Genomic DNA, 43,794 nt, shown 5'->3' on the forward strand with positions numbered 1-43,794 from the left:
GGTAGTAATCCGTACTGAACATATTATACATTATTTTCAGTATAGTTGAGCTTATTATTGACTAGAGTCATGCTCCATAGCAGATCCCCTAGCTGCTGAGGTTACTGAAATTGCACCGCGTCAGGGTCGGCACCGTTCGCTTCACCAAGCCCGTCAGAACATTTCCGGGGCCGATTTCCCACACCTCTTGGATGCCGTCGGCAGCCATCTGCAACACGGTTTCTCGCCAGCGGACAGGGGCAGTCATCTGGGCCAGCAGCGCCTGCTTAAGGGCTTGCGGATCCCGGCTGGCGGTGGCAGTGCAGTTGCTGTAGACGGGCACTCGCGGCGGCTGAAAGTCAACAGCGCGCAAGGTGTGGGCAAACTCCTCGGCAGCAGCCTGCATAAAGGGCGAGTGAAAGGCGCCACTTACCTTGAGGGGAACGGTGCGCTTGGCCTGCAACTGCTCACAGACGGCTTGCACCCCCTCCACTGAGCCGCTGATCACCACCTGATCCGGGCTGTTGTCGTTGGCAAGGGTGACATCGGGGATCATCTGGCACAGGTGCTCCAGCTTGTCGCGGTCAAACCCCATCACTGCCGCCATGCTGCCCGGGGGATCCCCTGCGGCTTCCATCAGTTGGCCCCGCAGCGCCACCAGCCGTAGGCCGGTTTCGAAATCAAACACGCCGGCAGCGTAGAGGGCGCTGTATTCGCCCAGACTGTGGCCGGCAGTGCAGGCAGGAGCCTGTCCCTGGGCGTAGAGATAGTCCGTCAACAGGGCCGATACGGTGAACAAAGCCGGTTGTGTGTAGCCGGTCTGGTGGATCTGGTCTTCCGACAGAGCTAAGGGATCCCATCCCAACATCTCACGGGCCAAAGCCAACTTCTGGCCTGCTCCCTGCCAGTTCCGCAAGTCCCTTCCCATGCCCACCGCTTGGGATCCCTGGCCGGGATAGATCCAGGCAACGGTCATCAATTCATTTCCCCCAACGAAACACAATCGCCCCCCAGGTAAGGCCGGCGCCAAAGCCCGCCATCACCCCCAGATCGCCGGCGCCAAAGCGTCCCTGCTCGATCCAAGTGGCCAAGGCAATCGGCACCGAAGCGCCCGAGGTGTTGCCGTAATGCTCTAAGACGCTGGCCACCCGCTGCGGATCCAGCTGCAGGCGCTTGGCTACCGCATCGAGAATGCGCTGGTTGGCCTGATGAATAAAATACCCCTGCACCGCCTCCGCCGGGATCCCGGCCCGGAAGAGAGCCTTCTCGATAACCTCCGGCACCGCCTGGACGGCAAACTTGTACACCTCGCGGCCATTCATGGTGATGGGGCAGCAGCGATACTGCCCCACCTGCAGGGATCCCACCAGGGGCTTGGCCTCTGTAGCCATGGACAAGCTGAGCAGCTGGCTGCCACTGCCATCGCTGCGCAGCTCAATGCTGAGGATCCCGCCGGTTTCCCCCGCCTCCAGAACCACCGCCCCGGCCCCATCTCCAAACAAGACACAGGTGGTGCGATCTGCCCAGTCCACCGTACGGGAGAGCACATCCGCCGCCACCACCAAGGCCCGCCGGTACAGCCCGGTTTGCAAAAACTGCGCTGCCGTGGCCACTGCAAAGACAAAGCCCGTGCAGGCTGCCGTCAGATCAAAAGCCACCGCCCGCGTTGCTCCCAGAGCTGCCTGCACCTGAGGGGCCGAGCCAAACCGATCGACACCGGTGGAAGTGGCCAGCAGGATCAAATCCAGGTCTTGAGGCAAGATCCCGGCCTGAGCCAAAGCGGCCTTGGCTGCCTGGACCGCCAAATCCACCAAGCTCAGCTCAGGGGGCAGAATGCGCCGCTGACGAATGCCGGTGCGGGGCCAGATCCATTCGTCGGAAGTTTCGACGATCTGGCCGAGATCGTCGTTGCTCAGGCAGGGATCCGGCAGGGCAGCCCCTGCCCCCACCAGCCGCACGGTCGGGAGGCTATGGCTGGGCATCTTCCACGGGTTCGGGACAGCGGGAGGAAGTCCTTTCCAGGGATCCCAACGGCAACACTTCCGGGCCAGAGCCAGAGTAGACCTGAAGGAGCCGGGTGCGCCGCCTGGGGTTGGATTCAGGTTCGCGAGGGTCAACCATTTCCGCCTGCAGCCGCTGTAGGATTTTCTGTTCTGCCGCCTCTTTGGCCAGGCGAATGGCGTGGTAGACCATCGGCGCCTTGGAGCTGCCGTGGGTAATCACGCAGATGCCGTTGACGCCGAGCAGCAAAGCACCGCCATACTCCACGTAGTCCATGCGCCGCTTTACCTGCTTGAGGTTGGGCCGGAGCAGCCAGCAGCCCAACTTGCCGCGCCAGCCGCGGGGCAGCTCCTCCCGCAGCACCTGGGTGATCACCTGGCCAACACTTTCGGCAAACTTGAGGAGGGCATTGCCCACAAAGCCGTCACACACCACCACATCAAACTCCCCGGTCAGCACATCCCGCCCCTCGGCATTGCCGGCGAAATGGATCCCTGGCAATTGGGCCAGACGCTGGTGGGTGGCCAGAGCCAAATCATTGCCCTTGTTGGGCTCCTCGCCGATGTTGAGCAGGCCCACCCGCGGCTTCTCGATCCCCAGCACGCACTGGCAGTAGAGGGATCCCATGCGGGCAAACTGCTCCAAAAAGCGGGGCCGGCAATCCACATTGGCCCCCACATCCAGCAGCAGCACCGGCTTGCCTTTCAAAGTGGGCAAAAGAGCGCCAATGGCCGGGCGATCGATCCCTGCCAGCCGGCCCAAATTCAGGTAGGCCGCAGCCATCGCTGCTCCGGTATTCCCGGCGGCCACCACGGCATCCGCTTGGTTGGAGCGCACCTGTTGCATCGAGATGTTGATGGAGGCTTTGGGCTTTTTGCGCACCATCAGCGGCTCTTCCGCCATGCCCACATCCTCTTCGGCAGGCACGATGGTGATCCCAGCAGGCAAGGGTTGGGGCAGAAAGGGCTTGAGGGAATCTGGACGACCGACTAGTGCAATCCCGACCCGGAGCTGCCGATGGGCCAGCAGGGCGCCCTTGATGATCTCTTCGGGAGCGTAGTCACCCCCCATCGCATCGACCGCAATTCGCACAAGCTGACCTCACACTGGAATATCCTTGGCAACTGCAAGCAGGAAGCGGGGCAAAACGCACTAACCTCTGCAGTCCCCTCGCCCGAGAATTGGGAGCCCCAGTGGCTGCAGGGTGCTAGCGAATTTTACCAGATTTGTTTTCCTCAATTAAGGCCGCAGTTCCCCTTGCGCCGGTTCTCCCCACCCCCCACAGGAAACGTGAACTCCCTCACGCCTGCGCGAGGGTAGCCAAGAGAGAGTGTACCTGCTGGACGTGGTCGCGTGCGGTGGAGTTTCTGGCTTGGTGTTGGCTCAGCTCCGTCTCCAACTGCGCCAATTCTCCTGCCAACGCTGCCCACCGATCCCGCTCTGGGTAGAGGGTGGCCTGCAGGTGATTGAGGCGACCCCAGGTTTCTGCCATGGCCTGGGCGCGCGCCCGCAGGGATCCCTCCTCTTGCTCCAGGTGTTGCCACTGCTGCTCCAATTCCTGCCGTTGGCGGGCGAGCTGCTCCTGCTGAGAAGGCAAGGACGATTCCAGTTGTTGAATGAGGGTTTGCAGACGACCTTTTTCTTGGAGAAGATCCTGCTTCTGGCTGCCGATCTGTTCCAGGAGCGGCCCAATATCGACCTGAACCGGGGCAGCAGCTTGATTTTGCAGCTGTCTAAGGCGGGCTTCCTGGCGGGTCAACTCTTCATACTCTCGCTGCAGGTTTTTTTCCTGAGGCAGCAGGGCTTCTTCCAAAGCACTGCAGGCAGACTGGGCATAGTCGATATCCATCTCGATGTCAAACCGCTCCTCTGGAGAGGCGCTGGCCAGCCGCTCTTGCAGCTCCCGCAGGGTTTGCCGGTTTTGCTCCAGTTCGGCCCGCTGCTGGCTGACCTGGGCCGCCCGCTGCTCGTAATCTCGGCGCAGTTGGCTGACCAAAGCCGCCAGCTCCTCGACCGAGATCGCCGGCTCCCCAGCCCTGCCGTTGCTGCTGCCATCGACGATAAAGTCGTACTCCTGCACCAGACGAGAGGCTTTCTGGTATAGGCTCTCTTGAGATTGCAGCTGCTGGAGAATCCTCTGCAGGTGCTCTTGATGGGCTCGCAGGGATCCCTGTCGAGTTTGCCACTCTGCTTGGCTTTGCTCCAGGGATTGTCGGGATCCCCACCAAGCGGTGTGGCGTTCTTGCCAAGCGCGGTAGTCCCGATCCAGCTCGTCTTGCCGGATCTGGGCCTGCTGACGTTCTGCTTCCAGTTGGGCAATCTGTTGATTCAAGTGCTCCTGCTGCTGCTGAATGTGGCTTTTCAAGCTTTGCAGAAGCGCCAAGGGATCCCCAGCCGGATGCAGACTCTCCTGGAGCTGTTGCATCAAAGCCTGTAGCTGCGCTGCTTCTGCCTCCCCCAAGCGGCTGGAGCGAGCTTCTTGCAACTGGGCTTCCAACTCTTGCCGCTGCCGATTCAGAGCTTCCCGCTGCTCTCCGATCAGGCGCTGTTGTTCAGCTAAGTAAGCTTGCTGGGCTGCCAGTTCCTCTTTGAGGCTGTCCAGAAGTTTGCGATCTTCCTCCACACTCTTGTATTGCTCATACAGCCGCTGCACCTCTTCTTCTTGGGCTGCCAGATCCATCTCGCGGCGTTTAAGCTCATGGGCCTGAAAGGTGAGGGACTGTTTCCAAACCTCGATCTCCTCCTCCTGGCTGCGGGCTCTGAGCTGAAGTTGGCTGAAGTTTTGCAGATAGGTCACCAGTTGGCGAGCGGCTTCGCTGATGCGGGCGACCTGACGGTTGCCGGAGATTTCCGCCAGCACCAATGACCCATCCTTGAAGCGCCCAGCCTCCTGGGCGATGCGGCCTTCCAAAGTAATGGATTCTTCGTTCACGGCCACCCAGGTATTGTCCTGCTGCTGCTTGGCCAGCAATTGCAGAGACGACTTGGCAAATCCAATTGGCTTGGATAGCTCTGCTAGGTACAGCACGCCTGAACTCCTCTAAAACAGCATGGACAGCACCAGCCTTGACCCCACCGAGCCACTGCCCCTGGCCGGGGAAAAATGGACGGCCGCCAGAACATGGCTCGCCGAGGCGCATAAAGACTACACCACCTTTCTAGACTCAACCATAGGGTAAAAAAAACGCCTTCGCCAGATGAGTTTTGGGGATGTCCGGGGTAGCTATTCAAACCGGTGGCGAAGCACTAAGGTAGTCTAGGGTGTGGTGTAGGGTTCTGCTCAGGGTTTGTATGGAGCTGCAAGGTGAGCCGCTTTCTGTTCGTCGGCGTTCTCCTGCCCCGCCGGTGGTCGTAGCCTCTCAGGTGTACCAGACAACAGCGCCGGAAGCCAAACCGCGCCACATTTTGGAAGCGATCGTCTGGCATAAAGAGCAGGAGGTGGAGCGGCAACGGGAGCAGCTTCCCCTCAAGCAATTGCAACAGCAACTGGATCAAGCCCCGCCGGTGCGGGATTTTGTGGCGGCCCTCACCCAGTCGCCTCACCCTGTTTCCCTTATTGCCGAGGTCAAAAAAGCCTCTCCCAGCCGCGGCATCCTCCGGGATCCCTTTGACCCGGTAGCCATTGCCCAGAGCTATGAAGCCGGTGGGGCCAGTTGCCTCTCGGTGCTCACAGATGAGCGGTTCTTTCAGGGCAGCGGCGAGTATCTGCGCCGGATCCGTCAGGCAGTAGGGATCCCCATCCTCTGCAAGGAGTTCATCCTCTACCCCTACCAAATCCTCTGGGCCCGCAGCCTGGGGGCAGATGCGGTGCTCTTGATTGCCGCCATTCTCTCGGATGCGGATTTGGGCTACTTTCTCAAGCTGATTCGGCAATTGGGCATGGCGGCTCTGCTGGAGGTGCACACTTCCCAAGAGTTGCAGCGGGTGTTGCGTTTGCCTCAACTGCAAGACTCCAGGGGGCAGGTGCTCATTGGCATCAACAATCGCGATCTGAGAACCTTTGCGGTGGACTTAAACACAACGCGCAACCTGTTGGCCGCCCACTCGGAGCTCCTTGGCGATCTGCCTGTGGTCAGCGAGTCCGGCATCCATACCCCCGCCGATCTGCAGCAGTTGCGGGCCTGGGGGGTGCGCTCTGTGCTGGTGGGGGAAGCGCTGGTGACCCAGCCGGATCCCGGCCAAGCTGTGCGCCACCTGTTGTCATCTCAGTGAATGAAAACCATTTATCAATGGATCTCTGCGAGAACAATTGATCTCTAAGGATTGCTTGGATCGATGAAACGTATTCCTGTGCCGGCTCATATCCACTACGAATTTCTGCTGCGGGTGTTGGAGCGGCAAACCTTTCCGGCAGTAGAGGAACAGGATTTTGGCAACCGAGGCCGCACGCAAGAGCTGATCAACTCCCTGCGCAAAGCCCTCACCCAACAGGTGCAACTGGAGGAAGAGTGGCGACAGCGGGGCTATCAGGTGGACTACCGCTGGAATATGGACGAGCCTCAGCCTCCCTCTTGACCTTCCAGCCCACTGTAAGGTTTAGCATCCTTTCAGTGGCATTGGGGGGGTTTTCCAAGATGCAGGTTGTTTTGACAGTGCCCAAGCTGGCCTGTGCGGCTTGCGTGGACACCATTGCGCAAGCGGTGCGGCAACTGGATCCCCAGGCGCAGGTGGAAGGGGATCCCAAAACCAAACAGGTGCGGATTACTTCTGAGCGGCCTGTGGGCGATTTGCGGCAGGCCCTCACCCAGGTGGGATATCCCCCGGCCTAGTCAAGGCTGGGTCGAGAACGGTCGGGCGTCTGTTTTGAATTCCTGTACATGGCTGCCTTCACCCTTTCGAGGATGGGGAGTAGCCGTTATTGCATCAACTTTATCAACAAGGTGTTGCCATGTCTGCCCATAAAGGGTCATCGGGTGCACTATCGGCCTCTGCACCTTCTCCTGAGGGCACTTGGCAGTTGGCCCTGCAAGGGATGAGCTGTGCCTCCTGCGCCCGCAGCATCGAACAGGCCCTCGCTCAGGTGCAGGGAGTATCCTCCGGATCCGTGAATTTTGCCAGTGAGCAGGCCACCGTCAAAGGGGATCCCCGGCTGGTGGATCCGCAGGCGCTGATTCGGGCGGTGGAGCGGGCGGGGTATCGGGCGCGCCTTATCCAGGAGGATTGGCAGCTGGACGATCTGTCGGATCCAGAGCGGATCGCCCAACGGGCCGCAGAACGGGAACTGAAGCTCAAGGTGGCGATAGGGGTGGGCATCAGCACGGTGCTGGTGATCGGATCCCTGCCGATGATGCTGGGGATGGACATCCCGGGCTTTCCCATGTGGCTGCACAATCCTGGGTTGCAGTTGCTGCTGACGGCTCCGGTGCAGTTTTGGGTGGGCAAGCATTTTTATCGAGGCGCTTGGGCCGCTTGGCAACGGCGCTCGGCGGATATGAACACGCTGGTGGCCTTGGGGACGAGCGCGGCTTTCTTCTATTCCATTTTCCCAACGGTTTTCCCCGACTCTTTCCATCGGCAGGGACTGCATCCCGATGTGTATTACGAAGTGTCGGCGGTGGTCACCACCTTGATCCTGGTGGGTAAGTGGATGGAGCAACGGGCCAAAAGGCAAACCTCTGAGGCCATTCGCAAGCTGATCGGGCTGCAACCGAAAACGGCGAGGGTAATCCGCCAGGGGGTGGAGCAGGATATTCCGATTCGGGAGGTGCAGGTGGGGGATCGGATCCGGGTGCGCCCCGGAGAGAAGGTGCCGGTGGATGGGGTCATTCTAGAGGGATCCTCCAGCCTCGACGAGTCCATGGTGACCGGCGAGAGCCTGCCTGTACTCAAGTCGGCGGGGGATGAGGTGATTGGGGCAACGCTGAATCGGACGGGCAGCTTTGTGATGGAAGCGCGGCGGGTGGGCAAAGACACAGTTCTGGCCCAGATCGTGCGCTTGGTGCAGGAAGCTCAGGGATCCAAAGCTCCGATTCAACAGTTGGCGGATCGGGTCACCTCCTGGTTTGTGCCGGCGGTGATCGGGGTGGCAGTTCTAACTTTCGTGCTCTGGTGGGTGTTGGCGGACAACCTGACGCTGGCCTTGGTGAACACGATTGGGGTGCTGATCATCGCCTGCCCTTGTGCGCTGGGGTTGGCAACCCCCACCTCGATCCTGGTGGCCACGGGACGAGGGGCAGAATTGGGGATCCTGGTGAAAAGTGTCGACAGCCTGGAATTGGCCCACCACTTGCGCACGGTGGTCTTGGACAAAACCGGCACCCTGACCGAAGGTCGCCCTACCGTCACCGATATTTGGGCTAATGGCTCCTCTCCCCTGACGGTGTTGCGCCTGGCAGCGGCAGTGGAGCGGCACTCGGAACACCCTTTGGCCCAGGCGGTGGTGCAGAAAGCCGAAGCCGAAAAAATTGTGATCCCTCCTGCCCAGCATTTTCAGGCAAGGATAGGCAGTGGGGCAGAAGCCTGGGTGGAAGACCAGTGGATCCGCATCGGTCGGCTGAGCTGGCTACAGGAGATGGGGATCCCCTGGGATCCCTCTTGGTCAGAGCGGGTTCAGAATTGGGAAAGCCAGGGCAAAACGGTGATCGGCGTAGCCCAATCCCAGAGCCTGGTGGGGCTGTTGGCCATTGCCGATCCGCTCAAACCCACCTCTCCTGAGGCAGTGCAACAGCTGCAACAGATGGGTCTAGAGGTGATCCTGCTAACCGGGGATAACCCCACCACGGCCCAAGCGGTTGCTCGGCAGGCAGGCATTCAGCGGGTAATTGCCCAAGTCCGTCCGGATCAGAAGGCAGCTTACATACGCAGCCTAAGACAACCGCGACGGCGGGTGGCGATGGTGGGAGATGGCATTAACGATGCTCCGGCTCTGGCAGAAGCCGATGTGGGGATCGCCATTGGTACAGGTACGGATGTGGCGATGGCCGCCAGCGATATTACCCTCATGTCGGGGGATCTGCGGGGAGTCGCCACAGCCATTCAACTCAGCCGGGCCACCCTCAACAACATCCGCCAAAACCTCTTCTTCGCCTTTATCTACAACACGCTGGGGATCCCGATTGCCGCTGGGGCGCTCTATCCCTTTACAGGCTGGTTGCTCAACCCTATGCTGGCGGGGGCAGCCATGGCCCTGAGTTCCGTTTCGGTGGTCGCCAATGCCCTGCGCCTGCGACACTTTCAGCCCCACAGACCGGCAGGCCGGCGTTAGGCCCTCACCCCCAACCCTTCCTTTGAGGATGAGCCTGCTGGACCGCTCATGTCTCGGGGCTATCTTCTGGCAGACAAGGACATCCCCCCAGGGGGCTTGGTGAACGACAAGCGGCAAGCTAACCTAAAAGGCTCAGGCAGACTGGGGAAAGCGCGGTGCAAGTCCGCCACTGTGACGCAACTGTGATGGGATCCCTCCCTCAGCCAGAACACCCACCTGCCGTTGTCCTGTACCCCTTGCGATTCACAAGGAACGGAGTTTTTTGTGTTGAATACCCTCAGTGTTTCCCCTCCGCTTGCGGTTGGGCAGTCTCCTGTTGTCCCCCTGCCCCTGTTGCTCATCGGCCACGGATCCCGCGACCCCCAAGGGCAGCAAGCCTTTCTGGAGCTAGCCCAGGCTTACCAAGCTCTCACCCCCCATCGACCGGTGATCCCCTGCTTTCTGGAGCTGACCCAGCCAACCATTGCCCAGGGGGTAGAGCAGTGCTTGGCCCAAGGGTGGCAGGAGATCGTGGCCCTGCCGCTGTTGCTGTTTGGGGCCCGCCACAACAAGTTCGATGTGACGATGGAACTGGATCGCCTGCAGGCCCTCTATCCCCAGTTGCGCATTCGTTACGGTGGGCCGCTGGGGATCCGCATCGAGATCCTGCAACTGCTGCGAGACCGATTGGCTGCTCTGATAGCTGCCCAACCGCGGCGGATCCCAGAGGCAGAAACCGTGCTCCTATTTGTGGGTCGCGGCTCCAGCGATCCCGAGGCCAATGCCGAAGCCTGTAAACTGGCCCGGTTGCTTTGGGAAGGATCTGGGTTTGCCGCTGTGGAGACCTGCTTTATCGGCATTACCCATCCCCGCCTGCCCGTGGGATTGGAGCGGGCCTTGTCCTGGCATCCGCGCCGGGTGATCGTGCTGCCCTACTTTCTGTTTACGGGGGTGTTGGTGAAAAAAATCGAGGCGGCAGTGGAGAAACAACGACAACGACAGCCGGAAATCGACTGGCTGATGCTGCCGGAATTGGGCCTTGTGGATACGGTGCTGCACAGCCTGCAGCAACTGGAGCAGGAAGCCCTGCAGGGCCAAACCCCGATGAACTGCCACCTGTGCAAGTTTCGCCTGGCCGTGAGCGCAGAGGTTGGAGCTGGATCCAGCCATCACCACCCTCACGAGCCTCATGACCACCATCACGGGCACGGATCCCATCACCACCCTCATTCTCACCATCACCCTCAGCACGGCCACACCCACGCAGCGGCTGGGGATCCCTGGGCCCAATTAGAGGGCTACCACCAACGGGCATGGCAGGTGCCCTAAGAGGGAAACAGAGGCTGCTGGCGGGATAAACTGAGTGCAGACAGGCCATTTTTGAACCTGGTTTTCCCGCTCTAGCGGTTGTGATGACGAAAAAACGATGATGCTCTCCCGCTCCTCTTGGGTTTCAGGTGCCGCTGCCGCGGGGAGCGGGATCTTTGTTTTCGCCCTGGTGGTGGGGCTGCTGGATCAGATCCTGCCCACCCTGCCCAAGGTTTCCCTCTCCCTGGCCGGGATCCCTGGGATCCTGGCTGCCGCTGGGGCCTCCTATGGGGCCTGGCGGGTGGTTCAGATGGGTCTGCAGTCGGGCTCCTGGACTGATTTTCGGGCCTCGCTGGTAGCGGCTCTGTCTCCCTTTGATCCCGCCGATTATGGCGGCAACCCTCGGCAACCCGAGGAGGATTCTCTCCCTTTGCAGTCGGTTGACGAGGATCCTCAAACCCAGATCCGCGATCGACAAATTCTTGATCAAGCTGAGCAGCAGACGGAAACTGAAACCGAAGTAAGCGAACACACTCAAGTAAGACTGCAGGGCGAGCAGCACCAGGATCAAGCTTCGCAGGCCAAGGCCCAACAGTTGCAGCCCCTACAAGAATTGTCATCACCTTCTTCCCCAAGCCCTGAGTCGGCAAAACCCACACCAGAGCCAGAGCTCAACCAAAAACTTCGCCAACTCCAGATGCAGGTCGCCACTCTGAAAATAGAACTGGAACTCCAAGAAATCCAACTGCAGCAGTTGGAGGTGAGGCGGACTCGGCTTCAGCAGCAGAAGCAGAAACTCAAGCACGTTCTGCGTCGCACGGCGTCCGAAAATCAAAGGCTGCGCTTCTTACAGGAGCAAAAAGCCCGGCAACTGGAGCAAACTCAACAGGAGCTGCAAACTTTGCGAGAGTCCTACCGCGCCTTGCAAGTTCTACAGGAAATAAGCTCCACCCTAACCCAAAACCCATCTCACGAAAGGGCGGAAACGGAGTCCTCTGGATCCTCCGACTAGCCGACCCGCTTTAGAACAAATACACTCCCCTCGCTGCCCCGACCCAGCCGCAAGTCTTCATCTAAATAGGTGATATCCAGCCAACCCGTTGGCTCGCGGCGGCGGATATCGATTTGAATAGCCGGGATTCGCTCCGGAGCCTGCTCGAGCAAATAGAGAAAGCTCTCGATCTCGTAGCTCATCAAAGCTTGGGATCCGAACACCAATCGCTCGAAAATCACCCTCACCCGGCGCTCCGATTCGGGGTAAAAGCGCGCTGATACAGCCAAGACTCCCCGTGGCATCCAAGCCTCCAGCCAACCGGATCCCTGGATCTCCGCCACGTTGAAGACCCGTCCAGCCTTGGCCCGAATACACTGGTAGATCTCGCCGGTGGTCAAAAAAGGCAACTGTGCCAGCCGCAGCAGAGCTGTGCTCGTGGTAAATAGGGTGAGCCAGTTCCCCTCCAACCCTTCAGCAGCAGATGTTGGTTTGGGGGTGGGGTTGAGCGCTTCTAGGGCGGCAATCTGAGACAGGATCTGGGCTTGCTGCTCAGGGGAGACTTTCCGGCCCCGGTCGGTTGCCTCCAGTAGGTGCAGCAGAGCCGATTTTTGCTGAGCCAGGGCCTCAGACATGGGCACACTCCGAAGGCACTGACCCTATTTTAGAGAACGCGGGATCCCTCTGCCCTTAACCGTCTTCTCCCACCAGTTTCAGGTTCAGATCTGCCACCTGCTCATACCCCAGCCCGGCCCGCACCACCAGCGGCTCGGATCCCGTCAAGTCAATTACCGTAGAGACCTTGGCCCGACGGGGGGCATCGTCATCCAGCACCAGATCCACCTGTTTTTCCAACTGCCGCATCTCTTCAGCCGCAAAGATCCCACCCTCATCCCAGGGGTCGCTCTCCCACTCCCAGGCTTGCCCAGAACTTAAGTCCAGGGATCCGACGGGATCCCCCCCCAGCTTGGCAGAGGTGGAGACAATTGGATTGCCCAACTCTTCCAGCAAAGCCTGACAAATGGCCGAGTCGGGCACGCGGATGCCGGTGGTTTTCCGTTTGGGCTCCATCACCAACTTGGGCACCAGCTTGGTGGCCGGCAACAGAAACGTAAACGGGCCCGGGATCAGCCGCCGCATCAGCCGATAGGCCGAATCGGTTACCTGGGCATAGTGGGCAATGCGTGAGAGAGAAGGGCACAAAAAGGTAAGAGGCTTGTCGTTGGAGAGCTGCTTGATACGGCGTACCCGCTCCACTGCTTGTTTGTGGGTCACATCGCAGCCAATGGCATAGACTGTATCGGTGGGGTAAAGCATCACCGCCCCCTCCCGCAAAGCCGCCGCAATCCGCCGGATGGAACGGGCCTGGGGCTGTTGCGGATGCAGCTTAAAATACTCGGCCATCGGGCAGGTGGAAAGAGGTCAAGACTCGGAGCAGCTCCCCCCCAAAGGGTTTTCCACAAGAGGGCGGGGGGTCGGTGGCACCGACGCGGGCAGGGATCCCTGAGATTCGGGCCAGTCCTTCAGTTGTTGCATCAGGGCTTGGATGTGCAGACGGGGCAGATAGGGCCAGTCGCCCGCTTCTTCCAAATCTTGAAGCACCCGATACAGAGCTTGACGGGTATTGGGCAAAGACTCCCGAAAGGCACCTTCCAGGATCGCGCGGTGCAACTCCTCCAGCAGCCGCAGGAGCATCAGCAGCTCCACACACGCTCCCGCCCTCGCCTGAGCCGCCTGTTCAACGGCCAACATGATCTGACGCAAATCCGGTGGCAGATCCTCCGCCGAGATATACATAGCCACTCGTCTCTGGGTTCTGGGAAGGCAGGGGCTTTCCTATTCTAAGATTCTTCTGCCCTAGGACTGGATGGATTTTGCCCCCACAAGATCCAACCGCGCAGACTGTTGGGATCCCCGACCCAGGCACTGCCACACCCGCTGCAAGAGGGCATCCAGCCCCTGCTTGGCAATCGCAGAAATGGTCACCACCGAAGTGCCGGCAGCAGCAGACAGCCTCTGGGCGCGCTCGGCAACCTGCTGGGGATCCAGAACATCGATCTTGTTCAAAACCAGGATTTGTGGCTTATCGATTAACCCGTGGCCGTAGGCGCGCAGCTCCTGCTGAATGATCTGGTAATCCTTGACGGGATCCGCCGCCGTGCCATCCACCAAATGAATCAGTACCCTGGTACGCTCCACATGGCGCAAAAACTCATGGCCCAGCCCCACCCCCAAGTGCGCCCCCTCGATCAGCCCCGGAATATCGGCAAACACCACCCCATCTCCCGATGGATGGGGCACCACCCCCAAATTGGGCTGCAACGTGGTGAAGGGGTAGTCAGCAATCTTGGGCCGGGCAGAGGAGACCACCGAAATCAGAGTGGACTTGCCCGCATTGGGCAGGCCGACAATGCCCACCTCGGCAATCAACTTCAGCTCCAGGCGCAGGCGCACCCGTTCTCCCGCTTCGCCCTTGGTGAATTGGCGGGGGGCGCGATTGTGGTTGCTCAAAAAATGGGCATTGCCTAAGCCGCCTTTGCCCCCACGGGCTACCAGCAATTGATCCCCCTTGCTCACCAGATCGCCCAACAATTCCCCCGTCTCCGCATTGAACACCACAGTACCGCAGGGCACCCGCACCAGCCGATCCGCACCACTGGCCCCGCTGCGATGGTTGGGCCCCCCTTTGGCCCCGTGTTCCGCCTTGATCACCGGTTGAAAGCGAAAATCCAACAGAGTTTGCAGGCCGGGATCGGCCACCAAGATCACCGAGCCGCCCCGCCCGCCATTGCCGCCGGATGGCCCCCCAGCCGGCACATACTTCTCACGGCGGAAGGCAACGATGCCATCCCCGCCATTTCCCCCTTGCACTTCAATTTCGGCTTGGTCGATAAAGTGCAATTGCTCTTCCTCCGAATCTTCTATCTTCCAGCTTGGCAAGATCCCCGGAAAACTTGCCACAAAAGACGCTCCTCTAAGCTACGATGGTATTTCCCAGCCACATCCTCCCCAGGTGGGAAAGTGGAAGTGGGATCCTGCCAAACTCGATTGGCCTTCTACCCTTTATCCCGCGCAACTGATCTGTTACTGCACCCCTATGAGTCGATTCACTGCTGCCGATGTAGGTTTTACCACTGAAGACTTTGCCGCCCTTCTGGATAAGTACGACTATCACTTCAGCCCTGGCGAAATTGTGGCGGGTACAGTATTCTCGGTGGAGCCACGCGGTGCTTTGATCGATATTGGGGCCAAAACGGCTGCCTTTCTGCCGCTCCAGGAGATGTCGATTAGCCGCCTGGAAGACCCGCACGAGATGCTGCAGCCGGGAGAAACCCGCGAGTTTTTTATCCTCACCGAAGAAAACGAAGAGGGACAGCTGACCCTCTCCATCCGCCGCATCGAGTACATGCGGGCCTGGGAACGGGTACGGCAGCTCCAGAAAGAAGATGCCACCGTTCGCTCAACCATTTTTGCTACCAACCGAGGTGGAGCCCTGGTGCGGATTGAGGGGCTGCGGGGCTTTATCCCCGGATCCCACATCAGCACCCGCAAGCCAAAAGAAGAGCTGGTGGGCGAAGAGCTGCCCCTGAAGTTTTTAGAGGTGGACGAAGACCGCAACCGCTTGGTGTTGAGCCATCGCCGCGCCTTGGTGGAGCGGAAGATGAACAATCTGGAAGTGGGCGAGGTGGTGGTTGGCACGGTGCGGGGCATCAAGCCCTATGGTGCCTTCATCGATATTGGCGGCGTCTCCGGCCTGCTGCACATTTCCGAGATCTCCCACGATCATGTTGACACGCCCCACAGCGTCTTCAACGTCAACGACGAAGTGAAGGTGATGATCATCGAGCTAAATGCGGAGCGGGCGCGGATCTCGCTGTCCACCAAGCAACTGGAGCCCAATCCCGGCGACATGATTCGGGATCCCAAGCTGGTTTACGAGAAGGCTGAGGAAATGGCAGCCAAGTACCGTGAGCAACTGCTGGCCGCTAAGCAAGGACAAGCGGCAGAGGCCCCACCGGAAGTGGTGGAAGAGGAGCTGGAATACGCGGCGACGGCTGTGGAATGATCACAAACTTTGCGTATTTCTGCCTGCTACAAGGCTTAGCTAGGCCGCCGAGAAGCCCGGCCCTCTCTCGCTTTAGCGGCGCGGAGCGCTTTGCATCAGCATGAGTGCGGAAGTATGTCACGGCATGAGCCTTTGGTTCCATCAGTGTGAGTGGGGAGCTGAGGAGCGATCCATAAGCCCGTGGGGGCGGGGGCAGTCCAAATGTCCGAAGAGACGGGTACTGCTGCTGTGGCGAAGTAGGCCGACGGCGCTCACGCAGGGCTGCAAACCTGCGCCAGTAACGGGAATCCCCCGCTCCTGAGCTTGAGGAGATGGTCAAAGACTGTAGATCTGCCCATCCATGAGCAGATGGGTGATGCCTTTCTTTTGCAGTTGGGTGCGCACAATCTCCAGGATGTAGCCGGGAAACTGGATCACCCGGTAGGGCGGGTAGGTGTTGCTGCCCCGACGGCTCATTTCGGAAAAGCGACGGGCCACCTTGTGGTTGTCGAAAATGGGCAGCGTATTGGCGTTGTCGATCCCTTCGATGGGCAGGGATCCCGAGCCAAAGAATTCTTTGAGAGGGCGGGTGGTCAGTTCTTGGTAGCGGTCAACAACGACGTAGCAGGTTTCCGGCAGGGTGAGCTCTTCCAGGGGTAATACCTGAATTTGATAGCTGGGATCGGTGAGGGGATCCTCTTCTGGCCCATCTTCATCTTCTAAGGGATAGTCAGGGTCGTCCTCATCCTCGTCTTCGAGGTCACGGTCTTCTTCGGTCTCTTCCTCATCCTCTTCCCCGACATCCTCCACATCTTCCTGAAGCTCAGCCGCCAACTGCAGTTCTTCTGGGGGCAGTTTTGGCAGAGACTCTGTTCCAGCGGTGTTATCCTCGCCTTCGTCGTTTGCGTTCGGCTGCAGCGAGGGAGATGAAAAAGGCAGCTCCGGCTCCAGCGGCAAAATCTGCTGCTCTGGGGCTGGGATCCTGCCAACAACAGCTTTTTCCCCCATGTCTTTGCGGCGGGCAGCCGAGCGTTTGAGATGGATCAACCGCTGGTACTCATCGGCGGCGATATTTTCCTTCAACACGCGGGTGATGGTGGTGATGCTCACCTGAAATTGCTCCGCCAATTCGACGGCGGTCGCTGCTGAGCCGCGGTAGGCGCTAACAATTTGCTGTTGTTCTTGCTCTGAAAGTTTGCTGCGAGCCATCCCAGGTCACCCAATCCAAAAACCGAAAAAACTGAAGAGGATCCTTAGCCAGCGGCGGTTGCCCCGCACACCCGGCTGAGGCCGGCAGCCAGCTGTTCCGGCTCCAGCCCTTTGCCAATCAACACAATTTTGGACAAGCGGGGCTCATCGGGATCCCAGTCCCGTTCCAGAAAAAGGGTTTGCCGCTGGCCCACTTGATGAAAGATAACCCGCTGCGGCTCATCCACAACCCACAGCACCCCCTTGGCGCGAAAAAGGGTCTCGGGCATGTCTTGTAGCCAATCGCGAAAAGCCGCCAAATCCAGCGGCTGCTGCAGTTGAAAGCTCACCGATTGGATCCCGTCTTCCTCGAGGTGATGGCTATGGTGGGCCTCAGTCTCTGCATTGGGGAGCCTGGGATCCCACAATTCTGGGCGGAAGGCATGCACATCCAAGATGCGGGCCAGAGGCACCTGGGCATGGGTGGTGAGCAGGCAAGGGGCAGCGGGGTTGTAGCAGCGCAGATCGAGAAGGATCCGCTCTCGTTCGGCTTCGTCGATCAAATCCACCTTATTGAGCAACAAAATGTCAGCGCTGCCGATCTGGTGGGCGGCGGTTTGCGAGCGCTGGAAATTGCGCCAGTATTCGGCACCGTCAACCAAGGTCACCACGCCATCCAGGCGCAACTCCTCATGAAAGACCCTCTGCACAAATAGCTCGGTCACCTGCCTGGGATCCGCCACGCCGCTGGTTTCCACCACCAGATAGTCCAACGCCTGGGCATGCTGGAGCAGCTGGCGGGCCGCCCGTTCAAAATCCTCTCGCACCGTGCAGCAGAGGCAACCATTGTTGAGCTGCATCAGCCCCTCTTCGGGCAGATTGATCAGCTCTCCATCGATGGAAATCTCGCCAAACTCGTTGAGGATAACCCCAATGCGCAACCCATGCTCCTCTTCCAAAATGCGCTTGAGCAGCGTGGTTTTGCCACTGCCCAAAAAACCTGTCAAAATCGTCACCGGAAGCTGAGCTTTCATATCAGGTGAGGCTGAACTGACAAGCGGCCAACAAACCCTTCTCTCAAGTTCCCCAGAAGCTCTACTAGCTTAGCTTTAGGGTTGGCTCTCCAGGATCTGGACAAGGGGGAACGACCGCTCCCACCCAAATTAGATCCTCTAACCCATCAACTAGTTATCCAACTATTTATTTATTAATGTCCTCTGGGCGTTGGGGCAGACTCTCTCCTGAGGATCCCTGGGGACGAATGAGCTCGATCGGCAGGCCATCGGGATCGGCGATGAACGCCACTTCATAGACCTGGCCCCCAATTTGCTGGAGCTGGGGCGGCAGCAGCAGGGTAAGGGGCACTTGCGCTCGCAAATGTTCTAGGTAGTTGGCCAGGGATCCCCATTCGGGGCCCACCTCAAAAGCGGGGTGATAGTAGCCCACATAGTGGGGATCCCCAAAGGGATCCGGGGCAGGATGGGGCTGCGGCACTTGCATCAGCTCCAAACGCCCCCAGGGGCCGCGCATCCAGCAGGCCAGCGTGATCCCGGCAGTAAAGCGTTCTTCCACCGCAAAGCCCAGCCCCTCGTAAAAAGCGATGGAGCGGAAGATATCGGCGGTGCGAATGGAAAAATGGTGTAGTTTCATCGTCCTGCAAAGCAGCCAGATGGGGCCAGACCGCTCGGATCATCGCCGATGACGGCTGGTCAAGCGCAGGTAGACTTGCTACGCTCCAGAAAAGTAGGCTGTCTATCTTAAGCACCTCTTGCAGTGTATGCTGGCCCGCCCAATCCTTGGGGCGGGAAATGCGACAACCTAAGCCGATTGCTGCCAACCTCAATTATGCCTAAGCTGGTCATTGTCGAATCTCCCACCAAAGCCCGTACCATCCGTGGGTTCTTGCCTGCGGGGTATGAGGTTCAGGCCTCGATGGGACATGTGCGGGATCTTCCCGATTCGGCATCTGAAATTCCAGAAGAATTGAAAGGAGAAGAGTGGAGCCGCCTGGGGGTCAATGTCCACGCCGACTTCGAGCCCCTCTACGTCATCCCCAAGGACAAAAGAAAGGTGGTCAAGGAGCTGAAGGAAGCGCTCAAGAAGGCGGACGAGCTGATCCTGGCCACCGACGAAGACCGCGAAGGGGAAAGCATTAGCTGGCACTTGCAGCAGGTGCTGCAACCCAAAGTGCCCACTCGCCGCATGGTGTTCCACGAGATTACCCGCGAGGCCATTCAGGAGGCGCTGCAAAACTGCCGTGAGGTGGATGAACAACTGGTGCGTGCCCAGGAGACCCGCCGCATCTTGGATCGCCTGGTGGGCTATACCCTGTCGCCGCTGCTGTGGAAAAAAATTGCCCCCAAACTCTCGGCAGGGCGGGTGCAGTCGGTGGCGGTCAAGCTTTTGGTGGATCGAGAGCGGGAGCGGCGCGCCTTCAGAAAAGCCTCCTACTGGGCTCTGAAGGCAGAGCTGCAGCCGAGCACTGCCTCCCAGGAGCGGCAGGCTGTCTTTTCGGCAGAGCTGGTGAGCCTAGCCGGCAAGCGATTGGCCAGCGGGCAAGACTTCGACCCCAGCACTGGGCGGCTTGTCGCCGGGCGGGATGTAGTGCTGCTGGATCAAGCCCAGGCCGAAGCCCTGCGGGAACGTCTTCTGGGCAAAGCCTGGATTGTCAGCTCTGTGGAAGAACGCCCCTCCACCCGCAAACCTGCCCCTCCCTTCACCACTTCCACCCTGCAGCAGGAGGCCAACCGCAAGCTGCACCTGTCGGCCCAGCAGACGATGCGCATTGCCCAAAAGCTCTACGAAGAGGGCTACATCACCTACATGCGCACCGATTCGGTCCACCTGTCGGAGCAGGCCATCCGCGCTGCCCGCGCCTGCGTGGAGTCGATGTACGGCAGAGAATATCTCAGCCCCGAGCCCCGTCAGTACACCACCAAAACCAAAGGGGCGCAAGAAGCCCACGAGGCCATTCGTCCTGCTGGATCAGAGTTTCGCCTGCCCAGCCAAACCCCCCTCTCCGGCCAGGAGCTGGCCCTCTACGACCTGATCTGGAAGCGCACCGTCGCCAGCCAAATGGCTGAGGCGCGGCAGACCCACACCATCGTACTCATCGCCGTAGACGATGCGGTGTTCCGGGCCAGCGGCAAGCGCATCGATTTTCCCGGCTTTTTCCGCGCCTATGTGGAGGGATCCGACGACCCAGAGGCGGCTTTGGAAGATCGGGAGGTGCATCTGCCTCTGTTGCGGCAGGGGGATCCCCTCCGCTGCCAGAAGCTGGAACCCGTTGCCCACGAAACCCAGCCTCCAGCCCGATATACGGAAGCCTCCTTGGTCAAGGTGTTGGAAAGTGAGGGCATTGGCCGCCCCAGCACCTACGCCACCATCTTGAATACGATCATGAGCCGTGGCTACGTCAGGCCGATGGGAAGTGCCCTCGTGCCCACCTACACGGCTTTTGCAGTCACCGAGCTACTGGAAAAATACTTTCCCAACCTGGTGAATACCCGCTTCACTGCCGAGATGGAGCAAACGCTGGACGACATTGCTTCTGGACAGGCGGAGTGGTTGCCCTATCTGCGCCATTTCTTCTTGGGCGAGCAGGGTCTCGAGGGACAGGTGAAGGCGCGCGAGCTGGAAATTGATTCCGGCCTGGCCCGCTCCATCCATCTGGAGAACCTGCCTGTCAAGATCGGCATTGGCCCCTATGGCCCCTATGTAGCAGTTGAAACTGAGTCTGGAGAGGTGCGCGCCAACCTGCCGGAGGATATTCCCCCCGCCGATCTGAGCGCAGAACACATTGCGGAGCTAATCCAGCGGAAGCAAGAAGGCCCCAAGCCCATTGCCTTTCACCCGGAAACCCAGGAGCCAATCTATGTGATCCCGCAGGGCCCCTATGGCCCCTATGTGCAGTTGGGGGAAGTTTCTGAGGACAACAAAAAACCCAAGCGCACCTCTCTGCCCAAAGGGCTGAAACCGGATCAGGTTACGCCAGAGATCGCCTTGGGGTTGCTGAGCTTGCCCCGCACCTTGGGGGAACACCCGGAATCGGGGAAAAAAGTGCAGGCCGGCATTGGCCGCTTCGGCCCCTACGTGGTCTGCGATGGCGATTTTCGCTCTCTGCCCGCCGATGAGGATGTGCTGACCATCAGCCTGGAGCGGGCGCTGGAGTTGTTGGCCCAGCCCAAGAAAGGCCGTGGGCGCGGCTCTGCCAAGCCCTTGCGGGAGCTGGGATCCCATCCTGAGGATGGTGAGCCGGTCAATCTGCACGACGGCCCCTATGGGCTGTATGTCAAACATGGCAAGGTCAATGCCTCTTTGCCCAAAGGGATCCCTGCCGAAGCGGTTACCCTGGAAATGGCCCTGCAGGTGCTGGCCGAAAAGGAAGGCTCTTCTGCAGAGGTCAAGGGGAAAAGCCGCTCGACCGCTTCTGCAGGTAAAGCCCAAGCCAAAGCTGCCTCCAGCAGCCCTACAGCCCAGCAGGCCGGAAATGCTGTGCCGCAGAAGCGGCGTAAAGCGCAAACCACTTCCACCGGCGGCGGGATGGCCAAAGAGCCGCAAGCCCAAGCGAATGGGTCAGCCCAGGTGGGATCCCGTCCCACCATTGTGAAGATCACCCCCAAAGCCCCCGCCTGAGGTCAGCTTCTTGGGGTGCGATGGCCCAAGGTCGCCTGCTCAAGGTGGCTCAGGGATCGGCTATGTAGCAGCTTTGCTGACGAAACAACTGCTCCAAGGGCCACAAGCAGCGGCCACAGCGGCTTCCCGATTGGCAATGCACCCGCATCGCTTCTGCAAACGGCAAGGGATCCTGCTGCTGGCGCTTGGGAATCTGGGCGTGTTCCAGCTCACTGCAGTAGCAGTAGGCAGGATGGCGACGATGGGGGTGTGCAAGGGACACGGGAGTAAATGAGAGTTGGAGTCGGGGCCAACAGCCTTCAGCTCAACGTTATCACCTGGGTGCCGGGGAAGTAGTGATTGAGGATTTGCGGCGCTGTGTAGCCCTGCTCGGCCAAGCCGCGGGATCCCCACTGACACAGTCCTACCCCATGGCCGGCTCCGCGATAGGTAAAAAGGTACACTTCCTGCTGGCCGGCCTTTGGCTGGAGACGTTCCCACGTGAAGCGGTTGCTGGGGAGGATCCCCCAACCCAGGGTTTGGCCAAGGCGCAGCACAAACTCTTGGCCGGTCAACAGTTGGGATCCAACGCGAATGCGCACAGGGCGACCCCAGGGATCCGACTGCACAATCTCCAGATCGCCGTTGCCGAAGGCTGGCTCCAACTCCCGTCGGCTGAGCCGGACGCTGTGAGGGCCATAGAAGGGAGAGGCACGACACCCGTCACAGATCACCCCTTGTAGGTAGGGGCGGGCGGGTGGGGCAAAAATATCCTGGTTGGCACTGGTGTGACCGCCGCAGGTGGAGTGAAACAGAACCTCTATCGGCTGGCCGGCATGGGTTAGGATCTGCCCTCGGGTTGCCTGCACCGCAGCAGTGGTCGCCGCCGTCTCATAGGCCAGGCCACCATAAAACTGGTGGGCGGTGGAATCCTGCAATAGCCTTATCGAGGTAGAGGGCCATTCTCTTCTGGGGCCGGGGTGCAGATGGGGAATGGCCAAAGTGCGGGCCAAGATGGCTTGCGCCTGCAAGGCGGCGGCTGGCCAATCGGCAGGCATTTCGCTGGGCACCAAAGCCAGCAGATAGTCTTCCAACTTGACCCAGTTCACCAGATGCAGGCGACCTAAACCCTTGGGACGAATCTGTACCCAGCCCCGATAGCGACGCTCCTCCCCTGCGAGGGAGCGCAGAGCTCCCCCCTGTAGCCAAAGGGATCCCTGGTAGCGACGAGGCTGTCCCGGCCCGGTCAGAAGGAGCTCTTGGCGGCGCACCTGTAACTTCCAGGTGCCTGTTGGAAAAGGCTGCTGATTTAAAACAAAAGGGCCCATCAGCTCCAACTCGACCAAGGGATCCGCACTCCAGCGGCTGAACAGCTCCACGGCCAGCCAATCTCCGCGCCCGGACGTTTGGGCCTGCCGAGAGCCTCCCCAAACAGCCCACAGGGATCCCAGCACCATCGCCCCCAACTGTCGTCGCCGCATAGGCCCCATCCGGGCATCCTCTATCGATAGACCATTCCCCCAGAAATACTGTCAAGATGAGCTGGCCAGCAAAGGATCGTATCCCAGTTGCTGGGTAAGCCGGGCGCGGGCCAATTCCCGATATTCCCAAAAGTGTTCTCCTGCAGCGCAGAGGCCCAAATATAGGTTCAGCAGGCTCGGTTTCTGTCGCCAAATCGTCCATAGCTGCCGCCAAAATTGGGCGCGGATTTCGGGATGAAGGATCCCTTGCCGCCAGATGAGTTGTAGAAGCAGGTGGATCCCTTTGCGAAGGGGCAGCTTCATCATTTGCCGCCGGCCATCTTTGATGCCGATATTCAGGCATTGTTGCAGGCAGCGAGATAAATATCGCGCAGGATCATACAATTTCCAAAAACTTTCCAGATATTCTTGAGCAATCTCCGATAGAGAACGGGTGGGAATAAAGTTCATCAGTGTATTTTGATCGCCGAACTCAGTAACGCCGATCCCTTCCAGCAAACGTTCCTCCTTCTTCAAGCGATTCCAGAGTTGCGTGTTTGGCAAAGCCTGTAAAATGCCCAGCATTGGCTGAGGAATACCGGTTTGCTCGACAAAAGCCTGAATGCGCTCCCCTGCTCCTGGCCGCTCTCCATCAAAGCCCAGAATAAACCCAGCATAGATCAGCAGTCCGGCCTCGTTGATCTTGCGACAGGCCTCCACCAAAGGGTGGCGGGTATTCTGGAGCTTTTGGGTCATCTGTAGGCTGTCTTGGTCTGGAGTCTCAATGCCCAAAAAGACCGCATAGAAACCCGCCTCTACCATTAACCTCATCAGTTCTTCGTCTTCGGCCAGGTTAACCGAAGCCTCTGTCATAAAGGTAAATGGATAGTTGCGCTTCTGGCTCCAGGGGATCAGCTCTCGTAAAAATCGCTTGACGTTGCGCTGATTGCCGATAAAATTGTCATCCACTACAAATACCGAACCCCGCCAGCCCAAGTCATAGAGGGCCTGCAGCTCAGCTAGCATTTGACTTGGCTCTTTGGTTCTCGGCTTGCGTCCGTAAAGAGAGATGATGTCGCAAAACTCGCAATTGAAGGGGCAACCTCGCGAAAATTGGACTGACATCATGAAGTATTGATCCATACGCAGCAGATCAAACCTTGGCAAAGGACTTTGGGTTACATCCGGTTTTTCCGCAGCCCGAAAAATGCCCGACTCTTGCCCAGCTTCTAGAGCCTTGACAAAGGCCGGTATGGTCACTTCCCCTTCGTCCAAAACCAAATAGTGAGCCCCGGATTCCAGGGCGTCTTGCGGCACAGAAGTTGGATAGGGCCCGCCCACAGCTACTTTTTTGCCCAGTTGTACAGCCTTGCGAATCAGGGCGTGGAAATCTTGTTTTTGCACCAGCATGGCCGACAAGATCACCAGATCGCACCAGTGCCAATCGGCTTCTGTTTCAGCAGCGACATTGCGATCCACAAAGCGAATCTCCCAGTGTTGGGGTAGCAGAGCAGCAACGGTGATCAAGCCAAGAGGTGGCATTAGCGCTTTTAGCCCCACCATCTCAATGGTGCGATTGTAAGACCAGAATGATTGAGGAAAACGCGGATAGAGCAGCAACGCCTTCATACCAACCAGCTCCTGAGTTGCAGATCGACCAACTTGATCCCCTACTGGTTTCCTATCGATTTGCTAGGCTTAGATAAAGCAGCCACAGATCAAACGCCTGCTCGCAATATCCTGCTGATGTTAGCCATTGGCAGATCTTGTGCAGGCTATCTGTGGAGAATCCTATGGTTCTGCGGCAAAAACTTAGCGGGCAGGGCCAATGGAGTAAAGCTTATCGGGATCCCTTAAAGTTGGTTTTGGTTATCGTCGGGCTGAGTGTTGACGTTCCCCTAGCGTACCCCCTGCAATCTTGAACCAAACCCTGCCCTCTCACGGCTGGGGACGAAGTCAGTTCTGCACACCTTGCTCAAAAACCTGCTGAACCAAGCCGCTGACGATGGAAAGTACAATTGCGCCGACGAACGCCCAACCGAAATTATCGATGTTGAAAGCATTCCCGGCCAGCTTATCGGCAATGACCAAGCAGATGCCGTTCAAAATCAGCCAAAACAAACCCAGGGTAAGAACCGTAATCGGCAGGGTGATCAACCGGAGAATCGGCCTAACCAAACCATTGACCAGACCAATGGCCAGAGCCGCCACCAAAGCCCCGCCAAACCCGGAGACGTGGATCCCGGGCAAAAGCCAAGCCAGGATCATTACACTCAAGGCTGACATCAGCCAGGTGGCCAAAAGAGTTGCCATGCTCTCTCCTCTGCCCTGATGGGGCCGCGATTTTGCCCTCTATGCTAGCCGATCTGCTCAGGGATCCCTTGCGCAGAAACCTCTTCAGGGCTGTAAGTTTGCAGGGCCAAAGCATGAATGCTCCGCCCCATGTGTTCCGCCAGAGCGGCATACACCAGGCGATGTCGCTGTAGGGTCGTTTTGCCGACAAACGAAGGCGACACTACTTGAACTCGGTAGTGCCCTCCTGTCCCGCCCCCGTGGCCGATGTGAAGGTGGGACTCATCCTCCACCTGCACATGAAGAGCCTGTAGCTTCTCCATCAGGTGCTGCCGAAGGTAGTCGGGGGTAAGCATGGCAACCCCTCTGGATGAGATGGGATCCCTTAAGATTGAGCCGTGGCCTTAGCAAAGGCTGCCTCGACCAGCGGACGCAGCTCGTTGCGGGCGTGCATCTCTTGGATGATGTCGCAACCGCCCACAAACTCCCCATCAATATAAATCTGCGGGATAGTAGGCCAGTTGGAAAACTCTTTAATCCCCTGGCGGATCTCAGGATCCTCGAGTACGTTAATCGCCGTGTAGGGGAAGCCCAAACTATCCAGCACACGAACGGCGGCATAGGAAAACCCACATTGGGGCATTTCCGGGGTGCCCTTCATGTAGATGAGCACCTTGTGGGTGCGGATTTGCTCACGGATTTTCTCTTCCAAAAGGGGATCCAGCATGGTGTTCAGCCACTATAGCGACAACAGTTGATAGGCAAACTGGCATCCTATCGAGATCTCATTTTCGTCTACTTTTAACATGCTCGACACTTTTCCCACGGTTGGGCCGAGAGATTCTCTCATAGACTCTGTTCTACGGACGCCACCAGCAAGCCCCATTGCCCAGGGCTGGCCCAAGCCCCCAACCTATCCAGGCAGCGACCCCAGGATCCATGTTAATTTCTACACCAACATGGTTAGCGACAGGGTCGGCGACAAACCTCAAACCCTGATTCTTCCGTTGACCCGGTCGATCCCGCTCTGGGCAAGGGTTTCAGGCCCCTCGGCGGAGAAAAACAAGGGGAAATTGCAGCCGAAAACAAGACCTCTGGGCAAGGGTTATAATGGGGGGGGAGTCGCTTCCCTTCGGGGAAGTGGAATTAATGGAAACGCTGTAATTAAATTTCAACCCATGAAGTTTTTTGAAAAATACCTTACCGTTTGGGTCTCGCTATGCATTGCTGCAGGCATTGGTCTTGGGAAAATACTGGGGAATTCTGTTTCGGTGCTTGAAAGCTGGCAGATATATACCATCAACATTCCGGTAGCGGTGTTGGTTTGGATGATGATCTACCCGATGATGGTACAGATTGATTTTTCATCGATAGGCGGTGTTTCAAAAAATTGGAAAGGGCTGGCGCTGACAGTTACTGTAAACTGGCTGATCAAACCTTTCACCATGGCATTGTTTGGATGGATTTTCTTTAAAAATCTGTATGCTACCTGGATCACTCCGGAAGATGCAGACCAGTACCTGGCAGGCGCCATTCTGCTGGGTGCCGCACCCTGCACAGCCATGGTGTTTGTGTGGAGTTATTTGGTAAAAGGCGATGCCAATTATACGTTAATACAAGTTTCAGTCAACGATCTTATTCTGCCGGTTGCATTTGTACCCATTGTAAAATGGCTGCTGGGAGTAACCAACATACAGATACCGTATGAAGTACTGATTACTTCGGTGGTTGTTTTTGTTGTTATACCGCTAACTACGGGTTATCTGACCAATCGGATATTGCCTCAACGAAAAGGAAAGGATTGGTTTGAACAAAAATTTCTTCCGGCACTTCGTCCTGTTTCCATACTAGCATTGCTTTCAACCCTGGTTTTACTCTTTGCCTTTCAGGGCGAACACATACTGGATCATCCATACACCATTTTGTTGATAGCCATACCACTGACCATTCAAACCTACTTCATATTTTTTATAACCTGGCTGGGTGGAAAATTGCTCCGTTTATCACATCCGGTTTGTGCACCGGCTGCGATGATTGGTGCCAGTAATTTTTTTGAACTCGCAGTTGCCGTGGCCATATCACTTTTTGGTCTTAATTCAGGTGCGTCGTTAGCCACGGTGGTTGGTGTACTCATAGAAGTACCCATCATGTTATCGTTGGTAGCCATCGCTAACAGTTGGAGGTATTAAATGAAAAAAATCTTGGTTTTATGCACAGGTAATAGCTCCCGTAGTCAAATGGTACATGGTTATTTAGAAAATCTGTTACAAGGTAAAGCTCATATTTACAGTGCCGGTATTGAGATACATGGCGTAAATCCGAGAGCCATACAAATCATGAAGGAAGATGGAATTGATATCAGTCATCATACCAGCAACCATGTAAATGAATACTTAAACATACCCTTTGATTACATCATCACGGTATGTGATCATGCCAGAGAAAACTGTCCGTACATACCAGGTAATTCCATTCGCATACATCATAGTTTTTCTGATCCTGACAAAGCAACCGGAAGTGAAGAAGAAATTATGCATGCATTTCGTATGGTTCGAAATGAGATACGCACATTCTGCGAAGAATTTTCAAAGACTATCATTGCTTAATCCTAGTAAGAAAACACAAACAAAAAAGCCCCGTAACCGGGGCTTTCTGATTTATTTTACAACCATGATGCGTTGTGTTATCGCTTGTTTTCCGTCAGATATTCTAAGAAGATAAATTCCAGAAGACAATCCGTCTGTGATCAAAGTTATTTGCTGCTGAGATGGAGCAATGGTAAATTGCTGCAACACCTGACCCAGTGTTGTCATCAGTTCTCCTTTCAACGGTTCGGCAGAAGCCAATTGCAGAGCAATGGTAATCATATCAGTAGCCGGATTGGGATACACCAAAAAGTTGGAGGTATTCATCACTTCATCCAGCGAAGAACAGTTAAGTACTGTAACCGATGCAGTGGCAGTTGCTGTACATCCGTTAGTAGCTGTGGCTGTAACGGTATAGGTAGTAGTGGATGCAGGGCTTACATTGATGGAAGCAGTATTAGCACCTGTATTCCAAGTAAAACTATTACCACCAGAAGCAGTAAGATTTACAGAGCTTCCCTGACAAATAGTACCGCCACCACTTATAGTAGGTGTGGGCAAAGGATTCACCACAATACTGGCTGTTGCCGTGTTTGTTCCGTTTAAATTGCTAGCTATTAATGTTACAGTATATGTCCCCGCTGAATTAAATGTTACAGTAGGACTGGCAGCCGTACTTGTTGAAGGAGTTCCGCCGGGGAAGGACCAGCTATAGGAAGTAGCATTGGTAGATGTATTGGTAAATGTAATACTTTGCCCTGCACAGATGTTAGTTGATGAAACATTAAAAGAAGCGCTTGGTGGTGTATTGGTTGCAGCACTAATGTTTATATCATCCAGATAAGTAACATTTCCCCATCCACTTCGCAATTGGAATCCGATTCTGGCGGCGGTTTGAGAAGCATACGGGCTTAAATCTATTGTCTTGGTTGCCCATTGTGATGGGGTAGGTACAAATGCAGTGGTCATATCAGGTGCTGTAGCCAATGGACTCGGGCCTGTATTATTACCATAAGATGCTAATCGTATCCAAGTATTGCCACAATCAGTGGTGATACTTACTATTAATGAATCAGTCGCTTCCCTTCGGGGAAGTGGAATTAATGGAAAAATTAATGGAAACAAACCAAGTGATCCCCTTTCACTTCCAGCCAGTGCCCACCTGGATAATCGGGGCTACGGCTGCCTCGGTCTGCTTTTAAGAGCTGGATCCCGGCTTCTACCTGTTCAAAGGTGGGGTGGTGGGGCAACACCAGGGACAAAAACTGGAACATTACCTGCCGCTGCAGAGCCAAGGGGGCAGCCCGCAAGGGATCCCGTCGCAGCCCTGGCAAAGCGGGCTCATACACCTGCTGCCATAGCTGAGCTGCTTGGGCTACCACCAGCTCATGTTCTGCTTGGAGCAGCGTGGCAGCCCGATTCAGGGCCGCTTCCAGTTGCGGATTAAAGTGCTGCTTCAAGTAGGGCATCACCTCCAGGCGGAGACGGTTGCGGCAATGGGCCAGATCTTGGTTGCTGCGATCCGGCCAGACCGGCAATTGGTGCTGCTGGCAAAATTGTTCGGTTTCCCAACGGTATAGCTCCAGCAGGGGTCGCACCACTTGGGCAGAGGTGGGATCCCGGTTGTCCAGGCGACGCTGCCAATCTAGGCTGCTCAGCCCGGCGGCTCCTGTCCCTCGCAGCAAGTTCCATAAAAATGTCTCGGCCCGGTCGCTGGCCGTATGCCCCATCACCACGGCGCTGCAGTCCCAGGTGCGGGCCCATTTCTCCAGTTGTTGGTAGCGCCAAGCCCTGGCCCCTGCTTCGTCTCGGCGGATGGGATCCGCAGTCTCAACGGCATGAGGCAGTCCCTGCTGCTGCAGCCACCCCTGCAAAAAGCGAGCACACTCCGTTTCATCTGCCGACCAGCGGTGATCGCAATGCAAAACGAAGAGCTGCCAGCCCCAGCGAGGCTGTAGATCCCGCAGGATTTGGAGCAGGCAAAAAGAATCTTGCCCGCCCGAAAAAGCCACCAGCAGCCGCTGGCCAGGGTGAAGAAGTTGCCGCTGCCGAATGGCGCACTGTACCCGCAGGTGGAGAGGAGAGAGCCTGGCCACAGCTTGTTATTGCTCAGGTGCAACCCAGACCCTGCCTGCCTTCATGGGATCCCTTAGGCAAGAGCCCGGGTCAGATGAGAGGCCACCGCCTGCACAGCAGCAATGCTGCGCTCGTAGGCCATTCGGGTCGGCCCCAGCAAGGTGACCGTACCCAGAGGAGCTGAGCGACGGTGGTAAGTGGAGGCGATAACCGTACAGTGGTGCAGAGACTCCAGTGGATTCTCGCTGCCAATGTAGATGATCACCGGGGTCTTGCGGGCAGACTGTCCCGACTCCTGATCCATCTCCGTTGAGCTCGGCAGAGAGGGCAAACCCCCATCGGCAAAATGGAGCCCAATCATCCCCTGAAGTTGCTTGGCTCCCTCCTCGATCAACTGCATCACTGCCTGCACCTGCCGGGCCTGGGAAAACTCCGGCTGACGCATCAACTCGGCCATACCGGCACTGAACACCTGCCCCAGAGAGGGCTGTAGACAGCGTTGCACCACCGAGCGCAGCAGTTGCTGGAGCCAATGGCCGTAGGTACGAAATTCTTCATCCAGTTTCAGCCAGCTCAGATCCTGCAACTCGGCAAAGGTTTTGCCCCGCAGCTTCAGGGTGAGAAAGTTGCTGAGCAATTGCAATTCATCTTCCAAATCCTCTCGGGAGTCGCTGGGCCAGTCGGGGGGGCTGACCAGAGCTGAATGGGTTTGATAGGAGTCGGTTACCACCAACACCATCACCCGCCCTGGCGCTACCGACACCAACTGCACATGATGAATGGCTACCACCGGCCCCTGAGGAGGGGTGATAAGAGCAATGCAACCGCTCAGATGGGCCAAAAGCTGGGCCACCCTTTGTAGGAGACTGTCCAAGTCATCTCCCAGCTCACGGCCAAGCTGATCCATCAACTGTTGCAGGGCAGGATGGGGATCCGGCTGAGGAGCATCGTGGGGGATCCCACCGCTGTTGGCAGAGGTCAACAAATCGTTGACATAAACCCGATAGCCAAAGTCGGAAGGAACCCGTCCGGCGGAGGTGTGAGGCTGAAACAGCAATCCCACTTGCTCAAGGGTGGCCAAGTCGTTGCGAATGGTGGCCGTGCTTACCCCAAAGTTGTAGGACTGGGCCAAGGTTTTGGAACCGACAGGTTCAGCTGTAGCAATGTAGCTACGCACTGTCGCCCAGAGAATCTTCCGCTGGCGGGGAGTCAGTTCGAGTTTCATAGCCGATCAAAAGAACCCAGTCAACGCCTATCAAAGGAAACTGTTAATACAGAGCCGGTAAATTGCTCCAGGATAAACCAACTCAGGGTTGAGATACGAATCTAGACAAACTTTCGCGTCTAAATACATCTGTATGCATCTATTGTTACTCTTTCATGACGGGTTGCCCAGGAAGGGAGTCGCAACACCCAATGCCGAAAGAGGTTGAGGCTGTGGGTTGTGCAGGAGAAAGGGAAATCCCCTCTAGCCTAGACCCCTTTTTTTGCCCAGAGGTGATATAAAGTTGAGTCAACTCTAGGCCAACTGGGCCTGCTGCTGTCCCCCCTGTATCCTTTTGTATCTTTGAGGTTGCCCCATGTACTTATCCCCCCAGGAGAAAGACAAGTTGTTGATCTACCTGGCTGCCCAGTTGGCTCGGGATCGGCGGCAGCGGGGCCTCAAACTCAATTACCCTGAGGCGGTGGCCTACTTGAGCGCAGCAGTCTTGGAAGGGGCGCGGGAGGGGAAAACAGTCGCCCAATTGATGAGCGAGGGGCTGACGTGGCTGACCCGCGAGGACGTGATGCCCGGGATCCCAGAGATGATCCCGGAAATTCAAGTGGAGGCTACTTTCCCCGACGGAACCAAGCTGGTTACCCTACACCACCCCATTCGCTAGGGATCCCCCAGGTGCTCCAAAGACCCAGAGACTTCAGGAGGTCGTCCCCATGGCTCGCCAATCCAGAACCAACCCTGCTGCCAACGCAGAGCCGGCCCTGATCCCAGGGGAACTGTTGCTGGCAGAGGATCCCATCCAAGCCAACGTCGGACGGGCCACCGTGACCCTGGAGGTTACCAACCGAGGGGATCGGCCCATTCAGGTGGGATCCCATTTTCACTTTTTTGAGGTGAACCGAGCCCTGGTTTTCGATCGCGCCGCCAGCTTTGGCATGCGCCTCAACATCCCTTCCGGCAACGCAGTGCGTTTTGAGCCAGGGCAAACCCATCGGGTAACGCTGGTGGCTTTGGGGGGCAAGGGGTTGGTGCATGGCTTCAATCGGCTCACGGAGGGCACGATACGCTCCGCTGCCCAGAAGCGGCTGGCTCTGGCCCGATTGCAGGAGTGGCTGGGTGAAGCAGCCCATCCGTAGGGGGAATATGCCCCCCTCAAGTGTGCAGCTTTGGGCAGCGGTGTCAAGGCTCAACCCCATCCCCGTCTCCGCTCAGATTCAGGACAGTAGGGCTATCCTATTTCTCCTCTAGGAGCTGACAGATGTCAGAGCGCGAGACTGTCTTGTGGATGTGGGTGCAAGGCTTGGGGCTAAATCTTTCTGGGTTGGCGCTGTTGGCAGCAGCAGGCGCCGCCTTTGGGCCTCTCAGTTGGACAGGTGCAACGGTGGCGGTGATGTTGAAGCTCATTGGGGATAGCCAACTGGTGCGGGGCTACTGGCTCTGGCAAAGCCAGCGACAACAGAAGGGATCCCAGCCCGTCAGCTCAGCAGCGGCAGTGCTCCACAGTCAAGCTTGAGACATTGCCCGGCACTTGTCCGGTCTCCGACTCGAGAATGCCAACGCGACCACCTCTACTCCCTTCTGGCACTGGCAAGCCTCACTGTACAAGCCTCACTGTAAATGAGCCACGGTCACTCCAGTACCGCCGTCTTCGGGATCAGCGGCTGAAAAACGCTGAACGCGCGGGTGATTTTGGAGATAAGCCTGGACGCCGGCTTTCAGGCGCCCTGTGCCGTGGCCGTGGATGATCCAAACCGGGCCGGGAGGAGCTTGGGCAAAGTGCTGTTCCAGAATGGCCTCAGCATCAGCAACGGTTTTCCCCCTCAGATCGAGGGTGTTCTGGCTGGTGCGCAGGTTCAGGGGAGCGGTGGCTGCAGGGGAGGGAGGTGGGGCTTTGGGGCGTTGGCGCTGCTTGGCCTGGTGTTCATCGATGGGATCCAACTGCCCCCGTGGCACTGTGAATTTGAGGATGCCGCTGCGCACCACATATACATCTCCTTCGATGGCGATCACCTCTCCCGTCTGCCCCAAGCCTCTCAGCCGCACCCGATCTCCCACCTCTGGCACAAACTCCATATCCACAGGCGGCGGTGGGGGAGAGTAGCGCTGCTGGATTTGCGCCAGCTCGGCAGTAATGCGTTGGGGATCCTCTCCCTGCTGCAATTTGCGGATGGCGGCAGCCACTTCCTGACGGGCAGCAGCCAACAGGGCTTGCAGTTCTTGGTTTTGCTTCTGCTCCAGCCGGGCTTCTCGCTCGGCGATTTGGCGGCTGCGCTGCTGCATTTGTTGATGTAGGCTCTCCAGCTCTCGATGCAGGGATCCCACCTGGGCCGCCCGCTCTTCCAATTGAGCCCGCTGCGCTTCCAGGCCGGCAATGACCCTATCCACCTGGCTTTCCCCTTGCAGGTGCCGCTGGGCCCGCCGCAGAATCTCTGGATCCAACTGCAGCCGTTGGGCAATGGTCAAGGCGTTGGAGCGGCCTGGGATCCCCCACAAGAGGCGATAGGTGGGGGCCAGGGTGACCTCGTCGAACTCCACTGAGGCATTTTCAAAGCCGGGATGTTGGTATTTCAGGGCCTTTAGCTCGCCGTAGTGGGTGGTAGCCAGGGTGAGCAGTGCCCTTTCCGAGAGGTACTCCAATAGCCCAGCCGCCAGGGCAGCTCCTTCGGTGGGATCCGTGCCCGCCCCCACCTCATCCAACAGGACAAGGGCCGGCTCTGGAGTGGACTGCAGGGCCTGTACCATGCGGCTGATGCGGCGGATGTGCCCCGAAAAGGTGGAGAGATTTTGTTGCAGCGACTGCTCGTCCCCAATGTCGGCGTAAACCCCGTCGAACCAAGGCAGCTGGGGCGGATCCTGAGCCGGCAGGAAGATCCCCGCCTTGGCCATGAGCACCAGCAGGCCCAGGGTTTTCAGGGCAACGGTTTTGCCGCCGGTGTTGGGGCCGGTGATAACCACGACACGAATGGAGTCCGCGAGGGTGAAGTCGATGGGGACAACGGCAGAACCTTGACCCTCCGAAGGGGCGGCGGCGCGGGACTGCCAGAGCAGCAGAGGGTGCTTGGCCTGACGCAGGCGCAATCCTGCCGAGACAAACTGGGGACGATTGCCCTCCAGCCAGAGGCTGTAGCGACCCCGAGCCAGAGCCACATCCAACCCCACCATCACCCCCTGCAGATGCTCCAGATCGGTGGCGACGGAGGCCACCTGAGCCGAGAGCGCGGCTAAGATCCGCTCTTCCTCCGCCTGAATCTGAGCTTGGGTTTCTCGCCAGCGGTTGCCCAGTTCCACCACGGCGTAGGGCTCCACATAGAGGGTGGCCCCACTGGCAGAGCTGTCATGCACAATGCCGCGGATGAGATCCCGATGGGTGGCCTTGACCATCAGGACAAACCGTCCCTGCCGCTGGCCAATCAGGGTATCCTGCAGCGCCTGGGGGTACTGGCTCATCAACTGTTGCAGGCGCTCCTGGATCTGGCTGCGTTGCCGCCGTTGCTGCTGGCGCAGATCCGCAAGGGTAGGGCTGGCGCTGTCCCGCACCTCACCATGCTCCTCCAGGCAGCGGAAGATCTCCTGCTCCAGCTCCGGGTAGGTGCGCAGGTTGCTCACCCAGGCCTGCAGGTGGGGCAGATGGTCATGATCATCGATCAGGCGGCGGATGCGGCGGGCTGCCCCCAGAGTTGTAGCGATCTGCACCAGCTCTTCCCCGCTCAGGATCCCCCCCCGTTCGGCCCGTTCCAAAGCCGGCAGCAAGTTGTGGATCCCTGCCATGGAAAGGCCCCCCGCCTGTGTGCGATCGAGGCGGATCGCCTCTTCCGTCTGCTCAAGGTAGGCTTCGCTGTCGGCGCGGCTCTGCCAGGGATCCAGCTCCAAGCAGGCGCGGCGGCCCAAGGGTGTGGCCGCAAAGGTGGCCAAGTGCTGACAAAGGCGGGGCCACTCCAGCAATTCCAAGGTTTCTTGCCGTTCGCCTTGGCAGGCCGTAGGCCTTGGGGAGGGATCGGGCTTGGAGAAGACTGGCAGCGGGTGCAAGGTGGGGACGGTGGGCATTAACCATTCAGTGATGCAAGGAACCCTGGAGACGCAGTTGCTTCATCTCTTGCAAAAACTGCCGTTGGTACTTGAGGAAGGCCGTGTGCCACTCGCGGAAGCGACGCTCGCCATCCCGCACCAGCATCTGGCGGTACTGCTCTGAGTTGAGACGGGGCTGAGCAAAAGATGGGTTCATAGGGATCGGGGACGCTCTCCATCCTATTGTGGCAGGCTCTGGGTCGGCTTCCACAGATAGCTTTTGGTGAGAGGGGCACGCTGATAATGGCGCCGTTGTCTCACGCGCTGCCTCTGGTGATCTTCCCAAGAAGCTGAGCTCACCGAAAAACTGGGTTCAAAGCCCCGCCCTACCGCTGTGGGGTTCGCCTTGGGTGTCCTGTGGAGGGTGGAAGTGAGCTGCATTCACGGCCAAACTGAACCTCACAAGCCTGCCATACTGAAGGAAGTTGCTGCACTCAAAACACTCAAGATCCGTGCGCAAACGAGTCACCCTCATTTTCCCCCGCCATTTGGTGAATGTGCCTCTCACCTATCGGTTGGCCAAAGACTTCGATGTGGCTGCCAATATCGTGCGCGCCAGGGTAGCCCCCAACGAAGTGGGTACTTTGGTGGTGGAGCTGTCGGGGGATATCGACCAGGTGGAAGCAGGATTGGAATGGGTACAGTCTTTGGGCATTGAGGTGACTGAACGGGCCAAGGAAATTCAAATCGACCCAGACTTGTGCGTGGACTGTGGATTGTGTACGGGAGTTTGCCCAACCGAGGCCCTGAAGATTTCTGCTCCCAACTGGAAGCTGGAGTTCTCTCGCAACCGCTGTGTCATGTGCGAACAGTGTGTTGCCACCTGCCCCGTTGGGGCGATCAGCACCAGCTTGTAGTCAGTTTGTGGTCAGTTGGCTGAGTTACGAACTCCCCCAAGCTGACAAATCCCTTTACAATCCTGTTAGATTTGTTGGACATAGGTCTAGCTGCGGAGCGCACTCGACATGGCTTCTACTCCATCGTTGATTGGGTTAACTTATGCCGGTTTGGCTGTTCTCTATCTGCTGGTGCTGCCTCTGTTGTCTCTGCTGTACGTGGACAAACGCTGGACTTCAGGCAGTGCTTGGGAAAAGGTGCTGATGTTTTTCTTGGTCTTGTTTTTCTTTCCCGGCATGGTGCTCTTGGCTCCCTTCATGACGTTCCGGCCCAAGCCTCGGTCGCTGTAAGGTCAGCCGTTTGTCGGTTCACTGAGCCATGCGCAGATTGGATGTTCTTGCTATAGGCTTAGCCCTGCTGTTGGGGGGAGGGATCCTCTACGGCCTGCTGCTTTGGGCGGGCTTGGATACGGGGGCCGCGCAGCAGATATCGAGCGTGGTGCTTCTATTGGCCTGCTTGGGGTGGACTTTTGGCTACCTGAAGCGGGTGCTGCGGGGGGAAATGACCCTGAAGGCTCAATGGGCCAGCTTCGAGACCCAGCAACTTCAAGAGAAACTCCACTCGCTGTCTCCGGAAGAGTTGCAGGCCCTGCAAGCTGAATTGGAAAGTGAGAAAGAAGGGATCCCGGATTGGGTTGAGCAGGAGAAACATTGAGGCCATTGGACAGGCCGCACCCAGAAATGGGCTGTCGGCTGCTGGGGATCCAGGTTTAAGGGTATGAAGCGTCGGGCTTAAACCGCAATACTTGTATATCTGTATATCCGGTTACCATTTGCTTCCCCTAAGAATGCTACATTACGCCCCGCACAAGATTCTGGCGTACGACGGATTATTAAGTGGTGCAAGCCTTTGCCTTTCCTTCTACTCGCATATCTCCATCCACTGTGAGAAAAACCATACTGCTAGCTCAGGGCCAGCCCTCGCAAATTCATCTCTGGAAGTTGGCGCTGGAGTCTCAGGGGCACTCTGTGGTGCTGGTTTCCCCGCGTGAAGATCTGCTGGAGGTGGCAGCAAGTCAGCCTCTGGATCTGATGGTGGTGGACATGACGACGGGGCTGTTTAACCCCTATGCCTTTTGTCGAGAGTGCCAAAGCAAGCTGCCCAACATCCCTGTTATCCTGACTCATCACCCCCGCCGCCACATCGAGCCCGCAGAGCGGCGCTGGGCAATCTACCAGGGGGCAGCAGATGTGATCCCTGGCTTGGCGGAGGCCGGCGACCTTCTCCACTCCCTCGAACGGATTTACGAGGCTGCCAGGTGGTTTTTGCCTATTGACACGGAGGCGCTCCACAGGGCTCTGAAGCAAGCGGGCTTATGGCCGGCGGAGGTCAGCCGTACATCTTCTTCCACCCCTCCCCCGCAGCCGAGCGCCCACTCTCCCACCGCCCCTCCACAACCCATCACCGCGGAAGGGGATCCAGGGCAAAAAGACTTGACCCCGCAGGTGAAGTACCGACTGATGTACCGGGGTCGCCCTGTCGATTGAGGTACTCGTTCCAACCTGCCGTCACTCGTTTTTCCTCGTAGCTTCTCGTGGCTTCTTGCCCTGCCAGGGTTGAGCTGCCGATTGGCAACGAGCAGGATGCAATCGCTGCAGCCCCGGGCAGCAGTGTATGGCTTCGCCATGCAAGCTACCCGTCTTGTTCAGCGTCAATGTATCAGCGAAGTCTGCTGGCAGAAATTGTGGAATGGATCACCTGGCCAGCAGAGGGGCCTGCAGAACTGATAGAGTTTTGGCACCTCTGCCTTCCCATTGCCCATGACCAAGCCCAAAGCCGGGATCCTCTACAACGACGCCAAACCCGCCGCCAAACGCAGCAGCGAAACCCTAGCCCGCTGGTTTCAGGAGCAGGGCTGGGAAGTCTGTGTGGCCCCCAACTGGGGCGGTATCCTCGGTTATGCCAAGCCCGACAGCCCCATCTGCCTGACCAAAGTAGATAGCCTGGCCCCGGCTGGATTTGATCAAACCATGAAGTTTGCGGTGGTGTTGGGGGGAGATGGCACCGTCTTGGCAGCAGCACGGCAACTGGCCCCCAAAGGGATCCCCTTGTTGGCGGTGAATACGGGCCATCTGGGCTTTCTGACGGAGACCTACCTTCCTCACCTAGAAGAGGCAGCCAGTGCCGCCATTGCCGGGGAATACACCCTGGATCGCCGCAGCATGTTGCTGGTGCAAGCCTACCGAGGGCAAGAATTGCGCTGGGAGGTCTTGAGCTTAAACGAGATGGTGTTGCACCGCGAGCCTTTGACCAGCATGTGCCACTTCGAGATCACCATCGGGGATCACTCACCTCTGGATGTGGCTGCCGACGGAGTCATCTTGGCTACTCCCACCGGCTCGACGGCCTATGCCCTCTCGGCGGGTGGGCCGGTGATCACACCGGGGGTGCCGGTTTTGCAGCTGATTCCCATCTGCCCCCATTCCATGGCGTCGCGGGCCTTGGTCTTCCCCGATTCGGAGGAGGTATGGATTAGCCCCGTTACCCCTCAGCCACTGGTTTTGGTGGTAGATGGAAATGCCGGCTGCTACATCATGCCGGAAGACCAGATTCGGGTGGTACGTGCCCCCTATTGGACAGATTTGATGCGCCTGCGCCGACCGGAATTTTTCCGGGTTATGCGAGAGAAGTTGGGGTGGGGACTGCCCCACGCTTCCAAGCCCACGTCGGTGGAGTTGCCTTAACTTTGCCGAGGCAGGACAAGCCATAGCTGCAAAATGGCCAATGCCCTTAACAACTCCACCCCTCTGTCGCTATGATGGTTAGGCTCGGAAGCGGATGTGGCGGAATTGGTATACGCGCACGTTTGAGGGGCGTGTGGCTTTGCCTTGCGAGTTCGAGTCTCGCCATCCGCATTACGCAATTAGTACGCGTTATTCATTAGTCCCTCTCCCAGAGAGGGAGAGGGGAAGCTGGCTTCGGCCTTTGCCACTATTCCCGAACGGCACCCTGCAGGCGTGCGCCCCAGGTGCGAGCAAAGCGCAGGTCAGCCCCAACCAGGTTGGCGTCGCGTAGATCGGCCCCCCGCAAGTCGGCGCCGTACAGGGATGCAGAAGAGAGATCGGCCCCCCGCAGGTTGGCCCCCCGCAAGTCTGCCCCCTCCAGGTAAGCGCCACTCAGGTTGGCTCCGCTCAATTGAGCCCGCCGCAAATTGGCCCCCACCAGGTAAGACTGGCTGAGATCGGCGCCCGTCAAGATGGTGCGCTCCAGATTGGCCTCGATGAGATCGGAACCGCTGAAATTGGCCTCCGCCAAATCCAGATTGCTCAGCTCAATGGATCCCAGGCGGCAGTTGGGACAGGTGCGGGAAGCCATGAGGTAGCGCATAAAACAAGAGTTGTAGGTTGTGGCTGCGGCAGAGGAAGCCAAGGCTGCCGTGGCCAGTAGTGCCCAAATGGCGGGAACTTTGAGATTGAGGTTCATGGTTACCAAGCCTCACAATTTTGAAGGTTTACGTGAAGGGACACAGCAGAGGGGGATGGTTCTGCGCTGGTCACATGATAGTGGCATCTTCTGGCTTCGGCCACTCCGCAGGTCTGTCTGGCCCACCTGATAGCAGGCTCTCTCAGGGCGGGATGACGTTTGGAGTCCTATCGTCCCGAAGCTGCCGGGCCGTTGCCAACACTGGGAAGGGGTGGATCTTTGAGCAGCGGCTGCACCCAATGCCAAGACAGTTGCCCCAACCCCACCAAAACCCCGAGTATTGCCGAGGAAGTCAGGACGCGATCCCAGCGGATTTCCCGCCAGCCGGCAGGGCTGGTTGTTGGCCTTCTTGGGTTGAGTTTCTCGGCAACAGGAAGCGGGCGATGGCGCAAAAAGTGCCCACAGCGGCGACAGCGATAATCGGAGTTGGAGTTGAGCCAGTAGCAAGCTGGGCAGCGAAGCATGGGAAGGCCAGGGATCCCATCCTGAAGCGGTGGTGCAACCAGTTACAGTACGCCGTCATGATGATAGTATCGAAGACTTCCAGGGTCAGCCTGAGGGGATCAATTCTGCTCAGATCTCTCTGGATTGTGGGCAAGATTTGGGGCATCTTCGGGAGAGACACTTACTACAGGATCCCTGTCTGGGCGAGAAGCCCCTTTCAGAATCGGTGAGCATTGATCAGCGCCCTATGCAGATCTACTTAGAAAACATCTGTAAGCGCTATGGCCGCCGTGAGGTGGTGAGCGACGTCAGCCTAAACATTCAGCAGGGGGAGATCGTCGGGCTGCTGGGCCCCAATGGGGCGGGGAAAACCACCACGTTCTACATTATGACCGGCCTGATCCAGCCGAACCGAGGCCATGTCTGGTTGGATGACCAAGATATTACCCACCTGCCCATGCATCGTCGTGCCCAATTGGGGATCGGCTACCTGGCCCAGGAGCCGAGTATTTTTCGTCGCCTCAGCATTCAAGACAACCTGCTGCTGATCATGGAGCAAACAGGGGTGCCCCGTCGCCTTTGGCAGCAGCGGCTCAACCAACTGCTGGAGGAGTTTCGCATCGCCCACGTGGCCCACAGCCTGGGCCTGCAGGTATCGGGGGGGGAGCGTCGCCGAGCGGAGATCGCCCGTGCCTTGGCCGCTGGGATCCACGGGCCGAAATTTCTGCTGCTGGATGAGCCCTTTGCGGGGGTGGATCCCATCGCGGTGGCGGATATTCAGGAGGTGGTGGCCAAGCTCAAGCAACGGGGCATCGGTGTTTTGATTACTGACCACAACGTGCGGGAGACGCTGGAGATCACCGACCGGGCCTATATCCTCAACGACGGGGCCATTTTGGCCAAGGGCACGGCGGCGGAGCTGGCGGCGGATCCCTTGGTGCGCAAGTATTACCTAGGAGAGAAGTTCCGCCTCTAGCGCCAAGAGTACAGAGCCCGCAGACGTTGGCTTTTCTTGTGTTGGTGGGTCTGCATACGGGCCAGCAGCTCATCCAGGAGGGCAACCGCCTCCAGCAGGTAGGGGCCCTTGTTGAGCATCACACATTCGGCGCGGGCAGACATCACCGCATCGGAAAGCTCAGGCCGCGAGGGCAAGCCCTCCTTGGTGAGCTGATCCAGCACCTGGGTAGCCCAGACCACCGGCACCTGGGCTGCCTCGCAGATCCACAGCAGTTCCTCCTGGATCTCGCCCAAGCGCAGCCAACCGATCTCCACAGCCAGATCGCCACGGGCAATCATCACCCCCAGGGGCCGGCAGCCGGCAACGGTCGCGATCAAGGCCGGCAGATTTTTTACCGCCCGCTGCGTTTCCATCTTGAGGATCAAGCCCAAATCGGGGCGAGCCTGCCGCCGCTCCAGCTCAGAAACCAGCAACTGCAAGTCCGCGGGCTGCTGGACAAAGGAATAGCCCACTAAGTCGGCATGCCGCACCACAAAGTCCAGGTCTTGGCAGTCTTTGTCGGTAAGGGAACGGATCTGGAGCTGACTGTCAGGAAAATTGAGGCCTTTTTCTGCTCGCAACTTCTTGCCCTGAGGGGCAACTTTGTCCACCTCCAGCACCACGCCTGCCGGCTCGATCCTTACCACGCGGGCGCCGATTTTGCCGTCGTCGATCCAAACGGTTGCCCCCACTTGCAGGTGCGCCAAAACCTCCGGCAGGCTGCAGGTCACCTGGCAGGAGATATCGGCGCTGGCCTCAGGAACCTTCGCGGTGAGCAGGATGCGATCCCCGCGGTACACCTTGGTTTTGCCGGGGGGCATGGCCACTGGGCCGGTGCGGATCTTGGGGCCGGCCAGGTCCAGCAAAATCTTGCAACGCCGTTGGGTCTGGGCTTCGGCCTGGCGCAAGTGGGCCACCATTTTCTCCCACACCGAGGGCTCGTCGTGGGCGCAGTTGATGCGGGCCACGTTCATGCCCCGCTCCAACAACTGCAGCAACAGCTCCGGCTGCTCGGCGGCTTCGCTGGGCAGGGTCACCATGATGCGCGCGCGGCGATGGGGAGAAGGAGGGCCAAACAGCGCCTCGGCGTGCTGCTCTAGTGCCGTATCCCCGGCGTAAAACTCTTCATAGCTGGGTGCCGTATGGGTCAAACCCTGGGTGGCTGCCAAAATAGCAATCACCGCATCCAGGCTCTCCAGAACCCGCGACTCACAGCGCCCCAGCGAGGACAGCCCCGCAGCCGCCAGCTCCAGTTGCAAGCTGCGCAGATCCTGTTGGCGCAGCGCCAGGTAGCGCGCCAGGTTGTGGATGGCCGCAGGAGGGCTCGTAAGGCAGCCCCAAGCGGCCAAGTATTTCTGGGATCCCTCTACAACCTGCTGCCGCAGCTCCAGGAGCCGCTCCAGCAAACTCCTAAGATTGCAGGAGGGGGAAGAGGAGGAAACCATGTCGAAAGTCTTCCCAAGACAAACCCGGCCCAATTCTATGCCTGAGCTTACTTGGGGTCGATCATAGGCAGGTTAGGTTGAGAAAGGAAGGCGATAGCCTTTCATTGCCCAGTGTTCCGGTCTAGAGTCGTTAACAGCCTTCGGCTGTCCTGCCTACTACTTCCTTGGGTTGCGTGAAACTTCATTCTCTCCCTCCTGCCCGTTCCCGCGAGCGGCCTGACCACAGGCTCTCCCTCGTTTGCGCGGTGGGCCTGATGGATCGCTATGTCCTCTCGGAGATGCTGCTGCCGTTTCTCTTTGGGGTGGGAGCTTTCACAACCTTGGTGATGGCGGTGGGATCCCTGTTTGAGCTGGTGCGCCTGGTGGTGGAAGCGGGTCTGTCGCTTTCGGCGGCGTTACAGGTGTTTGTGTTGCGGGCGCCGGGGATCATCGTTTTGACGTTCCCGATGTCCATGTTGCTGGCGACGTTGCTGGCCTACGGGCGCTTGTCTGCCGACAACGAGATCACGGCCTTGCGCGGATGCGGGGTGAGCCTTTACCGCCTCATGGTGCCTGCCCTCATCCTCAGCTTGCTGGTGACGACGTTAACGTTTCTGTTCAATGAGCTGGTGGTGCCGGTGAGCAATCGCCAGGCAGCCACGACTTTGAACCGAGCTTTAAATCGGGATCCCGACTTCCGGCGGGAGAATATCCTCTACCAAGAATTTGGCGAGATCCTCATGCCTGAGCCGGACGGCACCTTTTCCCGGCGACAAGGGCTAACCCGTCAGTTCTACGCCCGCAGCTTCGATGGGAAGCAAATGCGCGGCATTATCGTCCTGGATTTTTCCAACGAGGCGCTCAACCAAATTCTGCTGGCCCAGCGGGGGCGCTGGGATCCCCAAGAGAATCTTTGGGTGTTTGAGGATGGCACCAACTACATCGTTTCTCCGGATGGCACCTACAGCAACATTGCCACCTTCAGCCGGCAGGAGTTGCGTCTGCCTCGCGCGCCGCTGGAGCTGGCTCAGGAGATTCGCAGCCCTGAGGAAATGAACATTCGGGAGCTGAAGCATTACATCGAGGTGATCGCCAGTTCTGGAGATCTGCAACGGGTGCGCCGTCTGCAGGTCAGCCTCAACCAAAAGTATGCCATTCCTTTCGCGTGTCTGGCGTTTACCCTGATTGGGGTGCCTTTGGGGCTGCGCCCGCAGCGCACCGGTTCCTCTTTGGGGTTGGGCATCAGTGTGCTGATTATCTTTGCCTTCTATGTGCTGCTGTTCATCACCCAGGCGCTGGGACAAATTGGGACGCTGGGGCCGGCAACGGCGGCTTGGTTGCCCAACTTGATCTGTGCCGCCGTAGGGCTGGGGTTGCTTTACCGAGCCAATCAGTAGCTGCTGGGCACCGTTTCTCCAGATGTAGGATAAAACTGCCCAATGGATTCTCGTATTCTGGAGAGCTCCCCCATGGAAGTTCAAGCTTGGATGAATTGGATGTTTGGCGGATTAGCCCTGCTGATCTTGGGGGGAGCATGACTCTAGTCAATAATAAGCTCAACTATACTGAAAATAATGTATAATATGTTCAGTACGGATTACTA

General features: G+C 58.1%; 45 protein-coding genes, 1 tRNA gene and 1 riboswitch. Of the genes, 21 read left to right on the top strand and 25 right to left on the bottom strand.

The features are described 5' to 3' along the window. Positions 1 to 88 precede the first annotated feature (88 nt). The 4 genes from fabD to hmpF form a co-directional block, all read right to left on the bottom strand. Complete coding sequence (gene fabD / locus NW834_RS02510) at positions 89 to 955, bottom strand: ACP S-malonyltransferase (RefSeq protein WP_414419256.1); 867 nt, start codon at positions 953 to 955, stop codon at positions 89 to 91. Positions 956 to 959: 4 nt separating this feature from the next. Beyond that, a complete protein-coding gene (locus NW834_RS02515) occupies positions 960 to 1,961 on the bottom strand; it encodes a beta-ketoacyl-ACP synthase III (protein WP_414383153.1) in 1,002 nt (333 codons plus the stop codon). Further along, positions 1,948 to 3,051 (bottom strand): phosphate acyltransferase PlsX, encoded by a 1,104-nt coding sequence (gene plsX / locus NW834_RS02520; RefSeq protein WP_414419259.1) that lies wholly within the window; start codon positions 3,049 to 3,051, stop codon positions 1,948 to 1,950. Before plsX ends, NW834_RS02515 begins: the two co-directional genes overlap by 14 nt. 229 nt (positions 3,052 to 3,280) lie before the next feature. Next, positions 3,281 to 5,008 carry a pilus motility taxis protein HmpF gene (hmpF, locus tag NW834_RS02525; protein ID WP_011433910.1) on the bottom strand — a complete coding sequence of 576 codons (1,728 nt, stop codon included), beginning with the start codon at positions 5,006 to 5,008 and terminating at the stop codon, positions 3,281 to 3,283. A 263-nt stretch (positions 5,009 to 5,271) separates the two neighbouring features. Here hmpF and trpC point away from each other — a divergent pair, with 263 nt between their 5' ends. The 6 genes from trpC (at position 5,272) to NW834_RS02555 (ending at position 11,483) form a co-directional block, all read left to right on the top strand. Continuing rightward, positions 5,272 to 6,192, top strand: coding sequence for an indole-3-glycerol phosphate synthase TrpC (trpC, locus tag NW834_RS02530; RefSeq protein WP_414419255.1), 921 nt, complete (start codon positions 5,272 to 5,274; stop codon positions 6,190 to 6,192). 63 nt (positions 6,193 to 6,255) lie between these two features. After that, positions 6,256 to 6,495 carry a DUF5340 domain-containing protein gene (locus NW834_RS02535; protein WP_041436722.1) on the top strand — a complete coding sequence of 80 codons (240 nt, stop codon included), beginning with the start codon at positions 6,256 to 6,258 and terminating at the stop codon, positions 6,493 to 6,495. A gap of 59 nt (positions 6,496 to 6,554) precedes the next feature. Continuing rightward, positions 6,555 to 6,749, top strand: a complete 195-nt coding sequence (locus NW834_RS02540; protein ID WP_414342601.1) for a heavy-metal-associated domain-containing protein — start codon at positions 6,555 to 6,557, stop codon at positions 6,747 to 6,749. 119 nt (positions 6,750 to 6,868) lie between these two features. Beyond that, on the top strand, positions 6,869 to 9,184 hold the full coding sequence (locus NW834_RS02545) for a heavy metal translocating P-type ATPase (RefSeq protein ID WP_414419254.1): 2,316 nt from the start codon (positions 6,869 to 6,871) through the stop codon (positions 9,182 to 9,184). Positions 9,185 to 9,282: 98 nt separating this feature from the next. Continuing rightward, positions 9,283 to 9,419, top strand: a riboswitch (cobalamin riboswitch). A 32-nt stretch (positions 9,420 to 9,451) separates the two neighbouring features. Continuing rightward, complete coding sequence (locus tag NW834_RS02550; RefSeq protein WP_414419258.1) at positions 9,452 to 10,492, top strand: sirohydrochlorin chelatase; 1,041 nt, start codon at positions 9,452 to 9,454, stop codon at positions 10,490 to 10,492. 97 nt (positions 10,493 to 10,589) lie between these two features. Then, a complete protein-coding gene (locus NW834_RS02555; protein ID WP_414419253.1) occupies positions 10,590 to 11,483 on the top strand; it encodes a hypothetical protein in 894 nt (297 codons plus the stop codon). Here the strand turns inward: NW834_RS02555 and NW834_RS02560 are convergent. Genes NW834_RS02560 through obgE form a run of 4 tightly spaced genes read right to left on the bottom strand, consistent with a single transcriptional unit; the run spans position 11,480 to position 14,363 of the window. Then, positions 11,480 to 12,097 carry a PAP/fibrillin family protein gene (locus NW834_RS02560; protein ID WP_414419252.1) on the bottom strand — a complete coding sequence of 206 codons (618 nt, stop codon included), beginning with the start codon at positions 12,095 to 12,097 and terminating at the stop codon, positions 11,480 to 11,482. The two genes, NW834_RS02555 and NW834_RS02560, sit on opposite strands and share 4 nt — an antisense overlap. Positions 12,098 to 12,152: 55 nt before the next feature. Further along, positions 12,153 to 12,866, bottom strand: coding sequence for an L-threonylcarbamoyladenylate synthase (locus NW834_RS02565; protein ID WP_414389115.1), 714 nt, complete (start codon positions 12,864 to 12,866; stop codon positions 12,153 to 12,155). An 18-nt stretch (positions 12,867 to 12,884) separates the two neighbouring features. Further along, entirely contained in the window at positions 12,885 to 13,259 is a 375-nt protein-coding gene (locus NW834_RS02570; protein ID WP_414419251.1) for a hypothetical protein, read from the bottom strand. A gap of 60 nt (positions 13,260 to 13,319) precedes the next feature. Next, entirely contained in the window at positions 13,320 to 14,363 is a 1,044-nt protein-coding gene (obgE, locus tag NW834_RS02575) for a GTPase ObgE (RefSeq protein WP_414419257.1), read from the bottom strand. 196 nt (positions 14,364 to 14,559) lie between these two features. Between obgE and NW834_RS02580 the strand changes: the two genes are divergently transcribed. Continuing rightward, entirely contained in the window at positions 14,560 to 15,528 is a 969-nt protein-coding gene (locus tag NW834_RS02580; RefSeq protein ID WP_414419250.1) for a 30S ribosomal protein S1, read from the top strand. Between the two features lie 315 nt (positions 15,529 to 15,843). Here the strand turns inward: NW834_RS02580 and NW834_RS02585 are convergent, their stop codons facing one another. The 3 genes from NW834_RS02585 to NW834_RS02595 form a co-directional block, all read right to left on the bottom strand. Beyond that, entirely contained in the window at positions 15,844 to 16,716 is an 873-nt protein-coding gene (locus NW834_RS02585; RefSeq protein ID WP_414419249.1) for a hypothetical protein, read from the bottom strand. A gap of 44 nt (positions 16,717 to 16,760) precedes the next feature. Next, positions 16,761 to 17,729, bottom strand: a complete 969-nt coding sequence (locus NW834_RS02590; RefSeq protein ID WP_414419248.1) for a CobW family GTP-binding protein — start codon at positions 17,727 to 17,729, stop codon at positions 16,761 to 16,763. Positions 17,730 to 17,895: 166 nt separating this feature from the next. Beyond that, entirely contained in the window at positions 17,896 to 18,345 is a 450-nt protein-coding gene (locus NW834_RS02595; RefSeq protein ID WP_414342591.1) for a VOC family protein, read from the bottom strand. Positions 18,346 to 18,540: 195 nt separating this feature from the next. Between NW834_RS02595 and topA the strand changes: the two genes are divergently transcribed. Further along, positions 18,541 to 21,330 carry a type I DNA topoisomerase gene (gene topA / locus NW834_RS02600; protein WP_414426210.1) on the top strand — a complete coding sequence of 930 codons (2,790 nt, stop codon included), beginning with the start codon at positions 18,541 to 18,543 and terminating at the stop codon, positions 21,328 to 21,330. A 49-nt stretch (positions 21,331 to 21,379) separates the two neighbouring features. Here topA and NW834_RS02605 read toward each other — a convergent pair whose 3' ends face one another. The 6 genes from NW834_RS02605 to grxD all read right to left on the bottom strand — a co-directional run bounded on the left by NW834_RS02605 (position 21,380) and on the right by grxD (position 25,785). Beyond that, entirely contained in the window at positions 21,380 to 21,592 is a 213-nt protein-coding gene (locus NW834_RS02605) for a hypothetical protein (protein ID WP_414329317.1), read from the bottom strand. A gap of 37 nt (positions 21,593 to 21,629) precedes the next feature. Next, positions 21,630 to 22,790 (bottom strand): SpoIID/LytB domain-containing protein, encoded by a 1,161-nt coding sequence (locus tag NW834_RS02610; RefSeq protein ID WP_414419246.1) that lies wholly within the window; start codon positions 22,788 to 22,790, stop codon positions 21,630 to 21,632. Between the two features lie 51 nt (positions 22,791 to 22,841). Next, a complete protein-coding gene (locus NW834_RS02615; RefSeq protein WP_414419245.1) occupies positions 22,842 to 24,398 on the bottom strand; it encodes a B12-binding domain-containing radical SAM protein in 1,557 nt (518 codons plus the stop codon). Between the two features lie 327 nt (positions 24,399 to 24,725). Next, positions 24,726 to 25,082: a phage holin family protein gene (locus tag NW834_RS02620; protein ID WP_414419244.1), complete on the bottom strand. Its 357-nt coding sequence runs from the start codon at positions 25,080 to 25,082 to the stop codon at positions 24,726 to 24,728. Positions 25,083 to 25,126: 44 nt separating this feature from the next. Further along, the gene (locus NW834_RS02625; protein ID WP_414383123.1) at positions 25,127 to 25,417 is read right to left on the bottom strand and encodes a BolA family protein; all 291 of its coding nucleotides are present in this window, start codon (positions 25,415 to 25,417) and stop codon (positions 25,127 to 25,129) included. A 29-nt stretch (positions 25,418 to 25,446) separates the two neighbouring features. Continuing rightward, the gene (gene grxD / locus NW834_RS02630; RefSeq protein ID WP_041437553.1) at positions 25,447 to 25,785 is read right to left on the bottom strand and encodes a Grx4 family monothiol glutaredoxin; all 339 of its coding nucleotides are present in this window, start codon (positions 25,783 to 25,785) and stop codon (positions 25,447 to 25,449) included. A 454-nt stretch (positions 25,786 to 26,239) separates the two neighbouring features. Here grxD and arsB point away from each other — a divergent pair, with 454 nt between their 5' ends. Beyond that, entirely contained in the window at positions 26,240 to 27,250 is a 1,011-nt protein-coding gene (gene arsB, locus NW834_RS02635; RefSeq protein ID WP_414328751.1) for an ACR3 family arsenite efflux transporter, read from the top strand. Beyond that, complete coding sequence (locus NW834_RS02640) at positions 27,251 to 27,667, top strand: arsenate reductase ArsC (RefSeq protein ID WP_414328749.1); 417 nt, start codon at positions 27,251 to 27,253, stop codon at positions 27,665 to 27,667. It begins immediately after the preceding gene. A gap of 51 nt (positions 27,668 to 27,718) precedes the next feature. Here the strand turns inward: NW834_RS02640 and NW834_RS02645 are convergent, their stop codons facing one another. From NW834_RS02645 to hrcA, 3 genes are all read right to left on the bottom strand, one after another. Next, positions 27,719 to 28,615, bottom strand: coding sequence for a T9SS type A sorting domain-containing protein (locus tag NW834_RS02645; RefSeq protein WP_414419243.1), 897 nt, complete (start codon positions 28,613 to 28,615; stop codon positions 27,719 to 27,721). A 143-nt stretch (positions 28,616 to 28,758) separates the two neighbouring features. Next, positions 28,759 to 29,742, bottom strand: a complete 984-nt coding sequence (gene tilS / locus NW834_RS02650) for a tRNA lysidine(34) synthetase TilS (protein ID WP_414419242.1) — start codon at positions 29,740 to 29,742, stop codon at positions 28,759 to 28,761. 53 nt (positions 29,743 to 29,795) lie between these two features. Next, positions 29,796 to 30,947 (bottom strand): heat-inducible transcriptional repressor HrcA, encoded by a 1,152-nt coding sequence (gene hrcA / locus NW834_RS02655; protein ID WP_414344420.1) that lies wholly within the window; start codon positions 30,945 to 30,947, stop codon positions 29,796 to 29,798. A gap of 355 nt (positions 30,948 to 31,302) precedes the next feature. Here hrcA and NW834_RS02660 point away from each other — a divergent pair, with 355 nt between their 5' ends. The 3 genes from NW834_RS02660 to NW834_RS02670 all read left to right on the top strand — a co-directional run bounded on the left by NW834_RS02660 (position 31,303) and on the right by NW834_RS02670 (position 32,454). Continuing rightward, a complete protein-coding gene (locus NW834_RS02660) occupies positions 31,303 to 31,605 on the top strand; it encodes an urease subunit gamma (protein WP_011433938.1) in 303 nt (100 codons plus the stop codon). Between the two features lie 97 nt (positions 31,606 to 31,702). Then, the gene (locus NW834_RS02665; RefSeq protein WP_414332421.1) at positions 31,703 to 32,077 is read left to right on the top strand and encodes an urease subunit beta; all 375 of its coding nucleotides are present in this window, start codon (positions 31,703 to 31,705) and stop codon (positions 32,075 to 32,077) included. Between the two features lie 122 nt (positions 32,078 to 32,199). Then, positions 32,200 to 32,454 (top strand): hypothetical protein, encoded by a 255-nt coding sequence (locus tag NW834_RS02670; RefSeq protein ID WP_011433939.1) that lies wholly within the window; start codon positions 32,200 to 32,202, stop codon positions 32,452 to 32,454. Positions 32,455 to 32,549: 95 nt separating this feature from the next. Here the strand turns inward: NW834_RS02670 and NW834_RS02675 are convergent, their stop codons facing one another. Beyond that, a complete protein-coding gene (locus tag NW834_RS02675) occupies positions 32,550 to 34,985 on the bottom strand; it encodes an endonuclease MutS2 (protein WP_414419241.1) in 2,436 nt (811 codons plus the stop codon). 7 nt (positions 34,986 to 34,992) lie between these two features. Next, the gene (locus tag NW834_RS02680; protein WP_414329021.1) at positions 34,993 to 35,163 is read right to left on the bottom strand and encodes a hypothetical protein; all 171 of its coding nucleotides are present in this window, start codon (positions 35,161 to 35,163) and stop codon (positions 34,993 to 34,995) included. A 295-nt stretch (positions 35,164 to 35,458) separates the two neighbouring features. Here NW834_RS02680 and NW834_RS02685 point away from each other — a divergent pair, with 295 nt between their 5' ends. The 6 genes from NW834_RS02685 to NW834_RS02710 all read left to right on the top strand — a co-directional run bounded on the left by NW834_RS02685 (position 35,459) and on the right by NW834_RS02710 (position 38,758). Continuing rightward, the gene (locus tag NW834_RS02685; RefSeq protein ID WP_011433941.1) at positions 35,459 to 35,863 is read left to right on the top strand and encodes an NIL domain-containing protein; all 405 of its coding nucleotides are present in this window, start codon (positions 35,459 to 35,461) and stop codon (positions 35,861 to 35,863) included. Positions 35,864 to 35,971: 108 nt separating this feature from the next. Further along, positions 35,972 to 36,193, top strand: coding sequence for an NAD(P)H-quinone oxidoreductase subunit L (ndhL, locus tag NW834_RS02690; protein ID WP_011433942.1), 222 nt, complete (start codon positions 35,972 to 35,974; stop codon positions 36,191 to 36,193). 28 nt (positions 36,194 to 36,221) lie between these two features. Next, positions 36,222 to 36,557, top strand: coding sequence for a DUF3007 family protein (locus NW834_RS02695; protein WP_414419240.1), 336 nt, complete (start codon positions 36,222 to 36,224; stop codon positions 36,555 to 36,557). A 287-nt stretch (positions 36,558 to 36,844) separates the two neighbouring features. Beyond that, positions 36,845 to 37,390, top strand: coding sequence for a response regulator (locus NW834_RS02700; protein WP_414426211.1), 546 nt, complete (start codon positions 36,845 to 36,847; stop codon positions 37,388 to 37,390). 273 nt (positions 37,391 to 37,663) lie between these two features. After that, positions 37,664 to 38,587, top strand: coding sequence for an NAD(+) kinase (locus NW834_RS02705; protein ID WP_011433945.1), 924 nt, complete (start codon positions 37,664 to 37,666; stop codon positions 38,585 to 38,587). A gap of 90 nt (positions 38,588 to 38,677) precedes the next feature. Next, positions 38,678 to 38,758, top strand: a tRNA-Leu gene (locus NW834_RS02710). A gap of 76 nt (positions 38,759 to 38,834) precedes the next feature. Here the strand turns inward: NW834_RS02710 and NW834_RS02715 are convergent. Continuing rightward, positions 38,835 to 39,326 carry a pentapeptide repeat-containing protein gene (locus tag NW834_RS02715; protein ID WP_414332111.1) on the bottom strand — a complete coding sequence of 164 codons (492 nt, stop codon included), beginning with the start codon at positions 39,324 to 39,326 and terminating at the stop codon, positions 38,835 to 38,837. 167 nt (positions 39,327 to 39,493) lie between these two features. Further along, a complete protein-coding gene (locus tag NW834_RS02720) occupies positions 39,494 to 39,790 on the bottom strand; it encodes a hypothetical protein (RefSeq protein WP_011433947.1) in 297 nt (98 codons plus the stop codon). A gap of 227 nt (positions 39,791 to 40,017) precedes the next feature. Here NW834_RS02720 and lptB point away from each other — a divergent pair, with 227 nt between their 5' ends. After that, complete coding sequence (lptB, locus tag NW834_RS02725; RefSeq protein WP_011433949.1) at positions 40,018 to 40,746, top strand: LPS export ABC transporter ATP-binding protein; 729 nt, start codon at positions 40,018 to 40,020, stop codon at positions 40,744 to 40,746. On the opposite strand, the gene NW834_RS02730 is transcribed toward lptB, so the two are convergent. After that, complete coding sequence (locus NW834_RS02730; protein ID WP_041436732.1) at positions 40,743 to 42,212, bottom strand: pyruvate kinase; 1,470 nt, start codon at positions 42,210 to 42,212, stop codon at positions 40,743 to 40,745. The genes lptB and NW834_RS02730 overlap by 4 nt on opposite strands. A gap of 254 nt (positions 42,213 to 42,466) precedes the next feature. Between NW834_RS02730 and NW834_RS02735 the strand changes: the two genes are divergently transcribed. Then, positions 42,467 to 43,588 carry an LptF/LptG family permease gene (locus NW834_RS02735; protein ID WP_414419239.1) on the top strand — a complete coding sequence of 374 codons (1,122 nt, stop codon included), beginning with the start codon at positions 42,467 to 42,469 and terminating at the stop codon, positions 43,586 to 43,588. The last annotated feature ends 206 nt before the right edge of the window (positions 43,589 to 43,794 follow it).

Origin of the sequence: Synechococcus sp. R60.1 (assembly GCF_047461835.1) — a bacterium.
GTDB lineage: Bacteria > Cyanobacteriota > Cyanobacteriia > Thermostichales > Thermostichaceae > Thermostichus.

What these genes read in the sequence shown, in the direction of transcription:
- NW834_RS02735 (WP_414419239.1), top strand. Translation starts at nt 42,467, where the DNA reads ATGGATCGCTATGTCCTCTCGGAGATGCTGCTGCCGTTTCTCTTTGGG.
- NW834_RS02590 (WP_414419248.1), bottom strand. Translation starts at nt 17,729, where the DNA reads ATGAAAGCTCAGCTTCCGGTGACGATTTTGACAGGTTTTTTGGGCAGT.
- arsB (WP_414328751.1), top strand. Translation starts at nt 26,240, where the DNA reads ATGAAGTTTTTTGAAAAATACCTTACCGTTTGGGTCTCGCTATGCATT.
- NW834_RS02695 (WP_414419240.1), top strand. Translation starts at nt 36,222, where the DNA reads ATGCGCAGATTGGATGTTCTTGCTATAGGCTTAGCCCTGCTGTTGGGG.
- NW834_RS02545 (WP_414419254.1), top strand. Translation starts at nt 6,869, where the DNA reads ATGTCTGCCCATAAAGGGTCATCGGGTGCACTATCGGCCTCTGCACCT.
- NW834_RS02610 (WP_414419246.1), bottom strand. Translation starts at nt 22,790, where the DNA reads ATGCGGCGACGACAGTTGGGGGCGATGGTGCTGGGATCCCTGTGGGCT.
- plsX (WP_414419259.1), bottom strand. Translation starts at nt 3,051, where the DNA reads ATGGGGGGTGACTACGCTCCCGAAGAGATCATCAAGGGCGCCCTGCTG.
- NW834_RS02640 (WP_414328749.1), top strand. Translation starts at nt 27,251, where the DNA reads ATGAAAAAAATCTTGGTTTTATGCACAGGTAATAGCTCCCGTAGTCAA.
- NW834_RS02565 (WP_414389115.1), bottom strand. Translation starts at nt 12,866, where the DNA reads ATGGCCGAGTATTTTAAGCTGCATCCGCAACAGCCCCAGGCCCGTTCC.
- fabD (WP_414419256.1), bottom strand. Translation starts at nt 955, where the DNA reads ATGACCGTTGCCTGGATCTATCCCGGCCAGGGATCCCAAGCGGTGGGC.
- topA (WP_414426210.1), top strand. Translation starts at nt 18,541, where the DNA reads ATGCCTAAGCTGGTCATTGTCGAATCTCCCACCAAAGCCCGTACCATC.
- NW834_RS02730 (WP_041436732.1), bottom strand. Translation starts at nt 42,212, where the DNA reads ATGGTTTCCTCCTCTTCCCCCTCCTGCAATCTTAGGAGTTTGCTGGAG.
- NW834_RS02595 (WP_414342591.1), bottom strand. Translation starts at nt 18,345, where the DNA reads ATGAAACTACACCATTTTTCCATTCGCACCGCCGATATCTTCCGCTCC.
- NW834_RS02580 (WP_414419250.1), top strand. Translation starts at nt 14,560, where the DNA reads ATGAGTCGATTCACTGCTGCCGATGTAGGTTTTACCACTGAAGACTTT.
- hrcA (WP_414344420.1), bottom strand. Translation starts at nt 30,947, where the DNA reads ATGAAACTCGAACTGACTCCCCGCCAGCGGAAGATTCTCTGGGCGACA.
- NW834_RS02675 (WP_414419241.1), bottom strand. Translation starts at nt 34,985, where the DNA reads ATGCCCACCGTCCCCACCTTGCACCCGCTGCCAGTCTTCTCCAAGCCC.
- NW834_RS02720 (WP_011433947.1), bottom strand. Translation starts at nt 39,790, where the DNA reads ATGCTTCGCTGCCCAGCTTGCTACTGGCTCAACTCCAACTCCGATTAT.
- NW834_RS02670 (WP_011433939.1), top strand. Translation starts at nt 32,200, where the DNA reads ATGTCAGAGCGCGAGACTGTCTTGTGGATGTGGGTGCAAGGCTTGGGG.
- NW834_RS02705 (WP_011433945.1), top strand. Translation starts at nt 37,664, where the DNA reads ATGACCAAGCCCAAAGCCGGGATCCTCTACAACGACGCCAAACCCGCC.
- NW834_RS02540 (WP_414342601.1), top strand. Translation starts at nt 6,555, where the DNA reads ATGCAGGTTGTTTTGACAGTGCCCAAGCTGGCCTGTGCGGCTTGCGTG.
- NW834_RS02515 (WP_414383153.1), bottom strand. Translation starts at nt 1,961, where the DNA reads ATGCCCAGCCATAGCCTCCCGACCGTGCGGCTGGTGGGGGCAGGGGCT.
- lptB (WP_011433949.1), top strand. Translation starts at nt 40,018, where the DNA reads ATGCAGATCTACTTAGAAAACATCTGTAAGCGCTATGGCCGCCGTGAG.
- trpC (WP_414419255.1), top strand. Translation starts at nt 5,272, where the DNA reads ATGGAGCTGCAAGGTGAGCCGCTTTCTGTTCGTCGGCGTTCTCCTGCC.
- NW834_RS02555 (WP_414419253.1), top strand. Translation starts at nt 10,590, where the DNA reads ATGATGCTCTCCCGCTCCTCTTGGGTTTCAGGTGCCGCTGCCGCGGGG.
- NW834_RS02680 (WP_414329021.1), bottom strand. Translation starts at nt 35,163, where the DNA reads ATGAACCCATCTTTTGCTCAGCCCCGTCTCAACTCAGAGCAGTACCGC.
- NW834_RS02615 (WP_414419245.1), bottom strand. Translation starts at nt 24,398, where the DNA reads ATGAAGGCGTTGCTGCTCTATCCGCGTTTTCCTCAATCATTCTGGTCT.
- NW834_RS02570 (WP_414419251.1), bottom strand. Translation starts at nt 13,259, where the DNA reads ATGTATATCTCGGCGGAGGATCTGCCACCGGATTTGCGTCAGATCATG.
- NW834_RS02535 (WP_041436722.1), top strand. Translation starts at nt 6,256, where the DNA reads ATGAAACGTATTCCTGTGCCGGCTCATATCCACTACGAATTTCTGCTG.
- NW834_RS02645 (WP_414419243.1), bottom strand. Translation starts at nt 28,615, where the DNA reads ATGACCACTGCATTTGTACCTACCCCATCACAATGGGCAACCAAGACA.
- NW834_RS02660 (WP_011433938.1), top strand. Translation starts at nt 31,303, where the DNA reads ATGTACTTATCCCCCCAGGAGAAAGACAAGTTGTTGATCTACCTGGCT.
- NW834_RS02585 (WP_414419249.1), bottom strand. Translation starts at nt 16,716, where the DNA reads ATGGCTCGCAGCAAACTTTCAGAGCAAGAACAACAGCAAATTGTTAGC.
- ndhL (WP_011433942.1), top strand. Translation starts at nt 35,972, where the DNA reads ATGGCTTCTACTCCATCGTTGATTGGGTTAACTTATGCCGGTTTGGCT.
- NW834_RS02625 (WP_414383123.1), bottom strand. Translation starts at nt 25,417, where the DNA reads ATGCTTACCCCCGACTACCTTCGGCAGCACCTGATGGAGAAGCTACAG.
- NW834_RS02715 (WP_414332111.1), bottom strand. Translation starts at nt 39,326, where the DNA reads ATGAACCTCAATCTCAAAGTTCCCGCCATTTGGGCACTACTGGCCACG.
- NW834_RS02620 (WP_414419244.1), bottom strand. Translation starts at nt 25,082, where the DNA reads ATGGCAACTCTTTTGGCCACCTGGCTGATGTCAGCCTTGAGTGTAATG.
- NW834_RS02560 (WP_414419252.1), bottom strand. Translation starts at nt 12,097, where the DNA reads ATGTCTGAGGCCCTGGCTCAGCAAAAATCGGCTCTGCTGCACCTACTG.